At 62.1% G+C, this 56130-nt stretch carries 54 protein-coding genes (2 of these 54 running past the window's edge); 30 read left to right on the top strand and 24 right to left on the bottom strand.

Annotation, left to right across the window (positions count from 1 at the left end; all coding sequences use genetic code 11):
• The 3 genes in view from flaF to BG455_RS13415 are tightly spaced (each overlapping or abutting the next) and all read left to right on the top strand, a layout consistent with a single transcriptional unit that may run on beyond the window.
• On the top strand, positions 1-50 hold the final stretch of the coding sequence (gene flaF / locus BG455_RS13405; protein WP_071470484.1) for a flagellar biosynthesis regulator FlaF. It extends 328 nt beyond the left edge of the window; only the last 50 of its 378 coding nucleotides appear in the window; its start codon lies off the left edge, out of view; it ends in the stop codon at positions 48-50.
• The gene (gene flbT / locus BG455_RS13410; protein WP_071470485.1) at positions 47-451 is read left to right on the top strand and encodes a flagellar biosynthesis repressor FlbT; all 405 of its coding nucleotides are present in this window, start codon (positions 47-49) and stop codon (positions 449-451) included. The genes flaF and flbT overlap by 4 nt, the downstream gene beginning before the upstream one ends.
• The gene (locus BG455_RS13415) at positions 448-1257 is read left to right on the top strand and encodes a DUF1217 domain-containing protein (protein WP_071470486.1); all 810 of its coding nucleotides are present in this window, start codon (positions 448-450) and stop codon (positions 1255-1257) included. The genes flbT and BG455_RS13415 overlap by 4 nt, the downstream gene beginning before the upstream one ends.
• 263 nt (positions 1258-1520) lie before the next feature.
• On the opposite strand, the gene BG455_RS13420 is transcribed toward BG455_RS13415, so the two are convergent.
• Together BG455_RS13420 and BG455_RS13425 are read right to left on the bottom strand one after the other, a co-directional pair.
• Positions 1521-3893 (bottom strand): YbcC family protein, encoded by a 2373-nt coding sequence (locus BG455_RS13420; RefSeq protein ID WP_071470487.1) that lies wholly within the window; start codon positions 3891-3893, stop codon positions 1521-1523.
• A gap of 24 nt (positions 3894-3917) precedes the next feature.
• Positions 3918-5459, bottom strand: a complete 1542-nt coding sequence (locus BG455_RS13425) for a proton-conducting transporter transmembrane domain-containing protein (protein ID WP_071470488.1) — start codon at positions 5457-5459, stop codon at positions 3918-3920.
• 97 nt (positions 5460-5556) lie between these two features.
• Between BG455_RS13425 and BG455_RS13430 the strand changes: the two genes are divergently transcribed.
• A complete protein-coding gene (locus tag BG455_RS13430; protein WP_071470489.1) occupies positions 5557-6432 on the top strand; it encodes a LysR family transcriptional regulator in 876 nt (291 codons plus the stop codon).
• Between the two features lie 62 nt (positions 6433-6494).
• Complete coding sequence (locus tag BG455_RS13435) at positions 6495-8345, top strand: ABC-F family ATP-binding cassette domain-containing protein (protein ID WP_071470614.1); 1851 nt, start codon at positions 6495-6497, stop codon at positions 8343-8345.
• Between the two features lies 1 nt (position 8346).
• Here the strand turns inward: BG455_RS13435 and BG455_RS13440 are convergent, their stop codons facing one another.
• The gene (locus BG455_RS13440) at positions 8347-9435 is read right to left on the bottom strand and encodes a DUF6456 domain-containing protein (RefSeq protein WP_245735552.1); all 1089 of its coding nucleotides are present in this window, start codon (positions 9433-9435) and stop codon (positions 8347-8349) included.
• 197 nt (positions 9436-9632) lie between these two features.
• On the opposite strand from BG455_RS13440, the gene BG455_RS13445 reads away from it, so the two are divergent.
• Positions 9633-9977: a DUF6477 family protein gene (locus tag BG455_RS13445; RefSeq protein WP_071470490.1), complete on the top strand. Its 345-nt coding sequence runs from the start codon at positions 9633-9635 to the stop codon at positions 9975-9977.
• On the opposite strand, the gene dusA is transcribed toward BG455_RS13445, so the two are convergent.
• From dusA to BG455_RS13470, 5 genes are all read right to left on the bottom strand, one after another.
• Positions 9966-10991, bottom strand: coding sequence for a tRNA dihydrouridine(20/20a) synthase DusA (gene dusA / locus BG455_RS13450; RefSeq protein WP_071470491.1), 1026 nt, complete (start codon positions 10989-10991; stop codon positions 9966-9968). The genes BG455_RS13445 and dusA overlap by 12 nt on opposite strands.
• Before the next feature lie 124 nt (positions 10992-11115).
• Positions 11116-12504 carry a TRAP transporter large permease gene (locus tag BG455_RS13455; RefSeq protein ID WP_071470492.1) on the bottom strand — a complete coding sequence of 463 codons (1389 nt, stop codon included), beginning with the start codon at positions 12502-12504 and terminating at the stop codon, positions 11116-11118.
• Position 12505: 1 nt separating this feature from the next.
• Entirely contained in the window at positions 12506-13063 is a 558-nt protein-coding gene (locus tag BG455_RS13460; protein ID WP_071470493.1) for a TRAP transporter small permease subunit, read from the bottom strand.
• Between the two features lie 105 nt (positions 13064-13168).
• Positions 13169-14278: a TRAP transporter substrate-binding protein gene (locus tag BG455_RS13465; protein WP_071470494.1), complete on the bottom strand. Its 1110-nt coding sequence runs from the start codon at positions 14276-14278 to the stop codon at positions 13169-13171.
• Between the two features lie 144 nt (positions 14279-14422).
• Entirely contained in the window at positions 14423-15340 is a 918-nt protein-coding gene (locus tag BG455_RS13470; RefSeq protein ID WP_071470495.1) for a DMT family transporter, read from the bottom strand.
• Positions 15341-15524: 184 nt separating this feature from the next.
• On the opposite strand from BG455_RS13470, the gene BG455_RS13475 reads away from it, so the two are divergent.
• Entirely contained in the window at positions 15525-15800 is a 276-nt protein-coding gene (locus BG455_RS13475; RefSeq protein ID WP_071470616.1) for a hypothetical protein, read from the top strand.
• A 3-nt stretch (positions 15801-15803) separates the two neighbouring features.
• On the opposite strand, the gene BG455_RS13480 is transcribed toward BG455_RS13475, so the two are convergent.
• Entirely contained in the window at positions 15804-16115 is a 312-nt protein-coding gene (locus BG455_RS13480) for an ETC complex I subunit (RefSeq protein ID WP_071470496.1), read from the bottom strand.
• A 265-nt stretch (positions 16116-16380) separates the two neighbouring features.
• On the bottom strand, positions 16381-16971 hold the full coding sequence (locus BG455_RS13485) for a DUF1285 domain-containing protein (RefSeq protein ID WP_071470497.1): 591 nt from the start codon (positions 16969-16971) through the stop codon (positions 16381-16383).
• A gap of 86 nt (positions 16972-17057) precedes the next feature.
• Between BG455_RS13485 and BG455_RS13490 the strand changes: the two genes are divergently transcribed.
• From BG455_RS13490 to BG455_RS13510, 5 genes are all read left to right on the top strand, one after another.
• Positions 17058-18065 (top strand): AAA family ATPase, encoded by a 1008-nt coding sequence (locus BG455_RS13490; protein ID WP_071470498.1) that lies wholly within the window; start codon positions 17058-17060, stop codon positions 18063-18065.
• Entirely contained in the window at positions 18062-18940 is an 879-nt protein-coding gene (locus BG455_RS13495) for a DUF58 domain-containing protein (protein ID WP_071470499.1), read from the top strand. The genes BG455_RS13490 and BG455_RS13495 overlap by 4 nt, the downstream gene beginning before the upstream one ends.
• Positions 18940-21696 (top strand): DUF4159 domain-containing protein, encoded by a 2757-nt coding sequence (locus BG455_RS13500; protein ID WP_071470500.1) that lies wholly within the window; start codon positions 18940-18942, stop codon positions 21694-21696. The genes BG455_RS13495 and BG455_RS13500 overlap by 1 nt, the downstream gene beginning before the upstream one ends.
• Positions 21693-23771: a hypothetical protein gene (locus tag BG455_RS13505; protein WP_071470501.1), complete on the top strand. Its 2079-nt coding sequence runs from the start codon at positions 21693-21695 to the stop codon at positions 23769-23771. The genes BG455_RS13500 and BG455_RS13505 overlap by 4 nt, the downstream gene beginning before the upstream one ends.
• Before the next feature lie 461 nt (positions 23772-24232).
• Positions 24233-25498 (top strand): MFS transporter, encoded by a 1266-nt coding sequence (locus BG455_RS13510; RefSeq protein ID WP_071470502.1) that lies wholly within the window; start codon positions 24233-24235, stop codon positions 25496-25498.
• Positions 25499-25597: 99 nt separating this feature from the next.
• Here the strand turns inward: BG455_RS13510 and BG455_RS13515 are convergent, their stop codons facing one another.
• Complete coding sequence (locus BG455_RS13515) at positions 25598-25951, bottom strand: dihydrodipicolinate reductase (RefSeq protein ID WP_245735553.1); 354 nt, start codon at positions 25949-25951, stop codon at positions 25598-25600.
• Between the two features lie 59 nt (positions 25952-26010).
• Positions 26011-26811, bottom strand: a complete 801-nt coding sequence (gene dapB, locus BG455_RS13520) for a 4-hydroxy-tetrahydrodipicolinate reductase (RefSeq protein ID WP_071470504.1) — start codon at positions 26809-26811, stop codon at positions 26011-26013.
• Between the two features lie 100 nt (positions 26812-26911).
• On the opposite strand from dapB, the gene rbfA reads away from it, so the two are divergent.
• From rbfA to smpB, 4 genes are all read left to right on the top strand, one after another.
• Complete coding sequence (rbfA, locus tag BG455_RS13525; RefSeq protein ID WP_071470505.1) at positions 26912-27343, top strand: 30S ribosome-binding factor RbfA; 432 nt, start codon at positions 26912-26914, stop codon at positions 27341-27343.
• Positions 27327-28079, top strand: a complete 753-nt coding sequence (locus tag BG455_RS13530; RefSeq protein ID WP_071470506.1) for a phosphodiester glycosidase family protein — start codon at positions 27327-27329, stop codon at positions 28077-28079. The genes rbfA and BG455_RS13530 overlap by 17 nt, the downstream gene beginning before the upstream one ends.
• A gap of 30 nt (positions 28080-28109) precedes the next feature.
• Complete coding sequence (truB, locus tag BG455_RS13535; RefSeq protein WP_071470507.1) at positions 28110-29018, top strand: tRNA pseudouridine(55) synthase TruB; 909 nt, start codon at positions 28110-28112, stop codon at positions 29016-29018.
• 116 nt (positions 29019-29134) lie between these two features.
• Positions 29135-29608, top strand: coding sequence for an SsrA-binding protein SmpB (gene smpB / locus BG455_RS13540; RefSeq protein WP_071470508.1), 474 nt, complete (start codon positions 29135-29137; stop codon positions 29606-29608).
• Between the two features lie 23 nt (positions 29609-29631).
• Here the strand turns inward: smpB and BG455_RS13545 are convergent, their stop codons facing one another.
• Both BG455_RS13545 and BG455_RS13550 read right to left on the bottom strand, forming a co-directional pair.
• Positions 29632-30348, bottom strand: coding sequence for an LrgB family protein (locus BG455_RS13545; protein ID WP_071470509.1), 717 nt, complete (start codon positions 30346-30348; stop codon positions 29632-29634).
• A complete protein-coding gene (locus tag BG455_RS13550) occupies positions 30341-30703 on the bottom strand; it encodes a CidA/LrgA family protein (RefSeq protein ID WP_071470510.1) in 363 nt (120 codons plus the stop codon). Before BG455_RS13550 ends, BG455_RS13545 begins: the two co-directional genes overlap by 8 nt.
• Positions 30704-30810: 107 nt before the next feature.
• On the opposite strand from BG455_RS13550, the gene BG455_RS13555 reads away from it, so the two are divergent.
• On the top strand, positions 30811-31692 hold the full coding sequence (locus BG455_RS13555; RefSeq protein WP_071470511.1) for a DMT family transporter: 882 nt from the start codon (positions 30811-30813) through the stop codon (positions 31690-31692).
• 6 nt (positions 31693-31698) lie between these two features.
• On the opposite strand, the gene irr is transcribed toward BG455_RS13555, so the two are convergent.
• Positions 31699-32136 (bottom strand): Fur family transcriptional regulator Irr, encoded by a 438-nt coding sequence (irr, locus tag BG455_RS13560; protein ID WP_071470617.1) that lies wholly within the window; start codon positions 32134-32136, stop codon positions 31699-31701.
• A 137-nt stretch (positions 32137-32273) separates the two neighbouring features.
• On the opposite strand from irr, the gene fabA reads away from it, so the two are divergent.
• A complete protein-coding gene (gene fabA / locus BG455_RS13565) occupies positions 32274-32783 on the top strand; it encodes a bifunctional 3-hydroxydecanoyl-ACP dehydratase/trans-2-decenoyl-ACP isomerase (RefSeq protein WP_071470512.1) in 510 nt (169 codons plus the stop codon).
• Positions 32784-32789: 6 nt separating this feature from the next.
• Here fabA and BG455_RS13570 read toward each other — a convergent pair whose 3' ends face one another.
• The 4 genes from BG455_RS13570 to BG455_RS13585 all read right to left on the bottom strand — a co-directional run bounded on the left by BG455_RS13570 (position 32790) and on the right by BG455_RS13585 (position 35773).
• On the bottom strand, positions 32790-33296 hold the full coding sequence (locus BG455_RS13570; RefSeq protein ID WP_071470513.1) for a DUF1643 domain-containing protein: 507 nt from the start codon (positions 33294-33296) through the stop codon (positions 32790-32792).
• 69 nt (positions 33297-33365) lie between these two features.
• A complete protein-coding gene (locus BG455_RS13575; protein ID WP_071470514.1) occupies positions 33366-34073 on the bottom strand; it encodes an NYN domain-containing protein in 708 nt (235 codons plus the stop codon).
• Positions 34074-34142: 69 nt separating this feature from the next.
• Positions 34143-34649, bottom strand: a complete 507-nt coding sequence (locus BG455_RS13580) for a GNAT family N-acetyltransferase (protein ID WP_342742045.1) — start codon at positions 34647-34649, stop codon at positions 34143-34145.
• A complete protein-coding gene (locus BG455_RS13585; RefSeq protein WP_071470515.1) occupies positions 34646-35773 on the bottom strand; it encodes an S-(hydroxymethyl)glutathione dehydrogenase/class III alcohol dehydrogenase in 1128 nt (375 codons plus the stop codon). The genes BG455_RS13580 and BG455_RS13585 overlap by 4 nt, the downstream gene beginning before the upstream one ends.
• 144 nt (positions 35774-35917) lie before the next feature.
• Between BG455_RS13585 and BG455_RS13590 the strand changes: the two genes are divergently transcribed.
• On the top strand, positions 35918-36253 hold the full coding sequence (locus BG455_RS13590) for a DUF2794 domain-containing protein (protein WP_071470619.1): 336 nt from the start codon (positions 35918-35920) through the stop codon (positions 36251-36253).
• Here the strand turns inward: BG455_RS13590 and BG455_RS17370 are convergent.
• Positions 36250-36393 carry a hypothetical protein gene (locus BG455_RS17370; RefSeq protein WP_170124696.1) on the bottom strand — a complete coding sequence of 48 codons (144 nt, stop codon included), beginning with the start codon at positions 36391-36393 and terminating at the stop codon, positions 36250-36252. The genes BG455_RS13590 and BG455_RS17370 overlap by 4 nt on opposite strands.
• On the opposite strand from BG455_RS17370, the gene BG455_RS13595 reads away from it, so the two are divergent.
• A complete protein-coding gene (locus BG455_RS13595) occupies positions 36392-37567 on the top strand; it encodes an aspartate aminotransferase family protein (protein ID WP_071470516.1) in 1176 nt (391 codons plus the stop codon). The genes BG455_RS17370 and BG455_RS13595 overlap by 2 nt on opposite strands.
• A gap of 75 nt (positions 37568-37642) precedes the next feature.
• The gene (gene argF, locus BG455_RS13600; protein ID WP_071470517.1) at positions 37643-38569 is read left to right on the top strand and encodes an ornithine carbamoyltransferase; all 927 of its coding nucleotides are present in this window, start codon (positions 37643-37645) and stop codon (positions 38567-38569) included.
• 115 nt (positions 38570-38684) lie between these two features.
• Here argF and BG455_RS13605 read toward each other — a convergent pair whose 3' ends face one another.
• Positions 38685-39896, bottom strand: a complete 1212-nt coding sequence (locus BG455_RS13605) for a TsoY family (seleno)protein (protein ID WP_071470518.1) — start codon at positions 39894-39896, stop codon at positions 38685-38687.
• Between the two features lie 208 nt (positions 39897-40104).
• On the opposite strand from BG455_RS13605, the gene smc reads away from it, so the two are divergent.
• Together smc and BG455_RS13615 are read left to right on the top strand one after the other, a co-directional pair.
• On the top strand, positions 40105-43554 hold the full coding sequence (gene smc, locus BG455_RS13610; RefSeq protein ID WP_071470519.1) for a chromosome segregation protein SMC: 3450 nt from the start codon (positions 40105-40107) through the stop codon (positions 43552-43554).
• Between the two features lie 62 nt (positions 43555-43616).
• A complete protein-coding gene (locus BG455_RS13615; protein WP_071470520.1) occupies positions 43617-44858 on the top strand; it encodes an MFS transporter in 1242 nt (413 codons plus the stop codon).
• A 102-nt stretch (positions 44859-44960) separates the two neighbouring features.
• On the opposite strand, the gene BG455_RS13620 is transcribed toward BG455_RS13615, so the two are convergent.
• Entirely contained in the window at positions 44961-46136 is a 1176-nt protein-coding gene (locus BG455_RS13620; RefSeq protein WP_245735555.1) for a TIGR03862 family flavoprotein, read from the bottom strand.
• A 100-nt stretch (positions 46137-46236) separates the two neighbouring features.
• On the opposite strand from BG455_RS13620, the gene BG455_RS13625 reads away from it, so the two are divergent.
• The 6 genes from BG455_RS13625 to lnt all read left to right on the top strand — a co-directional run bounded on the left by BG455_RS13625 (position 46237) and on the right by lnt (position 52474).
• A complete protein-coding gene (locus tag BG455_RS13625; RefSeq protein ID WP_071470521.1) occupies positions 46237-46974 on the top strand; it encodes an endonuclease/exonuclease/phosphatase family protein in 738 nt (245 codons plus the stop codon).
• Between the two features lie 32 nt (positions 46975-47006).
• Positions 47007-48326 carry a tRNA (N6-isopentenyl adenosine(37)-C2)-methylthiotransferase MiaB gene (gene miaB / locus BG455_RS13630; RefSeq protein ID WP_071470522.1) on the top strand — a complete coding sequence of 440 codons (1320 nt, stop codon included), beginning with the start codon at positions 47007-47009 and terminating at the stop codon, positions 48324-48326.
• Between the two features lie 176 nt (positions 48327-48502).
• Positions 48503-49519, top strand: coding sequence for a PhoH family protein (locus BG455_RS13635; RefSeq protein WP_071470523.1), 1017 nt, complete (start codon positions 48503-48505; stop codon positions 49517-49519).
• Between the two features lie 5 nt (positions 49520-49524).
• Entirely contained in the window at positions 49525-50046 is a 522-nt protein-coding gene (gene ybeY, locus BG455_RS13640) for an rRNA maturation RNase YbeY (RefSeq protein WP_111361121.1), read from the top strand.
• Positions 50047-50061: 15 nt separating this feature from the next.
• A complete protein-coding gene (locus BG455_RS13645) occupies positions 50062-50934 on the top strand; it encodes a transporter associated domain-containing protein (RefSeq protein ID WP_071470524.1) in 873 nt (290 codons plus the stop codon).
• Between the two features lie 25 nt (positions 50935-50959).
• Positions 50960-52474 carry an apolipoprotein N-acyltransferase gene (lnt, locus tag BG455_RS13650; protein ID WP_071470525.1) on the top strand — a complete coding sequence of 505 codons (1515 nt, stop codon included), beginning with the start codon at positions 50960-50962 and terminating at the stop codon, positions 52472-52474.
• A 9-nt stretch (positions 52475-52483) separates the two neighbouring features.
• Here the strand turns inward: lnt and BG455_RS13655 are convergent, their stop codons facing one another.
• Entirely contained in the window at positions 52484-53524 is a 1041-nt protein-coding gene (locus BG455_RS13655) for a hypothetical protein (protein ID WP_071470526.1), read from the bottom strand.
• A 63-nt stretch (positions 53525-53587) separates the two neighbouring features.
• On the bottom strand, positions 53588-55213 hold the full coding sequence (locus BG455_RS13660) for an AMP-binding protein (RefSeq protein WP_071470527.1): 1626 nt from the start codon (positions 55211-55213) through the stop codon (positions 53588-53590).
• A gap of 300 nt (positions 55214-55513) precedes the next feature.
• Between BG455_RS13660 and BG455_RS13665 the strand changes: the two genes are divergently transcribed.
• A protein-coding gene (locus BG455_RS13665) for a Hint domain-containing protein (protein WP_084386414.1) crosses the window boundary here: on the top strand, positions 55514-56130 show its 5' portion. 46 nt of this gene lie beyond the right edge of the window; only the first 617 of its 663 coding nucleotides appear in the window; its start codon is at positions 55514-55516; its stop codon lies beyond the right edge, outside the window.

The raw sequence follows: 56130 nt of genomic DNA on the forward strand, positions 1-56130 counted from the left end.
TCAATCTTGCCATTCTTCGCGGCCTGTCGGGCAAGGGAGACGCACCATGACTGGGCTTGTCATCCGCCTTGCGCCACGCGAACGCGTGCTGTTGAACGGCGCTGTTATCGAAAACGGCGACAAGCGCGCCAGCCTGTCTATCAAAACGCCCAACGCCCATGTGCTGCGCTTGCGCGATGCGATCCGCCCTGAACAGGCGAACACCCCTGTCCGGCGCACATGCTATCTGGCGCAGCTTATCCTTGCCGGTGATGCACAACCAGAGGACACGATCACCCCGCTGATCCGCGCCATTGAACAGTTAAGTCAGGTTTTCAGGGACCAAGACAGCCGCCAGCTTTTGCGCAACGCCTCTGAAACTGCGGTGAAAGGAGAGTATTACCAGACCCTGAAATTCCTGCGCCTGCTTTTGCCCCGCGAGGAGCGGCTGTTTGCGGTGCGCCCGTCATGAGCTTTCAGCCGGTTTTGCCCCTATCGGGCTTGGGCGGCTGGGCCTTTCTGACCCGCACGCGGGCACGGCAGGAGGCCAGCTTCAACGCATCCCCGCCGATCCAGCGCGATGTCGACTATTTTCGCCAGAAATTCGCGGAGATCCAAAGCGCAGAACAGCTGGTCGCGGATCGTCGCGTGCTGCGCGTGGCTTTGGGCGCATTCGGTCTGCAAGATGATCTGGATAATCGCGCCTTCATCCGCCAGATTATCGAAGGGGGAACAGATGAGCGCACAGCCCTGGCCAACCGTCTGGCGGATAAACGTTATTTCGCGCTCTCCAGCGCGCTGGCGCATTTGGCAGGCCCAGATGCACGCGCCGCCCCGCCAGATCTCGCCGAGCGGCTGAGTGCCAGCTATCAGGGCCGCGCGTTTGAAATTTCAGTGGGGGACCAAGATCAGACATTCAGGCTTGCGCTAAGTTTACAGCGCGAATTGCCCCAGCTGACCGAGAGTTTTTCAACCGATGCCGCGCGATGGTATGCAGCCCTTGGCAACCCGCCCTTGCGAAAAATCCTTGAAACCAGTCTGGGGTTGCCAAAAGAATTCGGCCTGCTTGATATCGATGAACAGGCCGCACGCATGAAAACGGCCATGCGCAAACGTTTCGGCACCTCGGACCTGTTGGAGATGTCAGGGGCCAAGCAGTTGGAAAAGCTGACGCAAAGATTTTTGATCATGTCACAAGTGCAGGACATCCAATCCGGCATGACCGCAAGCAGCACGGCCTTGTTTCTGTTGCAAAACAGTGCAGCCATTCCGCGATGAGGGGTGACCGCGCATACAGGGCTGCAGGGGCCTGGCACGGGGGGCGCGATGGAGGGGGCGATGGGGGGGGGCGATGCAACATGACAGCACATCTGCGAAACGCGGAACGATCCGGCCGGCGCCCACCTGCGCCCGGCACCCGTCATACCAGCCGGCCAAACTGGCCTGTCAGCAAAGGAAACGCGCCGCAATCGCGCAGCACGTTTCACAGGATGGGGGCAAAGAATTTCAACGCGACTCGTTCAAGAAAACGCATTTTGCATTCATGCCGCTGTCACAGCCCCAAGGCCCGTCGACCACATACCCTGCCAGCTTCCCTGATGGTAACGTTGCGCCAAACGGCCCTCATCATCCATGAGGATCAGATGCAGCCACCCATTGTCGAACAGCGCGCGCACCTGCGGGTGACGGTCAAGAATAGCGCTGACCGCCCCGGATGGCGCGCGCACGATCACGCTGAGCCGCAACGGGTCATGGAGGGGGCGCACGCCGTCATGCACGGATTGCCACGCAAGCCCTGTGCGCGGGGCGTGGCCATTGCCCTCGAATACGCCAAAGCCGCCTACCACGTTATGCAGCAATTTATTGCCAGCGCCAAATGCCTGCGGCGCAGTGACCGAGCCGTAATATTGCAAGCTGATCCAGCTTGCCACAACGACAGGCGCGGTCAGGATCAACTCCAATGTGCCAAAGCCTGTATCGCGCTGCCAGTCGTAATCGTGCAAAAAGGCGCGCCCTGCCAGATCGCGGCCACGGCTGGCATCGCGCGGGGCGGCGATGAAGGCCGAACACCCCGCCAGCCCCCATTCCGGCCGCGTCTCGGCCCAATCCAACGCGCGCGCGGGCAGGTTGCAGCCTTTCTCGCCCGCATGCGGCAGGCTTGTGGCGCGCTCGCTCCGGGCCAAAGCGCCCGCCTGATCCAGCCAGCGCCGGATCGCGGCTTGATCCGGCCCAAGCGGTTCATAGAGCGCCACATGATCCGCGGTTGTGTCATGCATTGCGCCCAGAAAACGCGTATCAGCAGGGATGGTGATGCCCTGCTGCGTCAGGATCGCACGCAAGGCCGCGTCATTCAGCAGCCCCGCCAAGGCCCGCGCGCTGACCTCGCCCGAATGCCCGCCGCACGCCCCGCATTGCAAGGCCGACTGATGCGGGTTGTTGGTGACATGCGCGCCATGCCCCACCAGCAGCACCACAGGCGCGAAATCCTGCGTCAGGCCCATCGCGCGCAAGATTTTCGCAGCCAGTTCGGCGCGCTGCGCCAGATCCAGCCCGGTAATATGCGGCGCAGGCTCCACATGGGCCTTGCTATGCAGGCCAAGGCTGTCGCGGATGATTTTGCCCAAATACAGCGGGCCTGTCGCCTCGACAAAAGCGAAAGAGGAGACAGCGGCAAGTTTGAACCGCCCCCAAGCCCGCCACGCCCGCGCGGTGATCTGCGCGACATGGGCGGTGCGGGGGTCTGTGTCGGGGCTGGTTTCCAAAGCCGCGTTCAGCAGCACAGGAAGATGCGCTTCATGCCCGCAGGCCCCCAGCGGTTTATGCGCCAGTGGCAGGCCGAAAAATCCGGCAAATCCAAGGGTCTGGATTGCTGCATCGCAGCTTTCCAGCGCCCGGCGGTAGCGCTCGGATCGCACATCGATGCAAAACACTGCCTGAAGGCTTGGCCGCCCCCGCGCACCTGTCTGCACAGGGGCTGCCAGCCGGTCTTGCAGGCCGCGCTGATGCGCCAGTTCCAGCGCCAGTTGCAAAAGCGCGTCAATTTCCATCTGGTGGCAGGGCATAGCGGGCGTTGCATGCACGGCCATGATCTGCTGCCACTCCTGCGCGATCTGGTCATGGTACTGCGCCAGAAGGGCCGCATCCCAGATCATACGCAGCGCCAGAAAATCGGTTACAGTATCGTCGCTTTGCCCGTCCAACTCGGCTTGCCACAGCTTCCAGCGCGCTACCTGCGCCCAACCGCCCAACTCGATCAGCCAGCGATGGGCGGCACTCTCTGCACCCTCGGCCCCCAGCCCCAACTGGTCTGCCGCCCACAACAGTGCAAGCGAGGCGGTGTCAGGCGCATCGGCCACATGATTACAAAACCCGCGCAACCCCATGATTTCAGGCGTAAGGTCATGGCTGGCAAAGGCGCGCCATGCGTCATAGGCACTGCGCCCCTGCGGCGCGGGCCACAGCGCTTGGCCCTGATCAAAATACCCCGCCGCCCAAGCGCCGATCCGCGCTGCGACAATCTCGGGCCAGTCTATGCCGCTGGCGCGCGCCGCCAGTTCGGCCACTGTGGGCAAGGGGTCTGGGTCTGGTGTGTCCTCGGTCAACGCGGCCTCCAGCCGCGCAAGGGTCAGGCCGGGGCGCAACGCCAGCGCCATGCGCAAATCGTCACAGGTCAGCTGGCCCTGCTCCCATGCCGTACGAAACCCTGCGCGCGCAAGCGTCACGCGCAGCCCGCCTGCGCGGGCCAGTTTCGCGCCCACCTGTGCCAGATCCTCGCCCGTGTGGCCCAGATAGGGGTTCACGGCAACTGTGGCCGACAAGGGAAATGCTGGCGGGATCAGGCGCGCGGCGCGGCGCGCGCCCTCGATAATGGCCAAAAAGGGTCTGTCAAAATTGGAGTGGCTTGGCAGTTTCATAGGGGTGATCCTTTCAGGCGATATTTAAGCGCGGGAGGCAGGCAGGCGGCCTGTCAGTCGGTCGATCAGCGGGGCGATATACAGCCCGTTGGCCAGATGTATGCGCAGCCCTTGCGCCGCCGGGTGCCCGGCCCAAAGCGGGAACAAGGCCTGCGCCAGTGCCACCAGCCCGAAGCTGGCCAGCACCAGCACCATCACCGCCCATTCCAGCGCTTGTGGCGCGGCTGGTCCCGGCAATGTGCCTGCCATCAGCCAGTCTATGCCGGCATGCAGCGTGAAATAGCTGGCCGATGTCACCAATGCCGCAACCGAGATGCGCTTTGTCAGGCTGGCGGGCGCGGCATCGGCCAGCCCTTGGGCGATAAGATAGGCGACCCCGAAAATCAGGATCGCGCCCAAGGCGAAAGCCTGCGGCGGCTTGCCTGCCAGCCCAAAGGCGAACCCCACGGCAGCAAAGATCACCAGCGCTAGCCCAAAGGCACGCGCCACATTGCGCGCCGAGGGCACAGCCACAGGGCCGGGCCTGCGCGCTGCCGTCACATGCGCAATCGCGCTGCCGGAACTCAGGAACGCATGCGCCTTATACAGCGAATGGGCCAGAATATGCAGGGTCGCCAGCGCAAACAGCCCCATCCCGATTTGCAACATCATGAACCCCATTTGCGCGATGGTCGACCATGCCAGCGAGGTTTTGACCGCAGGCTGCGCCAGCATTGCAAGGCTGCCAAACAGCGCTGTGAAGCCCCCCAGCAGCGCAAGAGCGGCCATAATGCCGGGGGATGTCAGCACAATATCGGCCATGCGGATCAGCACAAAGCCACCCGCATTGACAATGCCCGCATGCAGCAGCGCCGAGACCGGCGTGGGCGCTTCCATCACTTCGGTCAGCCAGCCATGCAGCGGGAATTGCGCGGCTTTCAGCAGCCCGCCCAACACCAGCAGCCCAGCCCCCAGCACTGCCATTGGGCCTGTGGCGGTGGCGTTCAAAGTTGCAATATCGGCCGTGCCAAAGGCATAGACCAGCACCAGAGTTGCACCAATCAGTGCCGTGTCACCCGCGCGGCTGGCCATGCGCATTCTTGCCGCCGCGCGCATGGCGCGCGGGCGGTCTGCATAGGTCAGCAGCAACTGGCGCAACCCCATACCCGCGCCGATAAAGCCCAGAACCAACTGGCCCAGATTGCCTGCCGATACCAGCGCCGTCACGCAGGCAAGCGTCAGCATCAGCCAGCCCATGAACGCGCCCTGACGCGCCTCTCCGTCCAGATAGGTGGTGGAAAACCGCGTAATCACCCAGCCCAGCAGCCCCACCAGCATCAGCATCACAACCGACAACAGATCCAGCCTGACCGAGAAACCCAGTGTGGCCACCCCCAGCAAGGATGTTGTTTGCGCCCCGTACAGCCACAGCACACCCCCCGCCCCGAGAGAGAGGACAAGGGCCACCAGACTGGCAAGTTCGGCCAGAAACAGGGTCATTGTGGGGCGCATTTGCTGGCCCATCAGGCACGCCAGACCAGCGACAGCGAGGATCAGAATAGAAAGGTAAGGTATCAAGGCCAGCATTGCGCATCTCCCAAACAGGCGTTCGAGCGCAGATATTTCACCCCGATCATTTATAAAAATACATTGTTTCTGTTGTTTCGTTCCATTAATCAGAACTATGGCCCCTGTGAATTACAAACATCTGCGCTATTTTCAGGCCGTCGCCCATGACGGTAACCTGACACGCACCGCGCAGACGCTGAACCTGTCGCAATCGGCGCTGTCCACGCAGATCCGCACGCTGGAAGACCGGCTTGGCCATAGCCTGTTTGACAGGGTCGGCCGCCAGTTGGTACTGACCGAGGCAGGGCGCATCGCGCTGGATTATGCCGATGCCATTTTCAAGACAGGGGATGAGCTGGTCGCAGTGCTGGCGCAAAGCGGCACAGGGCGGCGGGCGGTGCGGGTGGGTGCATTGGCCACGCTGTCGCGCAATTTCCAGCTGGATTTCCTGCGCCCCCTGATTGCGCGTGCCGATGTCGAGGTGATCTTGCGGTCAGGCTCTCAGGCGGAATTGCTGGGCGATTTGCAGGCGTTGCGGCTGGACATTGTGCTGACCAACACCCCGCCCCCCCGCGACAGGGCAGCACCTTGGTTGGCACAGAAAATATCCGAACAGCCCGTAAGCCTGATCGCCACGCCAGAGCTTTGCGCCGCAAACACCGACCTGTCCACCCTGCTGGCGCGAGAGGCGTTGGTGCTGCCCACATTGGAAACGGGTTTGCGCGCGGGCTTCGACCTATGGGCCGCGCGGCGCGGTTTGCGCCCGCAGATCGCCGCCGAAGTGGATGATATTGCCATGATGCGCCTGCTTGCGCGCGAAGGGGCCGGAATTGCCGTTCTGCCCCCCATTGCCGTGCGCGACGAGCTGGCCTCTGGCCTGCTGGTCGAGGTGGCGCAAATTGACGGGCTGACCGAAAATTTCCACGCCGTCACGCTGTCGCGGCGCTTTCCCAACCCCTTGGTCGATGAATTGCTGCATATGCAGGACTGACACTGCCACGCACCTATGCGGCAGGGCTTGACGCGCCCGCCCAGAGAGGGCAGTTGCAGCGCATGTTGCGCATACAAGAAATCTCTTATTCCGTCGAAGGCCGCCCCCTGTTCGAGGCGGCCTCCGCCAATATTCCCGATGGCCACAAGATTGGCCTTGTCGGGCGCAATGGCACAGGCAAAACCACGCTGTTCCGCCTGATCCGGGGCGAGCTGACCTTGGATGGGGGCACCATCTCGCTACCATCGCGCGCGCGCATTGGCGGGGTCGCGCAGGAAGTGCCGTCATCTTCAACCTCGCTGATCAACACAGTGTTGGAAGCAGATACCGAGCGCGCCGCCCTTATGGCCGAGGCTGAAACCGCGCAAGACGCAGGCGATATCGCCGCCATTCAGGCGCGGCTGGTCGATATTGACGCGTGGTCTGCCGAAGGGCGTGCCAGTTCGATCCTGAAGGGATTGGGCTTTGACAGCGCTGCACAACAACGCCCCTGTTCCGATTTCTCGGGCGGGTGGCGGATGCGTGTGGCGCTGGCAGGCGTTCTGTTTGCCCAGCCCGACCTGCTGCTGCTGGATGAACCAACCAACTATCTGGACCTTGAAGGTGCCTTGTGGCTGGAAACCTATCTGGCCAAATACCCGCATACTGTTATCATCATCAGCCATGATCGCGGGCTTTTGAACCGCGCGGTCGACCATATTCTGCACCTCGAAGACCGCAAACTGACGCTGTATACAGGCGGCTATGACCGCTTTGCCAGCATGCGCGCAGAGCAACGCGCCGTTCTGGCCGCCGAGGCGTCGAAAGTTGCCGCGCAGCGCGCCCATATGCAGAAATTCGTGGACCGTTTCCGCGCGCAGGCCACCAAGGCGCGGCAGGCGCAATCGCGCCTGAAAATGCTGGAAAAACTGACGCCGATCACGCCGCCGTCAGAAGCCGCGCGCCATGTCTTCACCTTCCCCGCGCCAGAAGAATTGTCGCCCCCGATCCTGCGGCTTGAAGGGGCATCGGTCGGCTATGGCGGCCCGCCTGTGCTGAAAGGGCTGGACCTGCGCATCGATCAGGACGACCGCATCGCCCTTTTGGGCCGCAATGGTGAGGGGAAATCGACCCTGTCAAAACTTCTGGCCGAAAAGCTGGAAGGAAGTGGCACCGTCACCCGCGCGGCAAAACTGCGCGTGGGCTATTTCGCCCAGCATCAGGTGGACGAGCTGGAACTGGACGAAACACCGCTGCAACACCTGCAACGCGCCCGCCCCGGAGAGGCACCGCCGCGCCTGCGCGCGCGGCTTGCGGGCTTCGGGCTGATGGCTGAACAGGCGGAAACTGTGGTGCAACGCCTGTCGGGCGGGCAAAAGGCGCGGTTGTCGCTGCTTTTGGCCACGCTGGACGCGCCGCATATGCTGATTCTCGACGAGCCGACAAACCACCTTGATATCGAAAGCCGCGAAGCGCTGGTCGATGCGCTGACCGCCTATACCGGCGCGGTTGTGCTGGTCAGCCATGACATGCATCTGCTGTCACTGGTGGCAGACCGGCTGTGGCTGGTGTCTGATGGCAAGGTCACGCCCTATGATGGCGATCTGGAAAGCTACCGCAATTTCCTGTTGTCCAGCACCACCAAGCCTGTGCGCGAAAAACCTGCACCCAAGGCCAAACCCCGCGCAACGCGCGACGAGGTTCTGGCCCTGCGCAGTGACTTGCGCAAATGCGAAACCCGCATCAGCAAACTTGAAGAGATGCGCGACAAGCTGGCGAAGAAACTGGCGGATACAGCGCTGTATGACGATACGCGCCTAAGCGAGTTGCAAGTCTGGCAGGCCAAATATGCCGAAGTCATGGAAGGGCTGGACCGCGCCGAAGCCATGTGGATGAAAGCACAAGCCGCCTTGGATAGCGCGCAAGCAGACTGATTTAGCCGATCATCATCTGTGCATCGCCCATGCGCTGGTAGTGACGGCAGAGGTGTTGCAAAGCGATGCGCAGTACGATCTTGCCCGAACGCGCGGACCATTCCAATGCCTGCTCGGCGGATTCAACCCCTTCCAGATGGCAACAACAGCGCAAGGCCATATCGTCAAGCCCCGGCCCCAAAGCGCGCAGCACCGCCAGAACGCGCAGGCCCGCTGCCTTTGTGCCCGGTGGTGCGATATTCGGCCCGGGTACGGCGCGATTTTCCAGCGCCTCGATCACGTCTTGCGCCGTTGTCAGCGCCACCCCCTCTAGCTGGGCCATGACGAAATCTTCGCGCAAGCGTTCCGCCGCCTGCACCAGACGCGGTTCCAGAAACGGGCGGCCAGTCTTGTCACGGCGGCGCGCAAGCACAGTCACAGGGCTTTCTGCGCCACCATAGCGGATGCGCCCTGCGGGTTGCCCCTCTGGCGCGCCAAAGGGTTGAAAGGCAAGCCCCACTCTGGCGCAATACCGCCGCAGCGCCGCGCGGCCCGATGCGCTGATGACATAAGAGGCCACGCGCCCCTGATTGCGACAGGTGATCCAGTCATTCAGCGCCATGACTTCGGCCACGCAACGCTCCATCACCGACACACGCTGGGGCATACCATCGGCGTTTTCGCAGGTTACCACAGCTTTGGGCATATCGGGTGCCACGATCAACAAGGATTTGGGGCGCAACAGATGCTGCAAATTCTGCATTGCCTGTTGTTCCAGTTCGGGGTCAGGGCGCGGTGTGGTCTGAACTGGTGAATACGGAATCATGGAAAGAGCACCCCTTTCTGGCAAAGTCTCGGACATGTCGCGCAGCGCATGGTCAAGCCGACGCAGCGCCTCGTCTACAAGCGGGTCATCACGGCGGTTTTCAAAATGGCGGACATGGCGCAGCACGGTCGAGGCATGGCAGCCGTGATCCTTTCCCAGCGCACGCAGCGACTTGCCCGCGCCCACATGCGACAGATACAACCGCGCCCCCACAGGAATCAGATCGGCGCGCGCCTGACCACGGCATGGGGGCGTTTCGCCTGCTATACAGCCCTGCGCAGACATATCAGCGCGCGCTCCCTTCACATAAATCAACCTATAAGTGCGAAAGTTACCTGTTTCTTAACCAGACCTCCGACATGCCCAGAATGGTTACAAATTCCTAAATCCAGTTGAATAAACCGTGCGCTGCTTTGGAATCTTGCGCAACACCCCCTGTGGGCATGCGATGATCCGCAGGCTTTTCATTTGGGAACAGACGCATGCATATTGCTCATTCGACATTGGACACACTTATCCGCCCTCGCCTTTTGATTGTGTCAGCGCGCTATGCTTTGCGCGATTACAACCGCGCAAACCGGCTGGCGCGCCTGCTGGGCCTGCCCATGTCGCAACACCTGCCATCAGCGCATATGGCGCTTGCGCAACTGCTGGAATGCGAGCGCGCGCTGGAACATGCCCGCCGCACGCATGACGCCAGCTGGTCTGCGGCTGCGCATGTGGCGGTCATGACAGCGCTGCTATACGAGGCCCTGCTGGTCCGGCAGACACAGCCCGGCCGCGCGGGGGAACATGTGCCAGAGGGGGCAGCGCGCTTAGCCCTGTGAGCCAGGCTCTGTCGCCGCCTGCGCCATTGCCGCAAGTGCGTTGTCCAGCACGTCCAACCCTGCCGCAGGGCGATGTGCCTGTTCAGACAACACCCGCCGCCAATGGCGCGCGCCCGGCTGGCCTGCGAACAGCCCCAGCATATGCCGCGTGACAGAGGCCAGCTTCGTGCCCCCTGCCAGCTCTTGGGCGATATAGGGGCGCATCGCGTCCAGCGCGGTGTGAACTGTGGTGGTGGCGGGTTGGCCGAAAACCTCGGCATCTGCGCCAAGCAGCAGATCGGCGGGGCGCTGATAGGCGGCGCGGCCAATCATGACCCCATCCAGCCCCTGATCCAGAAACGCCCGCGCCTGCGCCAGAGAGGTGATGCCGCCATTGATGCTGATGCGCAGATGCGGAAAGCTGGCCTTCATCGCCAGAACCAAAGGGTAGTCCAGCGGCGGTATCTCGCGGTTATCCTTGGGGGACAGGCCCTGCAACCACGCCTTGCGGGCATGAATGGTGACATCTTCAACGCCTGCCCGTGACACGGTTTCCAAAAACCGCGGCAGGGCCTCGGCGGGGTCTTGTTCATCCACGCCGATGCGACATTTGACGCTGATCCGCGCGGGGCTGGCGGCCAGCATCGCAGCACATATCTCGCCCACAAGAGCAGGCCGGGTCATCAGCACGGCCCCGAAACACCCCGATTGCACCCTGTCAGAGGGACAGCCGCAATTCAGGTTGATCTCGTGATAGCCTGCCTCCCACCCTAAACGCGCGGCCTGCGCCAGTTCGGCCGGGTCCGACCCGCCCAGTTGCAACACCAGCGGGTTTTCCTTGGGGTCATGCTTCAGCAAATGCAGCGCACCCCCGCGCACCAGCGCAGGTGCCGTGACCATTTCGGTGTAAAGCTGGGTATGGCGCGATAATTGGCGGTGAAAATACCGGCAATGTCGGTCTGTCCAATCCATCATCGGCGCGACGCTCAGGCGCGATGATGTCAGGCCCGCCAAATCCGGTGTGGTATCTGCCATATCTGCGGCTTTCCGTTCTGCCTTGCGCGGCTTTGGGGCGTTATCATTTGATCCGCCCCATACCGCGAGTTTCGCTGCATGTGCAAGGCGGCCATATTGCGCCTAGCGCATAGGGGGTCGCGGTTCAGAACAGAACCGATGGCAGCCAAAGCACCAGCCCCGGGAAGATGAACAGCAGCGCTATTGCAACAATTTGCAGAAACACAAACGGGATTGCCCCCTTGTAGATCATGCCGGTGCTGACCGAATTGGGCGCAACGCCGCGCAGATAGAACAGCGAGAAGCCGAAAGGCGGCGTCAGAAAGGATGTCTGCAAATTCACCCCGATCATCACCCCCAGCCAGACAGGGTCTACCCCAAGCAGCAGCAATGTCGGCGCAGTGATTGGCAGCACGATGAAGATGATCTCGAATGTGTCAAGGATAAAGCCCAGCACGAACATGATCAGCATGACCACAATCATCGCCCCCATCGCGCCGCCGGGCATCGAGGTCAGGAATTCGCGCACCAGATTGTCGCCGCCCATCTGGCGGAAGACGATGGCAAAAACCGATGCGCCAAACAGGATGATGAATATCATCGAGGTAATGACAGCCGTGCGCCGCGCCACTTCGGTAAAGACAGAGACCGACAACCGCCAGCGCATGGCTGCCAGAACTGTCGCACCAACGGCGCCCACGGACGCAGCCTCGGTGGGGGTGGCGATGCCGCCAAGGATCGAGCCCAGCACTGCGGTGATCAGCAGCAAGGGCGGGATCAGCGCAAACAGGATTTCTTTCCAAAGGCCCTGTCGCTCTTCTGGGGGGACTGGTGTTGCGGGGCAGCTTTCAGGGTCGAAAACTGCCTTGAACAGGATATAGCCAATATACAGCGCAACCAGCAGCAAGCCGGGGATCATCGCGCCTGCGAAAAGATCACCCACTGACACTGTCTTGGGGGCGAAATTCCCAAGGCTCATCTGCACCTGAGAGTTCATGCCCGCGATCATATCGCCCATGAAGATCAGCACTGTGGATGGCGGAATGATCTGCCCCAGCGTGCCAGAGGCGCAAATCGCCCCGCTGGCCAGTTTGGGGTCATAGCCTGCGCGCAGCATTGCGGGCAGCGAGATCAGACCCATTGTCACCACAGTCGCGCCCACAACCCCTGTCGAGGCGGCCAGAAGCGCGCCCACAAGGATAACCGAAATCCCAAGCCCGCCGCGCATATTGCCAAACAGCCGCCCCATAGTGGACAATAACTGCTCGGCAATGTTGCTGCGCTCCAGCATCACACCCATGAAAATGAACAAGGGCACGGCCACCAGCACTTCGTTAATCATGTAGCCGGTATAGCGGCCGGCCAAAGCGCGCAGGTTCGACATGTCGAACACGCCGAAATACAGGCCCATATAGGCAAACAGCACGGAGGTGCCCGCCAGCGTAAAGGCCACGGGAAAACCAATCAGCAAGAAGCCGATCACCGCAAAGAACATCAGCCCCGCAAGGATTTCGCCAATCAGCACAGGATCCATGTCAGGCTGTCTCCGTATCGTATTTGTATTTGTAATCGTCCGGAACCAGATCGTAGCGCCCCGCAATGATCAGGATCGAGCGGATCGCCATTGCCACGCCTTGCAGCGCGATAACGACTGCGAGAACCAGAATAAAGCTTTTCAGCACCCAAAGGCCCGGCATGCCGCCGATATTGGCCGAGGCCTCTCCCAGCCGCCAGGAGCGCTGCACGAAGGTGAAACAATAACTCCAGACCACCCAAGCGAATGGCATCAGGAAAATGCACACGCCCAGCAGGTCCAGCCATGCTTTGCGCAGGGTCGAGGCGGGGCGGTAAAAAATGTCCACCCGCACATGATCATTGCGATACAGCGCATAGCCCGCCACGGCGGTAAACATCACCCCGTTCAGCCATGGGTAGAGGTCTTGCATCCACAGGCGGGTATTGAGGAACAGATAGCGTTCCACCACCACCGCGAAACAGACCAGCACAATGGCCACGGACAGCCACATGAACAGGTTTCCGATTGCGCGGTTCATCAGATTGATCAGGCGCATCAGATAGGAAAGCGCAATCATGTCATCCTCCGGCGGACGGATTCAGGTGAACAAGAGGCCCCGGATCAAGTCCGGGGCCGTGTCGTGTCGGTAGGACGTGTCAGCTACAGCCAACCGGCCTGTTGATCAACCAAGATCCGAAACATCAAAATATTTCAGACGGGCCTGCGCGAATGTCAGATCCGTATTCTCGGTGCGCGTGCGCAGCAGGTTCAGGTTCTGGACAAAGCTTTCTGCTGTCGCTTTGGTTTTCGCGTCGGAACTGTCGAGGATCTCGATCAGCAATTCGCGCGATGCGGCAGCACCGGCTTCCAGAATGCTCTCGGGCCAGTCGTTATGCACAGTCACTCCATGGTTTTCGACCATGTCATTCAGGGCAATAGGATCATTGGCATAGAATTCGGACGGCACCTGATCATATTCTGCCTGACAGGCATCGCGGATGATCGCTTGCAGGTTCGAGGGCAGTTCCTGATACTTGGCCTTGTCCACAACCAGCTCTGTCGCCAGACCCGGCTCGATGAAGGACGAGGTGTAGTAATGCTTGCGCACCTGATGGAAGCCCAGCGCGCGGTCATTATAGGGGCCAACGAATTCTGCTGCATCCAGCGCACCCGATTGCAGGGCTGCGAAAATCTCGCCGCCCGCAAGGTTGGTGACCGATGCGCCCATTTTCTGCCAGACCTGACCGCCAAGACCGGGTGTGCGGAAACGCATGCCCTGAATATCGTCAATCCCGCCCAGTTCGTTCTGGAACCAGCCACCAGCCTGTGTGCCGGTATCACCCGACAGAAAGGCCTGAACACCGAAATCATCATAGATGTCGTCATACAGTTCCTGACCGCCCAGATAGCGCACCCAAGCCGCCAACTCGCGCGAGGTCATGCCGAAGGGCACGCCCGTGAAGAAGGACAGGCCGACCGACTTGTTCTGCCAGTAATACGCCGCGCCGTGGCTCATTTCCGCCGAGCCGTCGATCACGGCGTCCAGCGATTGCAGCGCGGGCACCATTTCGCCTGCGGCGAAGACTTCTACAGTCATGGCACCATCTGCGGCCGCGTTGATCCGGTCGGCCACGCGCTGTGCGCCCGTGCCCAGACCGGGGAAATTGCGCGGCCATGTTGTGACCATGCGCCATGTGATGCGCCCTTGCGCAACTGCGGGTGCCGCCAGACTAGTGGCCGCTGCCGCGCCGCCACCCAGCGCCGAGGTTTTCAAAAAAGAACGACGATCCATGTATACCTCCCATGGGATTTTTCCTACCTGTACCCTCTCGGGCCGGCGCAGGATTAAAAGCACAGTGCGCCCATACTGTGAACCATTTTCTTTATCGATTTTCTGTGAAACCTGCCAAAAACAGGATAAATTTATGGGAAAGCTTTACAAAACTTCGTCAGCGTTTCTTTTGGATGGCCGTGTCGGCACGCCTGCGCCACGCAGGTTCAGCCAGTTCGCGAATAAAATCACACCCCCGCCCACAAAGACCAACGGCTCTAGCGCTTCGGCGTATAACCAGACGCCCACCAAGGCGATAACCGGCAGGCGCAAGAACTCCATCGGGGCAACAGTCGAGGCGGGCGCAAGCCCCAGCGCCGAGGACAGCGCGTAATGCGCGCTTAGGCCAGACAGCCCTACCACCACCAACCAGCCCCATATGGCGGGAGAGGGCCAAGTAAACCCGCCCCATTGCGCCAGAACCAGCCCGAAAATGGTTTGCGACAGCGTCATCCAGAACAGCACACACAGCACGCTATCAGCGCGCATGATGCGTTTGGTCAGCATCACATTCATCGCAAACCCGATCGCACACAGCATCCCCGCCAGATGACCACTGTTCAGCGGTTGTACCCCCGGTTGCGCCACGATGAGTATGCCCGCAAACCCCAGCACCGCGACGAACAGACGGCGCTTGGTGAACTGCTCGCCCAACACAAGCGGGGCCAGCAGCGCCACCCAGATTGGCATGGTAAATTCCAGCGCGACAAGCTGCGACAAGGGGATCACCATAATGCCGTAAAACCACAGGTTCTGGCCTGCGAAATGGAACAGGTTACGCGTCAGATGCAAGCTTGGGCTTGTGGGCCTGATCTGTGCCCACACGCGCGTCGCGTTGCGCAAGGTGAACAATACCACCCCCGCGACAATCACAAAGCCAATGATCGAGCGCCAGAACATCAACTCGAACGAATCGAGTTCCTGTTGAATGGCGCGCCCCGCTATCGCCATTGCCGTAAAGGACAAGATCGCCCCGCACATCCACAGCGCGGCAAGGGCCGGTTTTGTTTGGGCTGCGGGCATATCGGGCTTCACATCTGTCCACTTTCAAAATGCGGCGCGGAACGGTGCCAGAACAGTGGCCCCCCCATACCACCCCACGCACAAAGCCGCAAAAACTTCTGCAATGGGGGGCAACAATGATCAATCGCAAAGCAGTTGGCGGCCAAACGATGGTATAATTCACAAAGGAGAAGGAGGGCTGAGTATGATAAACGAAACTGACATTCTGGACATGACCTGTCTGACCCGCGCACAAATCGACGCGATTTCAAAACATGAACATATCGACGCTGTGTCAGCGGCGGAACTTGGTGAATACATGATGCACATCCATCATGGCCCGCAAAAGGTGCAACAGATGATCTGCGAAGATATCGCCACTGCGCTGCACAATGATGACCTGTCGGGCGCGCGGGAACTGTACAAAGCGCTGAAAGAATTTCTAGCCGACCACCCAGAGGCATTGCGCGGGAATGGCTGAAATCTAGTGCGTCCAGACCTGCCGCCGGTTCGTCGCAAAATTGTCACCATAGCCCCCGGGGCGCAGATTGGCACGGCGTGTCTTGGGGGCGATCACGTTATACTCGATCCCATGGGCGCGGGCATAGGCTTCGGCGGCGGCCTGATCTTCAAAGCGCAGCTTGACCTGCGAATCCATGTCGCCCGAACTGGTCCAGCCCATCAACGGGTCAATCTGGCGGGCCTGCGCGGGCGAGAATTCCAGCACCCATGACTTGGTCTTGGAATTTCCAGACTGCATTGCGTTGCGGGCGGGCTTGTAGATGCGTGCGCGCATGAAAGAATGCTCCTTGCGAATTCGATGTCTTATGGAAAAAATTCTCGTCAAAGACAAGGGTGCAGACAGGAAAGGGTCACCCGAAAGGAGGGGACGAGGAGTAAGTCTCTCGGGCTGCGGCCTTTTCCTGCCTGCTTTTCTCGATTTAGGCCCATAAGGAGCGTCCGGCAACTTATTTTGCATCTCAAGTATATCTTTTTAAAACGGTTGTGCCCTTTTGTGGCTGCAAACAGATTACCCCAGACACTTTCCCGCAGCGGTGCGATTAGCCCAAGTCGCGCGACGGAATGACAGGAAAGAACACACCGCCCGACCATAGCCCGAACCAGCTGTCATCATCATGTGGCGCATGGGTGCCCAGCTCGACCAGCCGGTAGAAACTTTTGCGGTCGATCAATGCCTCCAGCCCCGCACGGATCATGACATAGGGCGCAGGCTCGCCGGTTGCGGCGTCACGCTCTACCCGGATCGGGTGCAAGGTGCCTGCCCGCGCCTCATCGCCCAGATTGGTGGTGAAGACCAGTTCCTGCCCACGCCCCGCCCCTTCAACACGGAAATCCACAGCGACGAAGGGCGCGTCATCCACGGTAATGCCAACCTTCTCGACAGGTGTGACAAGAAAATACTTGCCCCCCTCCAGCTTCAGGATATTGGCGAACAGCTTGACCAATGCGGGCCGCCCGATGGGCGTGCCTTCATAAAACCATGTCCCGTCCCGCGCGATCCGCATGTCTATGTCACCACAAAAAGGCGGGTTCCACAAATGCACAGGCGGCAGGCCTTTGCCCTTTGCAGCGGCACTTGCCGCCTGTGCCAGTGCATCTGGCGTGGGTGTCACGGTTTTTTGTTCACTCATGATTTTTGCCATTGGCTGCCTATGCGATATGTCTAAGCTACCATATAAGAGGCCTAAGCCAAATTTCACCCCGACGAGGAGCGCGCATGAGCACCGAGACCGACCTGATCGCCGAGATCGAAACGCTGGGCGAAAAACTTGCCCTTGCGCGCGCCAGCATCAACCGCCGCTTTATCGGCCAGAAAAATGTGGTTGACCTGACGCTGACAGCCATGCTGTGCGGCGGGCATGGGTTGCTGATCGGCCTGCCCGGTCTGGGCAAGACGCGGCTGGTGGATACGCTGTCCACTGTCATGGGGCTGAAAGGCAACCGCATCCAGTTCACGCCAGACCTGATGCCCGCAGATATTCTGGGGTCAGAAGTGCTGGACGTGGCCGAAGATGGCCGCCGCGCCTTTCGGTTTATTCAGGGGCCGATTTTCTGCCAGCTTCTGATGGCTGATGAAATCAACCGTGCCAGCCCGCGCACGCAGGCCGCATTGTTGCAGGCCATGCAGGAAGGCGAGGTCACTGTCGCAGGCGACCATCACAAGCTGGAACGCCCCTTTCATGTGCTGGCCACCCAGAACCCGATCGAGCAGGAAGGCACCTACCCCCTGCCCGAAGCGCAGCTTGATCGCTTTCTGGTGCAGATCGACGTTGAATACCCCGACCGCGCCACCGAACGTGACATCCTCATCGCCACCACGGGCGAGGGTGAGGATCGCGCACATGAAGTCTTCACCGCAGCCGAGTTGATGGCCGCGCAACAGCTTTTGCGCCGCATGCCCGTGGGCGAAAAGGTGGTCGAGGCGATTCTCGATCTGGTCCGCGCCTGCCGCCCCGACGAGGCAGAGGCCCATGACGCAGTCAAAGGCGCCGTAAGCTGGGGGCCGGGGCCGCGTGCGGCCCAAGCGCTGATGCTGACCGTGCGCGCCCGCGCGCTGCTGGACGGGCGGCTTGCCCCGTCGGTGGAAGACGTGGCCGCAATGGCGCGCCCTGTCCTAAGCCACCGCATGGCGCTTGGCTTTGCGGCGCGCGCGCGCGGTGAGAACCTTGGCGCAATCATCGACCGTGTGGCAGCATCCGCCACACGGATGGAGGTGGCGGCTTGATCACACCCGCCACCCTGCGCACCAATGCCGAGGCCCTCGCCGCCCCCCTGCCCGCCCTGCTGGCACAGGCCGAGCAACTGGCCGCGTCGGTTCTGCCCGGCGCGCATGGGCGCAGGCGCGCAGGCATGGGTGATGAATTCTGGCAATACCGGCAGGCGACATCCTCGGATGGGGGCGCGCGCATCGACTGGCGGCGCTCTGGCCGCGCCGATGTGCATTTCGTGCGCGAAACCGAATGGCAGGCCGCGCAGGCCGTGACATTATGGGTGGACCGCTCTCAGGCGATGGGCTTTAGCGGCGACAAGGCCCGCTTGCCCAAAGCCGCGCGCGCGAAACTGCTGGCGCTCGCACTCTCGGTCCTGCTGCTGAAAAGTGGCGAACGTGTGGGGCTGTTGCCCGACCTGCCGCCGCGCACAGGGCGCGCGCAGCTGGACCCGCTGGCGCTGGCCCTGTCAGACAATGACATGGCAACCGATTATGGCACGCCGCCCACCGCCCCCCTGCCCGCCTATTCCCAAGCAGTGTTCCTGTCGGATTTCCTTGGCGACCCTACCGCCCTGCAAGAGGCCGTGGGCCGCGCCGCAGATCGCGGCGTCAAAGGTGCGCTGGTGCAAGTGCTTGACCCGGCAGAGGAGGAATTTCCCTATCAGGGCCGCTCGATCTTTGAATCCATGGCAGGTGGGCTGCGCCACGAGACTTTGCGCGCAAGTGATCTGCAAACGCGCTACCGCGCCCGACTGGCCGAGCGTAAGGATATGCTGGCCACTTTGGCCCGCGTCACCGGCTGGCAAGTGCTGACCCATCACACCGACCAGCCCGCCGCTGCTGCGCTGATGTGGCTTTGGCATGAACTCGATGCGGGGCGGGGGCGCTGATGTTCACACTTGGCCCCATCGGTTTTGCAACCCCTGCCCTGCTGCTGGCGCTGGTCGCGCTGCCCGCGTTGTGGTGGCTGCTGCGCGCTGTGCCGCCTGCGCCCGTGATCCGCCGCTTTCCCGGTGTGGCGCTGCTGATCGGGCTGACGGATGAAACCACCGAGACGGACAAAACCCCGTGGTGGCTTTTGTTGCTGCGCGCGGTCGCGGTTGCGGCGCTTATCGTGGGATTTTCCGGCCCTGTGCTGAACCCGCAAGCTGCGCGCGACGGCTCTGGCCCGCTTTTGATTGCGCTGGATGCAAGCTGGGCCAGTGCCGCCGACTGGCAGCGCAGGCAAGCCCGTGTCGAAGACCTGCTGGCAGAGGCGCAGCGCGCCAGCCGCCCCGTGGCCGTTGTCGCGCTGACCGATCTGCCCTCGGGCGAGACACCTTTTCGCGCGGCGGAATTCTGGGCCGAACGTGTGCCCGGCCTTGTGCCTGCCCCCTTCACTGCGCAAAGCGCCCAACTGGCCGACTGGCTGGAAACCTTGCCCGATGCGTTCGACACCTACTGGCTGTCGGACGGGCTGGCGCATGACTACCGCAATGCGCTGACCGCCGCCTTTCAGGCACGCGGCACCCTGACCGCGTTCGAGACATCGCGCGCGCCGCTTGCCCTTGCGCCGCCTGCCTTGCGCGAAGGGGTCATTTACCTGACTGCCCATCGCCCCGCAGGATTGCCCGCGCAAGAGATCGAAATCACCGCCACAGGCCGCGACCCCGCAGGGGTGGAACGGATGCTGGCACGCGGCACCACCAGTTTTGAGGCAGACGCCACAACAGCCACACTGGATTTCACCTTGCAACCAGAGTTACGCAACCGCATCACCCGATTCCAGATCGCGGGCGAACGCAGCGCAGGGGCAGTGGCACTGACCGATGACGCGCTGCAACGGCGCAAGGTGGCGCTACTGGCAGGGCGCGACGGGCGCGAAGGGTTGGACCTGCTCTCGCCCTTCTTCTACCTGCGGCAAGCGCTGGAGCCTGTGGCCGAACTGATCGAAAGCCCCTCGGTTGATGATCTGCTGCTGACCGCGCCTGATGTTCTGATCCTCGTCGATGTGGCGCAGCTGGGCGAATTGGAAACCGCGCAGATTCTGGATTTCGTCAATGATGGTGGGCTTTTGCTGCGCTTTGCAGGCCCGCGCCTTGCCGCCAGCGATGTCGCCCGCACCGATGAAGACCCGCTTTTGCCTGTGCGCCTGCGCATCGGCGGGCGCACTGTCGGCGGCGCCATGAGTTGGGGAGAGCCGCGCCGCTTGCGTGAATTCGGGCAGGACTCGCCCTTTGCGGGGCTGTCCATCCCGCAGGAAGTGACCATCAGCGCGCAGGTTCTGGCGCAACCAGACCCCACCCTTGGCGAACGCACCATCGCCTCGCTCGCCGATGGCACGCCACTGGTCACGCGCAAATTCTCGGGCGATGGGCAGGTGGTGCTGATCCATACAACTGCCAATGCCGAATGGTCCACCCTGCCGATATCGGGCCTGTTTGTGGATATGCTGGAGCGCTTGGCCGTCTCGACCCGCCCTGCCGCCCCCACATCCGAGGCGCTGTTGACCACGCAATGGCAACCCGAACGTGCGCTTGACGGGTTCGGGCAGGTGGTGGATGCCAGCACCCGCCCTGTTGTTGCCGGTGCCACACTGGCCGCAGCGCGCTTTGGCCCAGACCTGCCGCCCGGTGTCTACCGCAGCGCGATTGGCACGCTGGCCCTGAATATCGGGCAAGACGAGATGGACTTGCGCCCCGCGATATGGCCCGCCTCGGTGGTGGTGGAGCGGGACACGATCCGCGAAGAACGCGACCTGACCGCAATTTTCCTGACACTTGGCCTAGGGGCACTTATGATCGACATTCTCGCCGCACTCTGGGTTTCGGGGCGGCTGCGCGGGGCCACGGCAGTGCTGGCGCTTGCTGCATTTGCCCTTCACAGCCCCCCTGCACAGGCCCAAAGTGACGACCGGCTGGCGCTGCAAGCGACCGCAGAGATGGTGCTTGCGCATGTGCTGACGGGCGATGCCCGCGTCGATGATATGGCCAGTGCGGGGCTTCTGGGGCTGGGGCGCACGCTGTTTGCGCGCACCTCGGTCGAGCCGGGCGCGCCCATCGGGGTTGATCTGGAACGCGACGAGCTGACTTTCTTTCCCTTCCTGTACTGGCCCATCACCGAAACCACACCCATCCCGTCGGATGCGGCCTATGCCAAGCTCAACCGCTACTTGCGCGGCGGCGGGATGATCATGTTCGACACGCGCGATGCGGAACTTGCGGGCCTGACCCGCACCACGCCAGAGGCCCGACGCCTGCAAGCCATCGCGCGCCCCCTTGACATCCCCCCGCTAGAGCCGGTGCCCGAAGACCATGTTCTGACCCGCACCTTCTATCTGTTGCAGGAATTTCCGGGCCGCTTCTCTGGCCGCGATGTCTGGGTCGAAGCCGCGCCCCCCGATGCCGAGATCACCGAAGGCATGCCATTCCGCAACCTGAATGACGGGGTAACGCCAGTCATCATCGGGGGGCATGACTGGGCCTCTGCATGGGCTGTGGATGATGCGGGCCGCCCGCTGGTGCGGCTGGGCATGGGCGTCACCGGCGAGCAGCAGCGCGAAATGGCCTATCGCTTCGGCATTAACCTGATTACCCATGTGCTGACCGGCAATTACAAATCCGACCAAGTGCATGTGCCAGCGCTTCTCGAAAGGCTGGGCCAATGACCGGATGGGATGGAATTGTCTTTGCCCCCCGGCTGGACTGGCCGATCCTGTGGGCGCTGATGGGGTTTTCTGCCCTGATGGTGGCCTTGGCGCTGTGGCAGGGCCTGCGCGGCTGGTGGCTGCGCGGTCTGGCCGCAGTGGCGCTGATTGCCGCCCTTGCCAACCCCTCGCTGCAATCCGAAGAACGGGACAGCCTGACCGATATCGCGCTGATTATGGTCGATGACACAGCTTCAAACCGGCTTGGGGTGCGCGGGGAACAGACCGCCGCTGCCCGCGACCATCTGGAAGGGGAACTGGCGCAAATCGGCGGGCTGGAGACACGCATCATCACCCTGCCCGATGGTCCGCGCAACACCGGCACCGAATTGAACACGGCCTTGGCCGAAGCGCTGTCCGACCTGCCGCGCGACCGGCTGGCAGGTGTGTTTGCCATCACCGACGGGCAGGCCCATGACGAGGCGCTGAACCTGTCCATTCCCGCCCCCTTCCACCAGTTGCAAACCGGCGAGGCGCGCGATTGGGACAGGCGGTTGATCATCCGCAACGCCCCTGCCTTTGCCATTCTGGGGGAACCCGTCACCCTTGGCCTGCGGGTCGAGGATCAGGGCGCGGTGCCACAAGGCCAAAGCCGCTTTGCAACCCTGAACTATTCCATCGACGGCGAAGCCCCCAACACTGCCATGGTCCCTGTGGGCGAGGATATGGAAATCACCGTCACGCTGGATCGTGGCGGCATGAACGTGCTGCAATTCGAGCTGGAAGAGGCCGAGGGCGAACTGACCACACGCAACAATTCCGCCATTGTCCAGATCAACGGGGTGCGCGACCGCCTGAGTGTGCTGCTGGTCTCGGGGGAACCCAATGCCGGACAGCGCACATGGCGCAACCTGCTGAAATCCGACCCTGCTGTGGATCTGGTGCATTTCACCATCCTGCGCCCGCCCGATCGCCATGACGGGGTGCCGGTGAATGAACTCTCGCTTATCGCCTTTCCCACGCGGGAATTGTTCGTCGACAAGATCGATGAATTCGATCTGATCATCTTCGACCGCTACCGCCGACGGGGCATTCTGCCCAACAGCTATTTCAGCAATATTGCCCGCTATGTTCAGGAAGGCGGCGCGTTACTGGTTGTGGGCGGGCCGGAACTGGCCAGCGCCGACAGTATCTGGCGCTCGCCCTTGGGCGATGTCTTTCCCGCACGCCCCACCGCGCGCGTGATGGATGAAGGATTCCGCCCCGAGGTGACAGAACTGGGGCGGCGCCATCCGGTCACCTCTGGGCTGGAAGCGCTTGTGCCTGCGCTGGAAGATGGTGGGCCGGGCTGGGGCCGGTGGTTCCGCCAGATCGAGTTGGAAGCCCTGCAAGGCCAGACTGTCATGAGCGGCATTGACGAACGCCCGCTGCTGATGCTGGACCGTGTGGGCGAGGGGCGGCTGGCGCTGCTGGCCTCGGATCAGACATGGCTGTGGGATCGCGGCTTTGAAGGGGGCGGGCCACAACTGGAACTGCTGCGCCGCCTTGCCCATTGGATGATGGGCGAACCCGACCTTGAAGAAGAAACCCTGACGGCCACGGCCGAAGGGCAGCGCGTCACCATCCTGCGCCGCACCCTGCAAGACGCGGTGGGCGCGGTGACGGTTACTGGCCCTGATGGCGAAAGCATAACACTGGACCTGACCGAGGAAGCACCGGGCGATTACCGCGCGGAATTTGACGCCCCAGAGATCGGACTCTACCGCCTTAGCGAAGGGGATCTGGATGCCGTGATCGCCCTTGGCCCGCAAGCCCCTCGCGAATTCGAGGAAACGATCGCCACCGCAGACAAGCTGCGCCCAACGATCACCGCGTCGCGCGGCGGTGTGCAGCGTGTCGAAGATGGCCTGCCCGAATTGCGGCTGGTGCGCGAAGGTCGCGCGGCCTCCGGGCGCGGCTGGCTGGGTCTGACCCCGCGCGAGGCCTATGTCACAACCGAATTGCGCACCGCAGCCCTGCTGCCGGGCTGGGTCTGGCTACTGCTCGCAGCGGGGTTCGCACTGGGCGCATGGCTGCGCGAAGGGCGCGGCGGCTGAAAGTTTGGCGCGCCCATATAAGCCTGCGCACCATCGTTCCGGCCTTGCGCCGGAACCTCGACCCGCGATCACCTTCGCATAGCCCCCACAGGGCCACGCGCGGCGGGTACCGCGCAAGGGTCATGTGACACCCGAGTTGCGCCCTACTGTAGCGTAGGGTCTGGCTGCTGATCGCTGTGGGGGGCGTACCGCGCGGGGGGCGCGGCGGAAAGCGGGGCGCGCCCATATAAGCCTGTGCCCCATCGTTCCGGCCTTGCGCCGGAACCTCTCCTTGCGGTTATCTTCGCAGAGCCACGCGCGGCGGGTACCGCGCAAGGGTCATGTGACGCCCGAGTTGCGCATCACATCCCCGCATTCTGTCGCTTTCATGCTGCAATGCGGCGTTGCGGCAAGGGACGCATCATCCGGCCTGTGCCATCGCTAACCGAAAGGGCGATGCACTCCGCAGGAAAGGCAGTTCCATGGTCAAGGTTTTTTCCGGCGTCTGGCCGCTTATGCTGGGCATCTTGCTGATCATGCTGGGCAATGGCATGCATTTCACACTTATCGGTCTGCGCGGCGGGATCGAGGGGTTTTCTTCCGCCGAACTGGCCATTGTCACCTCGGCCTATTTCCTTGGCTTCTTATCCGGTGCGCGTATCACGCCTGTGATGATCCGCAGCGTCGGCCATGTGCGCGTATTCGCGGCGCTTGGCAGCTTCATGTCCGCAGGGCTGATCGCGTTTCCCCTGCTGACAGAGCCGTGGGCCTGGACAATTCTACGCATCCTGATCGGGTTTTGCATGTCGGGTATTTATGTGGCGGCTGAAAGCTGGCTGAACAATGCCGCCACCAACGAGACGCGCGGCAAGGTGCTGTCAGCCTATATGATTGCGCAGACGCTGGGAATTATCGGGGCGCAGGGCCTGCTGACTTTGGGCGATGCGGCAAATTCGGTGCTGTTCATCGGGGCCTCGATCCTTGTGTCGATCTCTTTCGCGCCAATCCTGTTATCGGCCACACCCGTACCTGCTGCTGAGGTTGCGCGCGCCATGCCTTTGAAAAAGCTGTTCACGGAATCCCCCCTCGGGACTGTTGGAATTTTCCTGCTGGGCAGCATCTACGCCACGCAATCGGGCATGGGCGCGGTGTTTGGCAGCCAGATCGGAATGGCCGCGCCACAGATCGCGCTGTTTGTCGCAATGCTGTTTGCGGGGGCATTGCTGCTGCAATACCCTATCGGCTGGTTGTCTGACAGGATGGACCGCCGCAAGCTGATCTTCGGTGCCTCGATTGTCGGCATGATATTCTGCACGATGGGCTGGGCCACGGCAGGCGGGGTGTGGTTCTTGATGATTTCGGCCTTCTTCGCGGGCGGTGTGACGACGCCGCTTTATGCCCTGTTTCTTGCCTATACCAACGACACGCTTGCGACCGAGGATATGCCAGCGGCTTCGGGGGGGCTGGTGTTCACCTTCGGGCTGGGTGCGATTGCAGGCCCGCTGGTGACAGGTTGGGCTATGCAAGTATTCGGCCCTTTCGCGTTCTGGCTGGTGCTGGGCGCAACCTTTGCCGCCATAGCACTATATGCCCTGTACCGCATGACCCAGCGCGCCGGTGTTCCAGCCACAGAAACGGACAGCTATCTCGGCGTGCTTCCCACTGCCTCGCCCGTCGCTATCGAGGCTGCCGCCACTTGGTCTGCGGAACAGGCAGAGGCAGAACGGGAGGATGACGCTGTCCCATAAAGCTTGCCTGCAGTCTTGAGAAAGGATCGTACCCTCAAACAGCGGGGGGGGCGTATTCCCGCCAAACTCCTGCGCCGCGGGCCTACCCCGTGGCGCAGCTCAGCGAAGACGCAAATCCGCCTGATCGCCCCGCCCCTGATCCGAGATGAAACGCAAGGTGTCGCCATCTTGCAGCACAAGCTGGCAATTATACGGGTCGCCCGACTGGCCAAAAACCAGTGTCCGGCAGAAATACCCCTCGCGCCATTCCCATTCACCGCCCACACGCATGCCAAAGCCGCGTCCGGTGATCTGGCCTTGTGGCAGCACTTGCAGCCGCACTCCGAAGCGCGTCAGCTCCCGCCCTTCCACAAGGGCACGAAAATTGCTTTCCTCATGTACAGGCTGGAAATCCGCAAGCGCGGGTGTCGCACCCAGCAGGGCGGCCAGCACATATCCTGTCATCATCCGCATCATCCACACTCCACCATTTACTTAGACACATACGCAACTCTACCGCGACTGGATTAGTTTCACAGCCCCAACACGTCGAGCATGGAATATTCGCCGGGCGCGGCACTCTGCGCCCAAATCGCGGCCCGAACGGCCCCGCGCGCAAATAACGCCCTGTCGGAGGCGACATGGCGTAGCACGATCCGCTCGCCCTCGCCTGCGAAGATCACATCATGTTCGCCAATATAGTCGCCGCCGCGGATGGCGTGAAACCCGATTGCGCCCTGCGCGCGCGCGCCGGTGATCCCGTCGCGCGCCCTGTCTGCCACCGCGTCCAGCGCCACACCGCGCCCTGCCGCTGCCGCCTCGCCCAGCATCAGCGCGGTGCCAGAGGGGGCATCGACCTTGTGGCGGTGGTGCGCTTCGACAATCTCGATGTCATACTCGGTGCCCAGTGCCGCCGCCACCTGCCGCGTCAGTTTCACCAGCAGATTGACGCCAAGGCTCATATTGCCTGCGCGCACGATCCGCCCGGTTTGGCCTGCCTGCGCGATGGCGGCCAGATCCTCGTCGCTGAACCCTGTCGTGCCGATAACATGCGCGACACCTGCCGCCGCCGCCCTATGTGCCAAAGCGACAGATACCGCAGGCGTGGTGAAATCGATCACCACATCGGATTGCGCCAATGCGCCGTCCACATCGTCGGTGACAACCAGCCCGTGTGCGGCCCCGCCCATCGCCTGCCCCAGATCGCGGCCCAGCCAGTCATGGCCCGCGCGTTCCACCACAGCGGCCAGCGTCGTCTCTGCGCTGTCATCGACCAGACGCACCAACATCTGCCCCATGCGGCCTGACGCCCCCATCACTGCAATCCTGACCATTCCTGCACCCCATCTTCGCAAAGTCACATTTTCGCGCCTGAATACCTACCGGCGCGGAAAATGGCAAAGCCTCGTTGCGCAGGCGCGGGCTTTCACCTAAATGGGGGGAATGGGAACACAACGCTTTGATACACCTCGGGGGCCATCACAACGTCAGCTGCGCGTGGGCGAGCTGATCCGGCGCAGCCTGTCGGACGTGCTGGCGCGCGGGGATGTGCATGATCCGGACCTGTCGCGCTTTGCGATTACTGTCAGCGAGGTGCGCACCTCGACCGACCTGAAAGTGGCGACGGCCTATGTCATGCCCTTGGGCGGCAAGGGCCAGAAAGAAGCGCTGGCCGCGCTTCGGCGCAACAAATCCGAACTGCGCCACCAGATGTCGCGCGAATTGACACTGAAATATGCACCTGATCTGCGCTTCCAACTGGATGAAAGCTTTGACCGGATGGATGAGACACGCCGATTGTTGCAAGATGAACGTGTGCAGCGTGACATCGCAGCCGGGCGCGAGGATGATGAGTCTCAGGCGTAACATCGCGGCCCTTGCGGCCTTTCTTCTTTGCGCGACAAGCGCCGCCGCCGATTGCGCAAATACCGAGTTTCAGGGCCAGAATTTCACATATTGCCGCGCGCAGGCCAGTGATGATCTGCGCCTGTTCCTTTATGCCAACGAAACACAGGTTTACGGCAATTTCCGCACCGTTGACGAGGCTCTGGCCAAAGAAGGCAAGAAGCTGGCTTTCGCCATGAATGGCAGCATGTACCACCCCGACCGCCGCCCCGTCGGGCTGTTTGTGCAACAGGGTCAGGAAATCTCGCGCATTGTCACATCCGAAGGGCCGGGCAATTTCGGGTTGCTGCCCAATGGGGTTTTCTGCATCGAGGCAGACCGCTTTACGCTGATCGAAAGCCGCAGCTTTGCAGCCGCCCCGCCCGAATGCGACTATGCCGCCCAATCGGGGCCGATGCTGGTGATTGACGGGGCCTATCACCCGCGCTTTTTGACTGATTCGGACTCGCGACTGATCCGCAATGGTGTTGGCGTCACCGCAGATGGCAGGCGCGCGGTGTTTGTCATCACCAACACGCCGGTGAATTTCTATGAATTCGCGCGGTTCTTCCGCGAGTATCTGGAACTGCCACAGGCGCTGTATATTGATGGCAATGTCTCGCGGCTGCATGCGCCTGCGCTGCGGCGCTCGGACTGGGGCGGATTGCTGGGGCCAATCGTGGGCAAGGTTGTTGACGCCAGCACACCGACCAACTAGCAGACCGCGACAGAACAATAAGGGAAAGACATGGGACGCAAGCGCAAGGGCCGCGCCATTTCGGGCTGGCTGGTGATCGACAAGCCTGCGGGCATCACCTCGACCGCCGTGGTCAACAAGGTGCGTTGGGCGCTTCAGGCGCAAAAGGCAGGCCATGCCGGCACGCTGGACCCTGCCGCGACGGGTGTTCTGGCTGTCGCATTGGGCGAGGCCACCAAGACCGTGCCCTTCATCACTGATGCGCTGAAATGCTACCGTTTCATGGTGCGGCTGGGGCAGGCCACCACCACCGATGACGCCGAAGGCGCCATCATCGCCACCTCTGAGCAGCGCCCCACCGATGCCGAGATCGACGCCGCCCTTGTCGCCTTTCGCGGCGACATCCAGCAAGTGCCGCCCCAGTTTTCCGCCGTCAAGGTTGACGGCGAGCGCGCCTATGACATTGCCCGCGCGGGCGATGAGATGGAACTTGCCGCCCGCCCGCTTTATGTCGAGCGGCTGGATATCGTGGCCCGCCCTGACGCCGATCATGTCGAGTTGGAAATGGTCTGTGGCAAGGGTGGCTATGTGCGCTCTATCGCGCGCGATCTGGGGGCCGCTTTGGGCTGTCACGGCCATGTTGCATGGCTGCGCCGCACGTGGTCCGGCCCGTTTGACGCAAGCGAAGGGCTAAGTATGGAGCAGGTCGAGGCGATGGCCCACACGCCCGAACTGGACACCCATCTGCGCCCGCTGGAACAGGGCTTGTGCGACCTGCCCGAACTGCCCGCCACGCCCGAAGGCGCGGCCAAGCTGCGCAACGGCAATCCCGGCATGGTTCTGACCTCCTCGGTCGACTATGGGGACGAAGCTTGGGCCAGCTATCAGGGCCGCGCTGTGGCTGTGGGTATCTACAAGGCAGGCGAATTGCACCCAAACCGCGTCTTTGTGGACAGCTGAGCCACGCACTCTCGCGCCGCCACCGCTGTCTGGAAGCTTGCCTTGGTTGGGTTCGTTTCAAGATGATTATCCACCGCCCCTAGACAGCGCGACGCGCGCCCCTTATCTGCACCCTCATGGCTCAGAAATCAGACCCCAATTACAAGATCATCGCCGAAAACCGCCGCGCGCGGTATGATTACGCCATCGAGTATGACCTTGAATGCGGGATCATGCTGCTGGGGTCCGAGGTGAAGTCGCTGCGCGTGGGGCAGGCAAATATTGCCGAAAGCTATGCCATGGTCGAAAATGGCGAATTGTGGTTGGTTAATTCCTATATCGCGCCCTACAAACAGGCCAAAACCTTTGGCCATGACGAACGCCGCCGCCGGAAATTGCTGGCTTCGAACCGCGAGCTTTCGCGGCTCTGGGCAGCAACGGCGAAGGACGGCATGACGCTGGTGCCGCTGGTGATGTATTTCAACCATCGCGGGCTGGTGAAGCTGAAAATCGCAGTGGCCAAGGGCAAGAAACTGGCCGACAAACGCGCGACCGAAGCCAAGCGCGACTGGGACAAGCAAAAGCGCCGGTTGATGAAAGACCACGGCTAACCCTGCCATCAGGCCAGCCGCTTTTACAAAAACAGCCCCAGCGCCCAAGGTGCCAGAAAGGCCGTCAGCATCGCGTTCAGCGCCATGCCGATGCCCGCAAACGCGCCTGCCTGCGGGTTGACCTGAAACGCGCGGGCTGTGCCAATGCCGTGCGCCGCCACCCCCACCGCGAAGCCCCGCGCGCGCCAGTCACGGATGCGCAACGCATTCATCAGCGGCGTGACGACAATCGCCCCGATCATGCCTGTCAGAATAACCAGAACCGCTGTCAATGTGGGCGATCCGCCAAGGCTTTCGCTGATGCCCAGCGCGACAGGGGCTGTGGTGCTTTTGGGCGCAAGGGTCGCCAGCAGCTGCGGGCTAAGGCCAAGCGCGTAGCCGATTGCCAGCGCCGACAGCACCGCTGTCACAGACCCCGCCAGCAATGCCGCACAGACCGGCAGGAACGCACGGCGCACGGCGTGGCGCTGGTGCCATAACGGAATGGCCAGCGCGACCGTCGCAGGCCCAAGGAGAAAATGGACGAACTGCGCCCCCTCGAAATAAGTGGCATAGCTGGTCTGCGTGCCCCAAAGCAGCGCGGCCAGCAGGATCACGGCAACCAGAACAGGGTTCACCAATGGCGCGCGGCCTGCCGCCTGCGCCAGCGCATCGCCAATCAGATAGGCGATCAGCGTCGCACTTAGCCAGATCAGCGGGCTTGCGGCCAGATAGGACCAGATTTCGGCAAATTCACGCATCGCGGTCGCCCTTATCGCCGGTCAGCCGCGCCACCGCGACAAAGGCCCCTGCCCCCACCGCCAGCGCCAGCACGGTTGAAACGACCAGCACCAGCGCAAAGCCCAAGCCATATGCGCCAAGCTGTTGCAAATGCCCCACCACCCCCACACCGGCAGGCACAAACAGCAAAGACAAATGGCGCAATATCCCCTCGCCCGTGGGCGTGACCAGTGCCGCCAACCGCGCAGAGGCCAGCATAAGCGCGAATAAAAGCGCCATGCCCAGAACAGGGCCGGGCGCGGGCCAGCCAAAAAAGCGGGTCAGCGCCTCGCCTGCAAGTTGGCAGGCAAGGATCAGGGTCAGGGCATGGATCATGGGCTTTGGCCTTGTTGCTGGGTCTTACCCCCATAGGCCCAGATTCTGCGCCAAAAGGAAAGAGTTACGCGCTTGACACACAGGCCGCCCCCGCGCAGGAGTAGCGCATGAACACCCATCTGAAAGGGTTATTGATCACCACGCTTGGCGTGCTGTTCGTCGTGCCCGATTCGCTTTTTATCCGGCTGATCGAAGCCGATGCGCTGGCCATCGCCTTTTGGCGCGGGCTGGTCGCGGGTGGTCTGGTTTTTGTGTTCGTGCTGCTGCGCGAAGGGGTGGGCGCGTTTGCGCAGGTGTTGCGCGCGGGGCGGCCCACATTGGGCTATATCCTGTTCTTTGGCATATCTGCACCCGGTTTCGTGCTGGCCGTCACCATGACCAGCGTGGCGAATGTGGTCTTCATTCTGGCGGCAATGCCTGTCTTTGCCGCAATATTCAGCCGGATCTGGCTGCGAGAGCCGATCTCGGCGCGCATGATCTGGACAATGCTGGGGGTGTTTGCGGGCCTTGGCGTGATCTTATGGGGCTCGCATGAACGCGCAGGGGCCACATGGCAGGGCGATCTGGTGGCGCTGGGGGTTTCGGCCTCTTTTGCGGCGGCGCTGACATCGGTGCGGGGGCTGCGCACAAGGTCCATGCTGCCCGCCGTGCCCTTGGCGCTGATCGGGGCGGCGCTGCTGATCTGGCCCTTTACCGATGTCATGGCCCCTGTGGCGGCACAATGGCCCCTGTTGCTGGGACATGGCCTGTTCATCGCTTTCGCGGCAGGGCTGATGGTGCTGGGGCCGCGCTATCTCAGTTCGGCAGAAGTGTCGCTGCTGATCTTGCTGGAATCCGCCCTCGCCCCGTTGCTGGTGTGGTTTGCGATTGGCGAAGACCCCGGCCCATGGGCGCTGGTGGGCGGGGCCATGGTTATCAGCGTGCTGCTGGTGTCCAATCTCGTGATGCTGGCGCAGGTCCGGCGCAAACGGGCCTTGGGCGCGGTGTAAGCTGCCTCAGCGCCGCCGCAAACGGATCACCACATCGACACGCGCGATCTCCGCCCCTTCGGGCGGGTTGGGCAGGCGCGAAAACGCCACTTCGCCCGAAGGCGCATCGGTCAGTTCCTGCGTATCTTCCCAGAAATAATGCGGGTGATCTTCAACACAGGTATCGAAATAGGACCGCGTTGCATCGACTGTGATCTCGTTCATCAGCCCTGCATCGCAAAATGCCTTGAGCGTGTTGTAGACCGTCGCCAGCGAGACCGACTCGCCGCTGGACTTGGCCGCAAGGAACAACCCTTCGGCTGTCACATGCCGATCGCGGCCATCGCCCACCAGCAAGGCGGCCAGCGACATGCGCTGTCGGGTCGGGCGCACCTTCGCATGGGTCAACCATGTGGTGCCTGTTGTCAGCGCCTTGTCGGTCAGTGAAGCGAAATCTTGATCCATCATGTATCTATATAAAGGGTGATCGCGGTAAATTTCAAATGAAAATCAGGTGCAGGTGGTCACTCGGCACAAGTGGGCGGGGTTGTCAGCGCTTGGAGCAGAGTGATACAGGAAGAAAACCCTTGCAGGAGTATGACATGTCCGCTTTTCCAAGTTCCTTTGACAAAGAGGGCCTGCTGGCCTGCGCGCGTGGCGAATTGTTCGGCCCGGGCAATGCGCAACTGCCCGCACCGCCCATGCTGATGATGGACCGCATCACCGAGATTTCCGGCGATGGCGGCGCGCATGGCAAGGGCCATGTCGTGGCGGAATTCGATATTCACCCTGATCTGTGGTTCTTTGAGTGCCATTTTCCCGGCAATCCGATCATGCCCGGCTGTCTGGGGCTGGACGGGCTGTGGCAGTTGACGGGCTTCAACCTTGGTTGGCGCGGCTGGCAGGGGCGCGGCTATGCGCTGGGTGTGGGCGAGGTGAAACTGACCGGAATGGTGCGCCCCGACCGCAAAATGCTGACCTATAAGATCGATTTCACCAAAGCCATCCAGACCCGTCGTCTGACAATGGGCGTGGCAGATGGCATTGTCGAGGCCGATGGCGATGTGATCTATCAGGTCAAGGATATGAAAGTCGCCCTGTCCGAGGCGTAAGAAAGACTATTCCCAAAGCACCGGCTGCACCGAATACCCGATATATAAAGGGTGTTTGGGGTGGCCGTGCTTGCTTAGCCCCAAATGCCATAGGGGCTGGCCGGTGGTGCGCAACAGCGCCTCGACCTGCGCGCCACGTTCCAGATGCGCGCCATGCGTGCCCCATGCGCAGATGATCTGATCCGCCCAAGGCGCGCTTTCTGCTATGGCTGCGTCATTCATCGGCCCAATAGGGTCCGGGGCGGCGCGCATCACGCGCGGATCGGTGGCGCGGTAGGCAAAGATGTTGCACACGCGAAACGCCCCAAACCCCAGCGCCCGCGCGCGGCGCTCGCAGCGTTCCACTGTGGGGTCATTCTGCACTTCGGTCGCGGTCGAGGGGTTAAGCATGACAAACAGCGCGCGCCCGCGCTCTGCCGCCCATTCGCGCGTCAGAACATAGCGGTAGTCCATGCAGGGTGAATAGACCGCGACAGAGGCCGCGTCACCCTTTTGATGAATGCGTGTAATCATGCGCCATCCGATCTTGAAGCAGGCAGCAGGAGTCTATCAGCGCGCAGCCGCAAACATGAACCCACAGCCTTACGGCTTCAGCCGCACCTGCATGGTGTTGCCCGCGGATTTGCGCAGCTCGAACACACCCGCACGCGCCACCAGCTCGCTCAGTTTCGCGCAACCATAATTGCGGCTGTCGAAATCAGGGTTGGCGGCCACAATGAACTGGCCCAGCTGCCCCAGAGAGAACCACTCCTCATCCTTGTCGATATGCGCCATCGCGGCCTTGATCAGCGGCACAGCCTGCGCAGGCGCGGCCTTCTTGCCCTTGCCCGCTGTGTCCGGCTCTGTCTCGGGCAGGATATTCTCGACAAAGATAAAGCGCTTGCACGCCTTGCGAAATGCCTCTGGCGTCTTTTGCTGGCCAATCCCGTAGACATCCAGCCCCTGTTCGCGGATGCGCGAGGCAAGCCGTGTGAAGTCGCTGTCAGAACTGACCAGAACAAACCCGTCAAACCGGCCCGAATGCAGCAAATCCATCGCATCGATCACCAGCGCAATATCGCTGGAATTCTTGCCCACTGTATTGGCGGGCTGGTGATGGGGCACCAGCGCCAGCACTGGCAGTTTATCTTGCCAGCCTGACATCTGCTGGCGCGAGAAATCGCCATAGATGCGCCGCACGCTCGCCTCGCCGAGAGAGGCAATCTCCTCGAAAATCGCCTCGGCCCATCTGGGCGAAGAATTGTCGGCATCAATCAGCACCGCCAGAAGCGGTATTCCTGCACGCGCCATGCGCTTTTCCTTTCATCCTTGCCCAAATATCCCGGGGGAGGCCCCTTGGGGCCGGGGGCAGCGCCCCCGTTACACCGCCCGGTACATGACCAACGCATCGACATAGCCCTGCTCGGGGTGCCGGAACGCGGCGGGCAGCCGCCCCACAATATCGAACCCGTTGCGCTGCCACAATGCCACAGCGCGGCGGTTGGTTTCGACCACACAGTTGAACTGCATGGCCCGAAACCCTTTTGAGCGCGCGCTTTCAAGCGCATGCAGCAACATCGCCTGTGCAATGCCTTGCCCCTGCGCCGCAGGTGCCGTGACAAAGCCGCAATTGCACACATGCGCCCCGCCCCCCTGCTGGTTGGGGCAAATGTAATAGCTGCCCAGCACGGCATCAGCCCTATGCGCCACGAATGCATCATGCGTCCCGCCCCGCCACCAGTGCAGCGCATCCGCACGGCTGATAGCTGGGTCTATCGCATAGGTTTCACCTGCACGAAAGACCGGCTCCAGCATCGCCCAAAGCGCAGGCTCATCGGCATCGAGCGCGGGGCGCATCTGCACCCCGCCCATGGTGCGCGTGCTCAAAACTCCACCACCGCGCGGATGGATTTGCCCTCATGCATCAGGTCAAACCCGTCATTGATCTGCTCCAGCGTCAGTTTATGGGTGATCATCGAATCGATCTCGATCTTGCCATTCATGTACCAATCCACAAATTTCGGCACATCCGAGCGCCCCTTGGCCCCGCCAAAAGCCGTGCCCTTCCACACGCGCCCCGTGACCAGTTGGAACGGCCGCGTCGAAATCTCGGCCCCCGCAGGGGCCACGCCGATAATCACCGACACGCCCCAGCCCCTGTGGCTGCATTCCAGCGCATCACGCATCACCTTCACATTGCCGGTCGCATCGAACGAATAATCCACACCCCCGATCGCGTCATCCCCGCGCTGGGTCAGGCGCACGATCTCGGCCACGACATTGTCAACCTTGGACGGGTTGATGAAATGCGTCATCCCGAATTTGCGCGCCATCTCTTCTTTGCCATCATTCAGATCAACCCCGATGATCATATCCGCGCCCGCCATGCGCAGCCCCTGAATGACGTTCAGGCCAATGCCGCCCAGCCCGAACACTGCCGCTGTCGATCCGATCTCGACGCCCGCTGTGTTGATGACCGCGCCAATCCCCGTCGTGACCCCGCAGCCGATATAGCAAATCTTGTCAAAAGGCGCATCGTCGCGCACTTTGGCCAATGCAATCTCGGGCATAACCGTGTGGTTGGCGAAGGTCGAGCAGCCCATATAATGATAGATCGGCGTGCCATCGAGCATGGAAAACCGCGTCGTGCCATCGGGCATCAGCCCTTGGCCCTGGGTGCCCCGAATGGCGGTACACAGGTTGGTTTTGCCTGACCGGCAGGAATAGCATTCGCGGCATTCGGGCGTATAAAGCGGGATCACATGATCCCCCGGTTTCAGCGTCGTGACCCCTTCGCCCACCTCGATCACCACGCCCGCGCCCTCATGCCCCAGAATGCTCGGGAACAGCCCCTCAGGGTCCGCGCCAGAGCGGGTGAATTCATCCGTGTGGCAAATCCCTGTCGCCTTGATCTCCACCAAAACCTCGCCCGCTTTCGGGCCTTCAAGGTTTACCTCCATGATTTCCAGTGGTTTTCCGGCCTCAAGGGCCACGGCAGCACGCGTGCGCATGATCTAACTCCTCTTGTCTTGCTGGCGCCACCATGGCGCAAATGCACACCCCTTCGCAAGCGCATGGGCACCATTTTTTCCCCTCCCTGCCCCGCGCGCAGCAAAGGCTTGATTTTCAGCGCAACCCGCCCCACACTCCCTAAGATGAATATGCAAACGCCGTTCCGCAGCCCCGACCCGCAGGTCAGTTTTGACCGGCGAGAGCTTGGGGTCATCCTGTCGCTCTATGGCCGGATGGTCGCAGCAGGGGAATGGCGCGACTATGGCATATCCTGCCTGCGCCGCTCTGCCGTGTTCTCGGTGTTTCGCCGCACAGCGGAACACCCGCTCTACCGGATCGAGAAACACCCTGATCTGCGCAACCGGCAGGGCATGTATTGCGTGATCGGCATGGATGGGCAGATCCTCAAGCGCGGGCATGATCTGGCGCAGGTGCTCAAGGTGCTGGAACGCAAAATGCTGCGCGTGATCGGGGATTAGGCGGCACCACACAGCCCCGTGCCTGCGCGGCGTCCCCGTAGCCTATACAGCCCCTCATGCAGGGCCGCCGCAAAACCTGTGTTGACTTGGCTGCCCTGCTTTGGCAGGTCAGTGCTTTGCTTCAACAGGATCTGATCCATGACCGCACCCTTCCCTGCCCTTTTGCCGACCTATAACCGCACACCGCTGAGTTTCGTTCGAGGCGAAGGCAGCTGGCTGATTGAAGCATCGGGCGCGCGCTATCTGGACCTCACCTCGGGAATTGCGGTAAATGCGCTCGGCCATGCCCATCCTGCGCTGGTCGCGGTGCTGCATGAACAGGCTCAGGCGCTGTGGCATGTCTCGAACCTCTACCGCATTCCCGCCCAAGAAGCGCTGGCACAGGCGCTGGTTGATGCCACATTCGCCGATACCGCCTTTTTCACCAATTCCGGCACCGAGGCGGCAGAGCTGGCCATCAAGATGGTGCGTAAATACTGGTACGATCTGGGCGCCGCGCGCCCCACTATCCTGACCTTCGAAGGCGCGTTCCATGGCCGCTCGACCGGCGCAATCGCGGCGGCCGGGTCCGAGAAGATGACCAAAGGCTTCGGCCCGCTGATGCCCGGGTTCAAAACCCTGCCATGGGGCGACCACGACGCTTTGCACGCGGCGCTGGATGACACGGTCGCGGCCGTGATGATCGAACCTGTGCAGGGCGAAGGCGGCATCCGCCCCCTGCCTGATCAATGCCTGAAGGGTTTGCGCGATCTGTGTGACCAGACCGGCGCGCTTCTGGTGCTGGACGAAGTGCAATGCGGCATGGGGCGCACGGGCAAGCTGTTCGCCCATGAATGGGCAGGGATCACGCCCGATATCATGATGGTCGCCAAGGGCATTGGCGGCGGCTTTCCCTTGGGCGCTGTGCTGGCCACCGCAAAGGCCGCATCCGGCATGGGGGCCGGCACGCATGGCTCAACCTATGGCGGCAATCCACTGGCCTGCGCGGTCGGGGCAAAGGTGGTCGAGATTATCACCGCAGACGGGTTCCTTGATGCTGTCAGCCGCAAGGGCGCGCTGCTGCGCCAGCGGCTGGAAGGGCTGGTCGCCGGCCATCCCGACCTGTTCGAGGGCGTGCGCGGCCAAGGTCTGATGCTGGGGCTGAAATGCCGCGCCCCGAATGCTGAAATCGTCAAGGCCGCACAGGCGGACTTCCTGCTGACAGTTCCTGCGGCTGACAATGTCATTCGCCTGTTGCCCCCGCTGACCATTACCGAAGACGAGATCAGCGAAGCCGTGACCCGCCTCGACAGCGCGGCAAGGTCCCTGCACTGATTTCATCCTTGTCAAAATATCCCGGGAGCGCGAGGGCAGCGCCCTCGCTCCCGCCCCCGAAAGAAGGTCCAGACGATGCCGCATTTCCTCGACATTCACACCACGGACACAACCGCCCTGCGCGCCATGATCGATCAGGCCCATGCCATGAAAGCGGCCCGCATTGGCCGCCCCAAAGCGGCCCCCGATGATGACCAGCCGCTCAAGAACCATATGGTCGCACTTATTTTCGAGAAACCCTCAACCCGTACGCGTGTGAGTTTCGATGTGGGCGTGCGCCAGTTGGGGGGGCAGACGATGGTTCTGTCCGGCTCCGAGATGCAACTCGGGCATGGCGAGACGATTGCCGATACAGCCCGCGTGCTGTCACGCTATGTCGATATGATCATGATCCGCACTTTTGAAGAAAGCGTGCTGCATGAACTGGCGGAATATGCCTCTGTGCCCGTCATCAACGGGCTGACCAACCGCACCCATCCCTGCCAGATCATGGCAGATATCCAGACCTATGAGGACCATCGCGGCCCAATCGCAGGGCGCAAGGTGGTCTGGTCAGGGGATGGCAACAATGTCTGCGCCTCTTTCCTGCATGCAGCAGGGCAATTCGGCTTTGACCTGACCTTCACAGGGCCAGAGGCGCTGGACCCAGAGCCGGAGTTTGTGGAACTGGCCCGCGCGTCAGGGGCAAAGGTCGAGATCATCCGCGACGCGGAACGCGCGGTTGAGGGGGCCGATCTGGTTGTCACCGATACATGGGTCAGCATGCATGACAGCCAGTCCAACCGCGAACGGCGCCATAACCTGCTGCGCCCCTATCAGGTGACAGATGCACTGATGGCGCGGGCAAAGCCGGACGCGCTGTTCATGCATTGCCTGCCTGCCCACAGGGAAGAAGAAGTAACCAACGCCGTCATGGACGGCCCGCAATCGGTGGTCTTTGACGAGGCCGAGAACCGTCTGCACGCGCAAAAAGCGGTCATGCGGTATTGTCTGGGCAAGTGATGCGCAGAACGGCCCCTCCTGACACAACGCGGCCCCGGACTTGATCCGGGGCCTCTGGGTTGGACCGGAGGTCCCGGATCAAGTCCGGGACCCGCGTGCACCTCCCCTCCAGCCGTTACTCTGCTGCCACTGCAATGGCGCTGCGCGGCGCGCCGAAATGGCGGCGGTTGAGGTGGAGAACCAGCCAGATCATCGCCACTTGCGAGGCCAGCGCCACAGCCGTCAACGCCCAGTAACCCGCGCCGAATTTCACGATCAGCCCTGCATCGACCAGCCCTTTATTGACGAAGAAATGCATCAGCACTGCAAAACCCACACCCGGGCAGACCAGCGCGTAAGAACCGGGTGAGGTCTCGGTGCCAAACACGAAGCGTTTGGCATAGCCCTGACGGATCAGGATCAGACCTGCGAACAGCAAAAACAGCACCTGAACCGACAGGAATCGCGTCAGCATCACCAGCGTTTCACCCGCCATCGCCTCTGACCCGAAATGCGCGCCCAACCCGTGGCTTTGGCGCAGGCTGAGAATGCCCAGCACAGCCAGCAGCGGCACGATGATCGACAATGTGGGCGCGGTCTCAGGGTTCGCGCCGTTTTCCATCATGGACCGCAGACCAAGGATCATCGCAACAACCGCAATCAGGCCAGAGGTCATCAGGAAAAAGGTGGACAGCACCAGCCCCAGCCCCGACAGCGCAGGCACAGTGCTCAGCGCGGCCGGCGCGGCCAGACCGACGCCCACCATCGCAAAGGCAAAGGCAGGCAGCACTTGGCCGAAGTTGTTATTGGCCGCACAGTTGAAGCCGCCTTCGGTCAGCACCCGCCCCAGAAACCCGCCATAGAGTTTGAACGCATAGACCCCGATCGCAATGAAGGCCACCAGCGCCAGAGGGAACAGATATTCCACCACCGACCACAGCCCCGGCACAAATACCATGCCAAGGATGAACAGCACATTCACCGACATGGCCAGCGCCAGTGGCATTGCCATGACCTGACTTTGCGCATTGGTCTTGCTGAACTTCGCAAAACCTTCGGTTTTTGACCATGCGCTGAAGCGGCGCAGGTTCCAGACCAGCAGTTTCAGGTTCAGGAACGAGAAACCCGCGATGCCGATCATCGCCACGCCAATCATGCCTTGTGTAAGCGTCGAGCCTGCGCTGAACGCGGCGGTGATATCCTCGAATACCGGCACAGTCTTGCCGGGATGGGGAATCCAGTGCATCAGCCACATGAAGAAGGTCACCGCCAGCCCCCCTGCCCCAAGTGATGCAAGGAAATAGAGCGGTGAGTAGCTGTCGGATGGGCGTGTCGGGTGGTGGGACATGGCTTGGTCTCCTCTAACAAATTCCATAATGCGAATATGTCTATGTGATTGAGGAAATGCACTGTGGTGTAATGTCGCAAGCCCTGTCCTGATACTCCATATTTTGTAGCCGCTGGCGTTCTATTGCCCAGATGCTGCGCAGACATCTTGACTCGCCGCCTGTCAGGATCAACACTATGCGCGTCACCTTGTAAGAGTCTGAACCACCGTGCAGTTCACCCGCCTTCGCCTGAATGGCTTCAAAAGCTTCACCGACCCCACCGATCTGGTGATTCATCGGGGTTTGACGGGCGTGGTTGGCCCGAACGGGTGCGGCAAGTCGAACCTGCTGGAAGCGCTGCGCTGGGTCATGGGCGAGAATCGCCCCACCGCCATGCGCGGTGCAGGCATGGAAGACGTGATCTTCGCAGGCACCGACACACGCGGCGCGCGCCATTTTGCCGAAGTGCATTTGCAGATCGACAATACCGACCGGCTGGCCCCGGCGGCGTTCAACGATGCCGACCAGTTGGACATCGTGCGCCGCATCACCCGCGACGCGGGCAGCGCCTACAAGATCAACGGCAAGGAAGCGCGCGCGCGCGATGTGCAGATGCTGTTCGCCGATGCTTCCACCGGCGCGCACAGCCCTGCGCTTGTGCGTCAGGGCCAGATATCTGAATTGATCAATGCCAAGCCCAAGGCCCGCCGCCGCATTCTGGAAGAGGCGGCAGGCATTTCCGGCCTTTATCAACGCCGGCATGAGGCTGAACTGCGCCTGCGCGCCACGGAAATCAATCTGGAACGCATCAGCGATGTGATTGACCAACTGGCGGGCCAGTTGGCGCAACTGTCGCGGCAGGCGCGGCAGGCGGAACGCTACCGCCAGATCGGCGCGCGGTTGCGGCAGGTCGAAGGGTTGTTGCTGTACCGGCGCTGGCGCGAGGCGGATCAGGCGCGGCTGGAGGCAGACGCCGCGCTGCAAACTTCCCTTCGCACCAGTGCAGAAGCCGAAATCGCAGCCACGCACGCGGCAGAGCGGCGCGCGGCCTGCGAAGATGGTCTTCCAGCCCTGCGCGAGGAAGAAGCCATCGCGGGCGCGGTTTTGCAACGGCTGGAAGTGCAGCGCGATACATTGGCCGCAGAAGAGGCCCGCGCCGAAGAAATGCTGGAAGCGCTGCAAGGGCGCATCGCCCAGCTTGCCAAGGATATCGAGCGTGAAACCAGCCTGAACCGCGACGCGCAGGATATGGTCACCCAGCTGGAATGGGAACAGACCCAGATCGCCAAGGCCGCAGACGGGCAGGATGACGCGTTGGAAGAGGCCGCGCAAATCGCCTCTGACGCGGCAGAGGCGCTGCAAGACCTTGAAACGGCTTTGGCCCGTGTCACCGAAGATGTCGCGCGTCTGGCCGCGCGCCACCAATCGGCAGAGCGTCAGATCAGCGAATTGCGCACCAGCCTGACCAAGGCAGAGGGCGCGCGCACCAAAGCCAGCCTGACCAAGCTGGAGGCAGAAGCAGCGCTGGCCGATCTGGAAGCCGCGTTGGACGCCGCACAGGAGGAGTTGGACGCCACAGCAGCCCTGACCGAAGAGGCAGAGGCCACGCTGGCCGATATCGAGGCCGCCCGTGCACAGGCGCAGGCCGATGAGGCGGCGGCGCGCGGCGCGCTGGCCGAAGCCGAAGGCGAAACCGCAACCTTGCGCGCCGAGGTGGCAGCACTCGCGCGCTTGTTGGCGCGCGAGCGCGGCGATGGCACGCGCATGCTCGATCTGGTGCGCGTCGATGCAGGCTATGAACAGGCCCTTGGCGCGGCGCTGGCCGATGATCTGCGCGCACCACTGGCCAGCACAGGGTCAGGCTGGGTCACACTTGCGCCCTATGATGACGCGGCCCCGCTTGCTGCGGATATGGCGACACTGGCCGCCCATGTCAGTGCCCCCGATGCCCTTGCGCGCCGCCTGTCGCAGATCGGGATTGTGGACGCGGCAGAGGGGGGGCGGCTGCAAGCAGCACTGCGCCCCGGTCAGCGCCTTGTCTCGGTTGAGGGGGATGTCTGGCGTTGGGACGGGCTGCATATGGCAGCCAGTGACGCGCCCAGCGCAACTGCGTTGCGCCTGCAACAGATCAACCGGCTGGACGTGTTGCGCGCGGATCTGGCGCAACTGGACGCGCGGCGCGATGCGATGCAGGCCACATATGATGCGCGCAAGGGGCGACTGGATGATCTGGCGCAGGGCGAGCGCAGCGCGCGAGAGGCGCGCCGCGCCGCCGACCAGCGCCTGACCGAGGCCACACGCACCTTGTCGCGCAGCGAAAGCGCGCGGGCGGGCGCCATAAACCGGCTGGATGCCGCCACCGAGCAGTTGGAACGCCTGCAACAAGACATGGCCGATCTGGCCGGGGTGCTGGAAGATGCGCAGGCCCAACAGGCCGACTTGCCCGAACTGGACGCCGAACGCGCGCGCGCCGATGATCTGCGCCAAAGTGTCGAGGGGGCGCGCATCGCCATGATCTCGCGCCGTGCAGCGGCGGATGAATTGCGCCGCGAAGCGACCGCGCGCACCGCTCGCGCGCAAGAGATCACGAAATCCCTTAGCGGGTGGCGGCTGCGGCTGGACAGTGCAGATACCCGCATCCACGATCTTGAAGGCCGCAAGGCCAAGGCCGAAGCCGAATTGACAACCGCGCGCATGGCCCCCGAAGACATGGCCGCAAAGCGCGCAACTTTAACCGACGAGATTGCCCGCGCAAGCCAGCGCCACACCACCGCGCGGGACGCGCTGTTTGGCGCGGAAAACGGGCTGCGCATGGCGACCGAGGCCGAGCGCGTGGCCGAACGCGCAGCAGCGGATGCGCGCGAGGAACGCGCACGTCTGGAAGCGCGGCGCGATGCGGCGCGCGAGACGGTCACCCTTGCCGCAGCACGCATTGACGAGGTTATGGATTGCGCGCCCGATGCGCTGCTGGCGCAACTGAACACAGACCCAGACTCCATGGCCGATGCCAGCGTGCTGGACGAAGAACTGATCCGCCTGCGCCGCGCGCGCGATGCTTTGGGCGCGGTCAACCTGCGTGCCGAAGAAGACGCCCGCGAGGTGCAGACCGAGCATGACACGCTGGTTCAGGAAAAAGCCGATCTGGAAGCCGCTATCGCCAAGCTGCGATCGGGCATCAGCGCCCTGAACCGCGAGGGGCGCGAGCGGTTGTTGATCGCCTTTGACAAGGTCAACGCCAATTTTACCACGCTGTTCACGCATCTCTTCTCGGGGGGCGAGGCGCGGCTGGTGCTGGTGGAATCTGACGACCCGCTGGATGCGGGGCTGGAGATCATGTGCCAGCCACCGGGCAAGAAACTGTCCACCCTGTCGCTTCTGTCTGGGGGCGAGCAGACATTGACCGCGCTTGCACTGATTTTCGGTGTGTTTCTGGCCAATCCTGCCCCGATCTGTGTGCTGGACGAAGTGGACGCCCCCCTTGATGACGCCAATGTGGCACGGTTCTGCGACCTGCTGGATGAAATGACGCGGCGCGCCGATACGCGCTATCTGATTATCACCCATAATGCGCTGACCATGGCGCGGATGGACCGGCTGTTCGGGGTGACAATGGGCGAGCGCGGCGTCAGCCAGCTGGTCAGTGTCGATCTGAAACAGGCCGAAACACTTGTCGCGTGAGCGCTTGACCACGCTGCAATAATTTCACATGTTCAGATGTTGATTTCACCAGAGCATCCGACATGACCCAGACCCGCGCGCCCCTGATGACCCCTGTCCTGATTGGCGGCTGCATCATCATCATGATCAGCTTCGCCATTCGCGCCAGTTTCGGGGTGTTCCAGATTCCGATTGCCGAAGAATTCGGCTGGCTGCGGGCCGAGTTTTCCCTAGCGATTGCCATTCAGAACCTTGCTTGGGGCATTGGCCAGCCGATTTTCGGCGCGATTGCCGAGAAGTTTGGCGACCGCAAAGCCATCATTCTGGGCGCGCTGGTCTATGCGGCAGGGCTGGTGCTGTCATCTTTCGCCGTGACGCCCGGCGCGCATCAGCTGCTGGAAATTCTGGTGGGCTTCGGGATTGCGGGCACGGGGTTTGGCGTCATTCTGGCAGTGGTGGGGCGTGCGGCCTCCGATGAGAACCGCAGCCTTGCGCTTGGGATTGCGACAGCGGCAGGCAGTGCAGGACAGGTGTTTGGCGCGCCGCTGGCGGAAATTCTGCTGTCCTTCTATTCATGGCAAAGCGTGTTCGTCATCTTTGCGGCTATGGTGTTGCTAAGCCTGTTCGCCCTGCCGATGATGCGCAGCCCCGCCCCCGCCAGCCGGGGCGAGCTGGAGCAAAGCATGGGGGCCGCGCTGAAACAGGCGTTTCGTGACCCCAGTTTCACGCTGATCTTTCTGGGCTTCTTTTCCTGTGGCTACCAGCTTGCCTTTGTCACCGCGCATTTTCCGGCAATGGTGACCGAGATGTGCGGCCCCATCGCGCCTGACGGGATGCTGGCCGCTTTCGGGATCACCACCACATCGGCGCTGGGGGCGGTGGCGATTTCGCTGATCGGGCTTGCCAATATTGGCGGCACGATTGCAGCTGCGTGGCTGGGAAAGCGCTATTCCAAGAAATACCTGCTGGCCTCGATCTATATGGCGCGCACAGTGGTGGCGGCGGCCTTTATCCTGTCGCCCATCACACCGGGATCGGTGCTGTTCTTCTCGCTGGTTATGGGGTCGCTATGGCTGGCGACAGTGCCGCTGACCTCTGGGTTGATCGCGCATATTTACGGGCTGCGCTATATGGGCACGCTTTATGGGATTGTGTTTTTCAGCCACCAGCTGGGAAGTTTCCTGGGCGTCTGGCTGGGCGGTGCGCTGTATGACCTGCATGGCGACTATACGCTTGTCTGGTGGGTGGGGGTTGGGGTTGGGCTGTTCTCGGCCATTGTGCATCTGCCGGTGCGCGAGCGGGCGCTGAACCTGCGGGCTGTGTGACGAGAGGTTTTGCGCGATAGTCTCGATCCGGGCTATCGCCCCTGGCGGGGTTTGGGGGCGCTGCCCCCTTGCCCCCCGGAGTATTTTTAGCAAGAAAATGGGTTAGAATTCAGCAGCATGGTGGCCTGCCCAATGGCCAGTGGCAAGGCTGGCTGTCAGCAGATAGCCGCCTGTGGGCGCTTCCCAGTCGAGCATTTCACCGGCGGCAAAAACACCGGGCCATTGGCGGAGCATGAGGCGCGTGTCGAAAGCCGCGCAGGGGATGCCGCCTGCGGTTGAAATGGCTTCATCCATCGGGTGCGGGCCTTGCAGGGGAAGTGTCAGGGTTTTAAGGACAGTTGCAAGCGCATCTGGCGCTGTGGGCAGCGGGCGCGCGCATTCCATCACCAGCGCCTGACGCGCGCCCTTGAGCGAGAGCGCGCGGCGCAGACAGTTGGCGGTAGAGAGTTTGCGCGGCTGGCGGGCAAGGCGGGCGGACATTTCGGCCAAGGTGACGTCAGGGAAGAGGTCGAGATGCAGCGCGGCCCCTTCGCGCAGCGCGCGCGAAAGGGCGTAGATGCCGCCCCCTTCGACCCCGCGCCGGGTGATCACGAATTCCGCGCGCAGGCTTTGCGCGCCCGCGCTGAGGCGCGCCCCCTTGATGGGATGGCCGAAGAACGGGGCCATATGGGCCGACCACTTGACCTGAAAGCCCATATTGGCAGGCTGGAACGGAGCGCAGGCGATGCCGCGCGCGCCAAGATGTGCCGCCCATGCGCCATCCGAGCCAAGCCGCGCCCAGCTTGCGCCCCCTAGCGCCAGCACTGTAACCTTGGGGGCGAGCGTGCGCGCACCCTGCGGGGTTGCGAAATCGAACGCGCCCCCTGTCCAGCGCCAGCCGCGGCGCAAGCTGACGCCCTGCCCCTCCAGCCGCGCCAGCCATGCGCGCAACAAGGGCGAGGCTTTCATCGCATGCGGGAAGATGCGCCCGGAGGAGCCGGTGAACAGCTCTTGCCCCAATCCTGTGGCCCAAGCGCCAATCTGATCTGGCCCGAAGGCGCGCAGCATCGGGGCCAGCCAGTCAGCGGCCTCGGCATAGGTGGTGATCTGCGTCTCCAGCGGCGCGGCATTCAACAGGTTCAGCCCGGATTTGCCCGCCATCAGGAATTTGCGCGCGGGCGAGGGTTTACCCTCGCAGATGACCACGCGGCGGCCTGACTGCGCCATGACTTCTGCCGCCATCAGCCCCGCTGGCCCTGCCCCGATAACCAGCGCGTCGATTGCCTCTTTTTCCTGCATGACACCCTTTAACGATTCTTTGAGCGTTGGTTGATATTGTGAAACGCGCCCGAAACCCACATATTTACAGCAGAGCAGTCCAACACCCCCCAAGAGGCCCATGTCCGATCTGATTGTCAGTTCCTACAACATTCACAAAGCTGTCGGAACCGATATGCGGCGTGATCCCGCACGAACGGTGCAGGTGATCGGAGAGATCGGGGCCGATATTGTCGCCTTGCAGGAGGTGGACCGCCGCTTTGGCGACCGCAGGGGGGTGCTGGACCCTGACATGCTGCATGCGGCCACAGGGCTGACACCCGTTGCGCTGACCGACCGGCTGGGCGCGCGGGCGCATGGCTGGCATGGCAATCTGCTGCTGCTGCGCGGCGCAGAGGTGGAAGAGGCGCGCGCCGTCACCCTGCCGGGGCTGGAGCCGCGCGGCGCGATTGTGGCTGATATCCGCATCAACGGCCAGCCTTTGCGGGTGATTGCGGCGCATCTGGGGCTGTTGCACCAGTCGCGGCTGTTGCAGGCGCGGTTTCTGTCCAAGGCGATCGAGGAAGGGGACGGGCGGCCCACGCTGGTGATGGGGGATTTCAATGAATGGCGGCTGGGGGCGGGCTGTTCGCTGATGCCCTTGCGGCGCGAATTGCGCGCGGTCAAACGCTCGGCCCAGACGATTGCCAGTTTTCCTGCACAAATGCCGGTTTTGCCGCTGGACCGGATTATCGGGTGCAGGCGGGCGGAAATTGCCGATCTGCGGGCACATGACAGTATTCTGGCGCGCAAGGCATCGGACCATCTGCCCATTCGTGCGGCGCTGAACTTGCCCCGCGTGCAAAGCGCGGTTATGTGAGCGCAAGTTCCCCAATCGCGCGAGAGGGCCCCATGGCCGAAGCAAAGAAGCTTTTCATCAAGACTTATGGCTGTCAGATGAATGTCTATGACAGCGAGCGGATGGCAGAGGCGCTTGGTGCCTCGGGCTATGTGGCGACGGATCGGGCGGATGATGCGGATATGATCTTGCTGAACACCTGCCATATCCGCGAGAAGGCGGCGGAAAAGGTCTATTCGGAATTGGGCCGGTTCAAGGCGCTGAAAGCCGCCAACCCCGAGTTGAAGATTGGCGTTGCAGGCTGCGTGGCGCAGGCCGAGGGCGAAGAGATCATGCGCCGCCAGCCGCTGGTGGATCTGGTGGTGGGGCCGCAGACCTATCACCGGCTGCCTGCCATGGAAAAGGCGGTGCGCGAAGGCAGGCGCGCGGTTGACACCGAATTCCCCGAAGAAGACAAGTTCGAGCATCTGCCCAAAGGCCCGCGCGCAGGCCGGGGGCCAACAGCGTTTCTGACAGTGCAGGAAGGGTGCGATAAATTCTGCGCCTTTTGTGTGGTGCCCTATACGCGCGGGGCGGAAGTGTCGCGCCCTGTCGCGCGCATCCTGAGCGAGGCGCGCGATCTGGTGTCGCGCGGTGTGCGCGAGATCACACTGCTGGGGCAGAATGTGAATGCCTATCATGGCGCGGGCGAAGATGGGGATTGGGGCCTTGCGCGGCTGATCCGCACCTTGGCGCAGGTCGAGGGGTTGGAGCGTATCCGCTTCACCACATCGCACCCCAATGACATGGAAGATGATCTGATCGCCGCCCACGGGGATGAGCCGAAGCTGATGCCCTATCTGCATCTGCCGGTGCAATCGGGCAGTGACCGGATTCTGAAAGCGATGAACCGCAAGCACACAGCCGAAAGCTATATTCGCCTGATCGCGCGGTTGCGCGCGGCGCGGCCTGATCTGTTGCTCTCGGGCGATTTCATCGTGGGATTCCCCGGCGAGAGTGATCAGGATTTTGAAGATACTTTGGCGCTGGTGCGCGAAGTGGGCTACGGGCAGGCCTATAGTTTCAAATACTCCGCCCGCCCCGGCACCCCTGCAGCAGAGCGTGCGACTGTGCCCGATGAGGTCGCAGCCGAGCGGTTGCAGCGCCTGCAAGCGCTGCTGACCGAACAGCAATATGCCGCGCAGGACGCCATGATCGGGCGCGATGTCTCGGTTCTGTTCGAGAAGACAGGGCGCGAGGCGGGGCAGATGGTGGGCAAGTCCGAATATCTGCACGCGGTGCATGTGACAGACCCGCGCCCGCAGATCGGGCAGATAGCGCGGGTGCGGATTACGGGGCGCACCTCGAACTCTCTGGCGGGTGTGCTGGTGTGACGCAGTGGTTACGCGCGCATCCGGCCCAAGATATAGGGGTGTATCTGTGCAAATTGGCTGAATCTGGCCGGTTTGCCCGCGATATGTGAAAACAATGCTTGCGTGACAAACTGTCCGTTGGCAGCATATCATAAGAGACTCGCGGTCGTTTTTGGCCGCATCATAGGGAGAATTGCTTGGGCATCAGCGCCTTGACCCCCCCGACCCCTGCGACAGGCAGCGTGCCATCGCATCTGGAATTTTCCGACAATCGCCTGCTGGTCGATCTGTGCGGCGAATATGACCGCAACCTGACCCATCTTGAAAGCCATCTGGGTGTGCAGATCATCCGGCGTGGGAACCAGCTGGACATCATCGGCACGGATGAGGCGCGCGCGCAAGTGGTGCGCATTCTTGAAGCGCTGTATGAACGGCTGGAAGAAGGCCGCAGCGTCGAGCCGGGCGATGTGGCCGCGCTGATAAAACTGGGCTCTGCCCCTGAAACCCCTGATGGCCCGGCCGAGCAGTTGGAGATGTTCCGCACGGGGCGTCTGGAAATCCGCACGCGCAAGAAAATCATCGCGCCGCGCACCAAGGCGCAGCAAGACTATACCCGCGCGCTGCTGAAGCATGAGTTGAATTTCGGCATTGGCCCTGCGGGCACCGGCAAGACCTATATTGCAGTGGCTGTCGCGGTGCAGATGTTCTCTGACGGGTTGGTGGATAAAATCCTGCTGTCGCGCCCCGCGGTCGAGGCGGGCGAGCGGTTGGGCTTTCTGCCCGGCGACATGAAGGAAAAGATCGATCCTTACATGCAGCCGCTTTATGACGCGCTGAACGACTTTCTGCCCGGCAAGCAGTTGCAAAAGCTGATGGAAGAACGCCGGATCGAGATTGCGCCGCTGGCCTTCATGCGCGGGCGCACGCTGTCCAATGCCTTTGTTGTGCTGGACGAGGCGCAGAATGCGACCGAGATGCAGATGAAAATGTTTCTGACCCGTCTGGGCGAAGGCTCGCGCATGGCGATCACGGGCGACCGCAGCCAGATCGACCTGCCGCGCGGCGTACATTCGGGCCTGCGCGCGGCAGAACGTATTCTGGAAGGTGTTGACGGGATCGGGTTCAGCTATTTCACCTCGGCCGATGTGGTGCGCCACCCGCTGGTCGCGCGGATCATCCAAGCCTATGAGCGCGACGAAGAACAAGGAGCCTGAACCCCGTGCCGGTTGATGTGGTGATCGAAGACCCGCGCTGGGATGAGGCGATGTTGGAACGCTTGGCCCGCAAGGCGGCAGAGGCCACGCTGCGCCATCTGGGCCTTGCACCAGAGGGGGTGGAAATTGTGCTTCTGGCCTGCGATGACGCGCGCATCGCAGCGCTGAATGCCGATTTCCGCGACAAGCCAACCCCCACCAATGTGCTTAGCTGGCCCGAATGGGACTTGTCCGCCGAAACCGATGGCGACGCGCCCCACCCGCCCGAGGCAGGCAGCCCCGATGACCCAGAGCCATTGGGCAATATTGCGCTGGCCTATGAGACCTGCGCGCGAGAGGCAGTTGAACAGGGCAAAAGTTTCGATAACCATCTGACACATCTGATCGTGCATTCGGTGCTGCATCTGTTGGGCTATGACCATATCCGTGACAAAGATGCCGCGCTGATGGAAGAAACCGAGGTCTTGATACTTGCACTTCTTGGGGTATCGGACCCATATGATGCTGGGGCCGAGATGCCCGTATGATACTGGAAAGGAAAAATGGGCGATACGACGGACGGATCTAGAGCAGCGCAGCGCGCGCTTGAGGATTCCAGAGAGAATGACACGCGCGGCCTGTTTGGCCGCCTGTTTGATGCCTTGACCCCCGATGATGAGGATAACCCCGACCGGGCGCATGCTTTGGGACAGACCTTGCCGGGGCTGGCCAATCTGCAGCGCCTGAAGGTCGAGGATGTCGCCATCCCGAAGGCCGAAATCGTTGCGATAGAGCAAGGCGCGGAATTACCCGATATTGTCGCAGAATTCCGCGAATCCGGCTATTCGCGCATTCCCGTCTATTCCGAAACCCTCGACAAGCCTTTGGGCCTGTTGTTGCTGAAGGATCTGGCGCTGCGCTACGGGTTTAACGGCCACCATGCCATCGATCTGCGCGCCATCCTGCGCCCGATCCTGTATGTCCCCCCGTCCATGCCGCTGTCGGTTCTGCTGCGCAAGATGCAGGCGGAACGGACGCATTTTGCCCTTGTCATCGACGAATATGGCGGGGTTGACGGGCTTGTGACCATCGAAGACCTGCTGGAACAGGTGGTGGGCGAGATCGAAGACGAGCACGACACCGAAGACGAGGCCGACATTGTGCGCGAAAGCGAAGCCAGCCTGCTGGCCAATGCGCGCGCGCCCCTGTCCGCTTTGGAAGAGGAGTTGGGCTTTGCCCTGACGGATGAAGAGCAGGAAGAGGAAATCGACACGCTGGGCGGTCTGGTCTTTCTGCTGTCGGGGCGTGTGCCCGTGCGCGGAGAAGTGATTGCGCACCCCTCGGGGCTGGAATTCGAGGTGATCGATGCCGAACCCCGCCGGATCAAGCGGTTGCGCGTGCATTTGCCCGAATCCTTGCGTGACGCTGCGGAATGATGCCTGCTGACCGCCCGCTAGACCGATGACTGCCCCACCCCGCTGGCACAGCACTGCGCAGCTTGCGCTTGCCTATGGCGGGCTGGGCCTGCTTGCAGCCGCAGGACAGGCCCCATTGGGCTGGTGGTGGCTGACCATCGCCGCCCTGGCGGGCGTGTTCGCCATGCTGCCCCTGTCGGCCACGCCGCGCGCCTTTGGCGGGCGCATGTGGCTGGCGGGTACGGGGTATTTCGGTGCCGCCCTGTTCTGGATCATCGAGCCGTTTTTCGTCGAACCTGAAATTCACGGATGGATGGCCCCTTTCGCCTTGGTGCTGATGGCAGGCGGAATGGCACTGTTCTGGGGCTTGGCCGGTGTGCTGGCGGCACGGCTTGCGCAGGGGCGCTGGCGCCTTGCGGTGCTGGCCGTGCTGATCGTGCTATCAGAGATGCTGCGCGGCTGGGTCTTTACGGGCTTTCCATGGGCCATGCTGGGCCACGCGCTGATCGGCACACCCGTGATGCAGCTTGCCGCTGTGACAGGGGCAAGCGGGTTAAGCCTGCTGCTGGTGCTGGCGGCAGTGTTGCCCGTTCTGGGGCGCGACTGGCCGCTGCGCGCCACAGGCGCGGCACTGTCGGTTGCGCTGTTTGCAGCCATTTGGGGCTGGGGCAGTGCCCGGACCGAACTGCCGCCCACGCGCGATACGATCATACGCCTTGCACAGCCCAATGCCCCCCAATCCGAGAAATGGCACGAAGAGAACATGTTTCTCTACTTCAACCGCCTGCTGGACCAGACGGCCAGCCCCACAACGCCTGCACCAAAGCTGATCTTATGGCCCGAAACCTCGGTCCCGTTCTTGCTGGAATATGCAGGCGAAGGGTTGGATATGATCGCGGATGCAGCAGCCCTGCACGGGCCGGAGGCGCGCGTGGGCTTTGGCGTGCAACGTGTCGAGGGCGGGCGCTATTTCAACAGCCTTGCGATTCTGAACACCGATGCAGATGTCACCCATATTTATGACAAGCACCATCTTGTACCCTTTGGCGAATATATCCCCTTTGGGGAGTGGCTGATGGGCACGCCTGTTGGCGGGCTGGCAGGCCGCGCGCTGCTGGGCTACAGCCCCGGCCCCGGCCCACAAGTGCTGGATCTGGGGCCACTGGGGCAGGCGCTGCCGCTGATCTGCTACGAGTCGATCTTTCCCCGCCATCTGCGCACGGAAGCACGCCCTGACTGGGTGCTGCAAGTGACGAATGATGCGTGGTTCGGCGAAGTGACCGGCCCGTTCCAGCATCTGGCGCAAGCGCGTCTGCGGGCAGTGGAACAGGGCTTGCCCGTCTTGCGCGTGGCCAATACCGGAGTGTCCGCCTTCATTGATGCACGCGGCGGGGTGGTCGCAGAATTGGGGCTGGGCCAGACAGGGTATCTGGATGGCGCGATTCCGGGGGCCTTGCCCCCCACCTTTTACGCCCGCCACGGCGACTGGCCGATGGTGCTGCTTCTGGTGCTATTCTCGGGCGGGGCTGTGCTGGCGGGCAAGATGCGGCGCACACAGTAACGCGCGCCTTTACCCGTCGCAGATATTCAGCAGGCTGACCCATTGCCCGTCATTCAGCAATGCTGTTTGCGGCGGCTCTCCGGCCATAGGATCGCCTGCCCGCAGCGCGGGCGCGATCTGTTCCAGCGCAGGGTCCAGCATGAAAGGATTGTCAACCAGCGGGCGGGTCGAGAGTTCCGCGCGCTCGAACCGTTCAAGAACACTGGCCGCATCCGGCACGGCCAGCGGCGCGCGCAACAAAGCCTGCGCATAGCCTGATGTGGCAGATGCTGGCAAATCCGCCGATGTCAGCAGCCGGAAGGTCGCCACCACCCCTGCATGGCGCAACAAGGGGTGCAACGGGTCGTCATCGGCGTTGCGCTGCGCGGCAAGCAGCACGGCACCGGCCAAAGCCTCGGGGCTTTCGGCTTCGTCCAGCAAGCGCGCATCCAGAAGGAACAGCCGCCCCATGACATGCTGCACGCGCGGTTGGTCCACGGGCAGCCCCCGCATCACGACAATCTGCACCGGCGACTGGAACAGCCTGCGTTGCAGGCTGGCAATCGCGGGGTCACCATAGGGGCTTTGGCACACCCGCGCGCCTGACAACACAAGATCATGGCGCAGCCGGTCTGCCAACTCGACCCGTTTTGCCATCGGCACCACAGAGGCCGTGTGCGTGACAAGCGCGGGCGGCACAATCAGCGCCGCCGCCAGCACCACTGCAAGGCTAAGCGCACCAAGCACGGGCTTGCGCAGGCGCGCAAACAGGCTGCGCGGCGGGCTGAGGGCGGCTTGCACCACTTTCAGCGCGTCGATCAGCCAGTCATCATCCAGCTCCAGAACCTCGCCCCCGTCCCCCTCGGGGCTATAAAGTGCAGGGCGCTTGCCGGGGTTCAGCCGGACCACAGCAGGCAATGACCAATGACTTAACACAATCATGCTGCGGCTGTCAGAGATGACAAGTGTCGCTTCACCGAAACTGACCACGACTTCGCGCCTCTGGTCAGCACCAGAGGCGGCCCATAACCCCGGACCTTCGAGTCTGCGATATTGGTCGAGCGCGGTCATCCCGCTTGCCTGCTCTTGTTGTTTCGCATGAACTTACACCAAGGTGACTCGCTAGGCCAGTGTTCAGATATCACGCACCTGCCCGCGCAACTCGAATTTCTGGATTTTCCCGGTCGATGTCTTGGGCAAATCCATGAAAACCACGCGTTTGGGGGTCTTGAACCCTGCCAGCTTTGCGCGACAAAAGGCAATCAACTCTGCCTCTGTCACGTCAATCCCGTCTTTCACTTCGACACAGGCACATGGCACCTCGCCCCATTTCTCGTCCGGTTTGGCCACCACAGCCGCCAGCCGCACAGCGGGGTGTTTCATCAACACGCCTTCCACCTCGACCGAGGAGACATTCTCGCCGCCAGAGATGATGATGTCCTTGGCGCGGTCGGCAATCTTGATATAGCCATCCGCGTGCTGGAACGCGATATCGCCGGAATGGAACCAGCCCCCGCGAAACGCGTCTCGCGTGGCTTCGGGGTTCTTGTAATAGCCCTTCATCACACCATTGCCGCGATGCATGATCTCGCCCAGCGCAGCACCGTCGCGTGGCACCTGTTGCATGGTTTCAGGGTCCATGACGGTGATCCCATCCATAAAGGGCATGGCAACACCTGTGCGGGCCTTCACCTCGGCGCGATCATCGCCGCGCAAGCCCTCGAACCCGTCATGCCACAGGCATTCGGTGGCGGGGCCATAAGTTTCGGTCAAACCGTAAACCTGTGTGACATTGAAGCCCAAGGGTTCTATCGCGGCCAGAGTGGCGGCGGGCGGGGGCGCGCCTGCGGTAAACACCTCGACCACATGATCGAAAGGCAACCGATCAGAGTCGGGCGCGTTGATGATCGTCTGCAACACGATGGGCGCGCCGCCAAAATGCGTGGCCCCTTCAAGGCTGATGGCCTTGTAGATGCCCTTTGCCGTGATGTCGCGCAGGCAGATAACGGTGCCACCCAGCGCGGGGATCATCCAAGGGTGGCACCATGCGTTGCAATGGAACATGGGCACAATGGTCAGATAACGCGGGAACAGAACCATCCGCCACGATATCGGCTGCGACAGGGTAGAGAGATACGCACCGCGATGGTGATAGACCACACCCTTGGGCCGCCCCGTTGTGCCCGATGTGTAATTCAGCGCCAGACTTTCCCATTCATCCTGCGGCATCACCCATTCAAAATCCGGATCACCAGACGCAAGAAACGCCTCATATTCGGTATGATCGCCCGAAGGGGTGAACCCTGCCTCGTGATCCGCAACCTCGATCAGCAAGGGCGGGGTGGGCAGCGTGGCGCAGGCCGCGCGCGCAAGGTCCAGAAACTCGGCATCGGCCAGCAAGACCTTCGCCCCGCCATGGTCCAGAATATAGGCGACCGTGTCCACATCCAGCCGTGTGTTGATCGCATTCAGCACTGCCCCGCAGGCAGGCACGCCAAAATGCGCCTCGGCATGGGGGGCGATATTGGGCAGCAGCGTGGCCACGACATTGCCGGGCTTCACACCTGCCCGTGCCAGCGCGCTGGCCAGCCGCGACACGCGGGCGGCATATTCGGCATAACTGCGCCGTGTGCCGCCATCGACAAGCGCCTCTCGCGCTGCAAACAGATCGGCGGCGCGGCGCAAATGTGACAGCGGAGTCAAAGCCACATGGTTTGCGGCGGTTTTCTCCAGTCCTGTTTCAGTCTCCAGCCACCCCATGCACGCCCCCCCAAGCTATTTGCGTTAACCAGCCCCATCACGCGACGTATTGCGCAGACCACAGATCATGGCCCCGCCCATAAAATTGCATGTCACGCAAAAGTCCAGAAGTTTGCGTGTTTTGGCCCATTGTCGCCTGCATACCTTGCCCGACACCTGCAAAGACCAGCGCGCGGATGACATAATCTTACCTTATTGTGGACCCAATTTGGTCGCGTGTGGTGGGTTATATAAAAAGTAACCATTGTCATCTATTCATTGCACTGTGAATTCACCTTTGCCTGAAATGAAGGAAAGCGCATGTCCCTGTTGTCCTCCTCCATGGATATTTTGTCCGCGCGTTTGAATACATTTAGAAACGTTCCCACGCAGCAGGCGGGGCAGCCCAAACCTGCGCTGCCAACAAGCGGGTCCATCCTGCGCGAAGTGGGCTTGCTGTCTGGCACAATGGTCGCCACCGATACCGGCTGGTGCCCGATTGAACGCGTGCTCGCGCAAGATCGGGTGCTGACATTTGACAACGGCATCCAGCCTGTGGTGCAAAACCGCTCTCTGGTTATCCGGCGCACACAGATTCCTGCGCAAAAAGCGTTCCAAATGTTCATCCCGCGCGGGGTTCTGGGCAATCAGGCAGATATGAACATTCTGCCCATGCAAGAAGTTGTTTTTGAATCCGATCTGGCCGAAAAAATGTTTGGCAATGCGTTCGTTCTGACCCCCAGCATTTTGCTGGACGGGTATAACGGCATCACAAAACACCCCATCCTGACAGATATTTCGCTGCATATGCTGACCTTCAAGGCCGAACAGATTGTGCAGGCAGACGGGGATGTTCTGTTGCTGGCCCAAAGCGAAGGGTGCTTTTCCCCTTTCGCGGAAACTGTTGTGTCGGACCAGAACCTGTATCCGCGCCTGAC

Source organism: Roseinatronobacter thiooxidans, from assembly GCF_001870675.1.
Lineage (GTDB): Bacteria > Pseudomonadota > Alphaproteobacteria > Rhodobacterales > Rhodobacteraceae > Roseinatronobacter > Roseinatronobacter thiooxidans.

What these genes read in the sequence shown, in the direction of transcription:
- flbT (WP_071470485.1), top strand. Translation starts at nt 47, where the DNA reads ATGACTGGGCTTGTCATCCGCCTTGCGCCACGCGAACGCGTGCTGTTG.
- BG455_RS13415 (WP_071470486.1), top strand. Translation starts at nt 448, where the DNA reads ATGAGCTTTCAGCCGGTTTTGCCCCTATCGGGCTTGGGCGGCTGGGCC.
- BG455_RS13420 (WP_071470487.1), bottom strand. Translation starts at nt 3,893, where the DNA reads ATGAAACTGCCAAGCCACTCCAATTTTGACAGACCCTTTTTGGCCATT.
- BG455_RS13425 (WP_071470488.1), bottom strand. Translation starts at nt 5,459, where the DNA reads ATGCTGGCCTTGATACCTTACCTTTCTATTCTGATCCTCGCTGTCGCT.
- BG455_RS13430 (WP_071470489.1), top strand. Translation starts at nt 5,557, where the DNA reads ATGGCCCCTGTGAATTACAAACATCTGCGCTATTTTCAGGCCGTCGCC.
- BG455_RS13435 (WP_071470614.1), top strand. Translation starts at nt 6,495, where the DNA reads ATGTTGCGCATACAAGAAATCTCTTATTCCGTCGAAGGCCGCCCCCTG.
- BG455_RS13440 (WP_245735552.1), bottom strand. Translation starts at nt 9,435, where the DNA reads ATGTCTGCGCAGGGCTGTATAGCAGGCGAAACGCCCCCATGCCGTGGT.
- BG455_RS13445 (WP_071470490.1), top strand. Translation starts at nt 9,633, where the DNA reads ATGCATATTGCTCATTCGACATTGGACACACTTATCCGCCCTCGCCTT.
- dusA (WP_071470491.1), bottom strand. Translation starts at nt 10,991, where the DNA reads ATGGCAGATACCACACCGGATTTGGCGGGCCTGACATCATCGCGCCTG.
- BG455_RS13455 (WP_071470492.1), bottom strand. Translation starts at nt 12,504, where the DNA reads ATGGATCCTGTGCTGATTGGCGAAATCCTTGCGGGGCTGATGTTCTTT.
- BG455_RS13460 (WP_071470493.1), bottom strand. Translation starts at nt 13,063, where the DNA reads ATGATTGCGCTTTCCTATCTGATGCGCCTGATCAATCTGATGAACCGC.
- BG455_RS13465 (WP_071470494.1), bottom strand. Translation starts at nt 14,278, where the DNA reads ATGGATCGTCGTTCTTTTTTGAAAACCTCGGCGCTGGGTGGCGGCGCG.
- BG455_RS13470 (WP_071470495.1), bottom strand. Translation starts at nt 15,340, where the DNA reads ATGCCCGCAGCCCAAACAAAACCGGCCCTTGCCGCGCTGTGGATGTGC.
- BG455_RS13475 (WP_071470616.1), top strand. Translation starts at nt 15,525, where the DNA reads ATGATAAACGAAACTGACATTCTGGACATGACCTGTCTGACCCGCGCA.
- BG455_RS13480 (WP_071470496.1), bottom strand. Translation starts at nt 16,115, where the DNA reads ATGCGCGCACGCATCTACAAGCCCGCCCGCAACGCAATGCAGTCTGGA.
- BG455_RS13485 (WP_071470497.1), bottom strand. Translation starts at nt 16,971, where the DNA reads ATGAGTGAACAAAAAACCGTGACACCCACGCCAGATGCACTGGCACAG.
- BG455_RS13490 (WP_071470498.1), top strand. Translation starts at nt 17,058, where the DNA reads ATGAGCACCGAGACCGACCTGATCGCCGAGATCGAAACGCTGGGCGAA.
- BG455_RS13500 (WP_071470500.1), top strand. Translation starts at nt 18,940, where the DNA reads ATGTTCACACTTGGCCCCATCGGTTTTGCAACCCCTGCCCTGCTGCTG.
- BG455_RS13505 (WP_071470501.1), top strand. Translation starts at nt 21,693, where the DNA reads ATGACCGGATGGGATGGAATTGTCTTTGCCCCCCGGCTGGACTGGCCG.
- BG455_RS13510 (WP_071470502.1), top strand. Translation starts at nt 24,233, where the DNA reads ATGGTCAAGGTTTTTTCCGGCGTCTGGCCGCTTATGCTGGGCATCTTG.
- BG455_RS13515 (WP_245735553.1), bottom strand. Translation starts at nt 25,951, where the DNA reads ATGCGGATGATGACAGGATATGTGCTGGCCGCCCTGCTGGGTGCGACA.
- dapB (WP_071470504.1), bottom strand. Translation starts at nt 26,811, where the DNA reads ATGGTCAGGATTGCAGTGATGGGGGCGTCAGGCCGCATGGGGCAGATG.
- rbfA (WP_071470505.1), top strand. Translation starts at nt 26,912, where the DNA reads ATGGGGGGAATGGGAACACAACGCTTTGATACACCTCGGGGGCCATCA.
- BG455_RS13530 (WP_071470506.1), top strand. Translation starts at nt 27,327, where the DNA reads ATGAGTCTCAGGCGTAACATCGCGGCCCTTGCGGCCTTTCTTCTTTGC.
- truB (WP_071470507.1), top strand. Translation starts at nt 28,110, where the DNA reads ATGGGACGCAAGCGCAAGGGCCGCGCCATTTCGGGCTGGCTGGTGATC.
- smpB (WP_071470508.1), top strand. Translation starts at nt 29,135, where the DNA reads ATGGCTCAGAAATCAGACCCCAATTACAAGATCATCGCCGAAAACCGC.
- BG455_RS13545 (WP_071470509.1), bottom strand. Translation starts at nt 30,348, where the DNA reads ATGCGTGAATTTGCCGAAATCTGGTCCTATCTGGCCGCAAGCCCGCTG.
- BG455_RS13550 (WP_071470510.1), bottom strand. Translation starts at nt 30,703, where the DNA reads ATGATCCATGCCCTGACCCTGATCCTTGCCTGCCAACTTGCAGGCGAG.
- BG455_RS13555 (WP_071470511.1), top strand. Translation starts at nt 30,811, where the DNA reads ATGAACACCCATCTGAAAGGGTTATTGATCACCACGCTTGGCGTGCTG.
- irr (WP_071470617.1), bottom strand. Translation starts at nt 32,136, where the DNA reads ATGGATCAAGATTTCGCTTCACTGACCGACAAGGCGCTGACAACAGGC.
- fabA (WP_071470512.1), top strand. Translation starts at nt 32,274, where the DNA reads ATGTCCGCTTTTCCAAGTTCCTTTGACAAAGAGGGCCTGCTGGCCTGC.
- BG455_RS13570 (WP_071470513.1), bottom strand. Translation starts at nt 33,296, where the DNA reads ATGATTACACGCATTCATCAAAAGGGTGACGCGGCCTCTGTCGCGGTC.
- BG455_RS13575 (WP_071470514.1), bottom strand. Translation starts at nt 34,073, where the DNA reads ATGGCGCGTGCAGGAATACCGCTTCTGGCGGTGCTGATTGATGCCGAC.
- BG455_RS13585 (WP_071470515.1), bottom strand. Translation starts at nt 35,773, where the DNA reads ATGCGCACGCGTGCTGCCGTGGCCCTTGAGGCCGGAAAACCACTGGAA.
- BG455_RS13590 (WP_071470619.1), top strand. Translation starts at nt 35,918, where the DNA reads ATGAATATGCAAACGCCGTTCCGCAGCCCCGACCCGCAGGTCAGTTTT.
- BG455_RS13595 (WP_071470516.1), top strand. Translation starts at nt 36,392, where the DNA reads ATGACCGCACCCTTCCCTGCCCTTTTGCCGACCTATAACCGCACACCG.
- BG455_RS17370 (WP_170124696.1), bottom strand. Translation starts at nt 36,393, where the DNA reads ATGGATCAGATCCTGTTGAAGCAAAGCACTGACCTGCCAAAGCAGGGC.
- argF (WP_071470517.1), top strand. Translation starts at nt 37,643, where the DNA reads ATGCCGCATTTCCTCGACATTCACACCACGGACACAACCGCCCTGCGC.
- BG455_RS13605 (WP_071470518.1), bottom strand. Translation starts at nt 39,896, where the DNA reads ATGTCCCACCACCCGACACGCCCATCCGACAGCTACTCACCGCTCTAT.
- BG455_RS13615 (WP_071470520.1), top strand. Translation starts at nt 43,617, where the DNA reads ATGACCCAGACCCGCGCGCCCCTGATGACCCCTGTCCTGATTGGCGGC.
- BG455_RS13620 (WP_245735555.1), bottom strand. Translation starts at nt 46,136, where the DNA reads ATGCAGGAAAAAGAGGCAATCGACGCGCTGGTTATCGGGGCAGGGCCA.
- BG455_RS13625 (WP_071470521.1), top strand. Translation starts at nt 46,237, where the DNA reads ATGTCCGATCTGATTGTCAGTTCCTACAACATTCACAAAGCTGTCGGA.
- miaB (WP_071470522.1), top strand. Translation starts at nt 47,007, where the DNA reads ATGGCCGAAGCAAAGAAGCTTTTCATCAAGACTTATGGCTGTCAGATG.
- BG455_RS13645 (WP_071470524.1), top strand. Translation starts at nt 50,062, where the DNA reads ATGGGCGATACGACGGACGGATCTAGAGCAGCGCAGCGCGCGCTTGAG.
- lnt (WP_071470525.1), top strand. Translation starts at nt 50,960, where the DNA reads ATGACTGCCCCACCCCGCTGGCACAGCACTGCGCAGCTTGCGCTTGCC.
- BG455_RS13655 (WP_071470526.1), bottom strand. Translation starts at nt 53,524, where the DNA reads ATGACCGCGCTCGACCAATATCGCAGACTCGAAGGTCCGGGGTTATGG.
- BG455_RS13660 (WP_071470527.1), bottom strand. Translation starts at nt 55,213, where the DNA reads ATGGGGTGGCTGGAGACTGAAACAGGACTGGAGAAAACCGCCGCAAAC.